This window comes from Noviherbaspirillum saxi (assembly GCF_003591035.1).
GTDB classification, from domain to species: domain Bacteria; phylum Pseudomonadota; class Gammaproteobacteria; order Burkholderiales; family Burkholderiaceae_D; genus Noviherbaspirillum; species Noviherbaspirillum saxi.
On sequence record NZ_QYUO01000001.1, the window covers coordinates 509,740 to 563,301 of the forward strand.

The 53,562-nt window shown below is 59.6% G+C and carries 65 protein-coding genes (1 of these 65 only partly in view); 34 read left to right on the forward strand and 31 right to left on the reverse strand.

Annotated features, from left to right (window positions below; translation table 11 throughout):
* Positions 1–37: 37 nt before the first annotated feature.
* From D3871_RS02465 to D3871_RS02480, 4 genes are all read left to right on the forward strand, one after another.
* Complete coding sequence (locus tag D3871_RS02465; RefSeq protein WP_119767465.1) at positions 38–634, forward strand: phosphoheptose isomerase; 597 nt, start codon at positions 38–40, stop codon at positions 632–634.
* Positions 627–1,271, forward strand: a complete 645-nt coding sequence (locus D3871_RS02470; RefSeq protein ID WP_119767466.1) for a BON domain-containing protein — start codon at positions 627–629, stop codon at positions 1,269–1,271. The genes D3871_RS02465 and D3871_RS02470 overlap by 8 nt, the downstream gene beginning before the upstream one ends.
* Before the next feature lie 171 nt (positions 1,272–1,442).
* Complete coding sequence (locus D3871_RS02475) at positions 1,443–1,883, forward strand: DsrE family protein (RefSeq protein WP_119769837.1); 441 nt, start codon at positions 1,443–1,445, stop codon at positions 1,881–1,883.
* Positions 1,884–1,966: 83 nt separating this feature from the next.
* Positions 1,967–2,491, forward strand: coding sequence for a peroxiredoxin family protein (locus tag D3871_RS02480; RefSeq protein ID WP_119769838.1), 525 nt, complete (start codon positions 1,967–1,969; stop codon positions 2,489–2,491).
* A 58-nt stretch (positions 2,492–2,549) separates the two neighbouring features.
* Here D3871_RS02480 and D3871_RS02485 read toward each other — a convergent pair whose 3' ends face one another.
* The 4 genes from D3871_RS02485 to D3871_RS02500 all read right to left on the reverse strand — a co-directional run bounded on the left by D3871_RS02485 (position 2,550) and on the right by D3871_RS02500 (position 6,037).
* Positions 2,550–3,212, reverse strand: a complete 663-nt coding sequence (locus tag D3871_RS02485) for a phosphatase PAP2 family protein (RefSeq protein ID WP_119767467.1) — start codon at positions 3,210–3,212, stop codon at positions 2,550–2,552.
* Between the two features lie 284 nt (positions 3,213–3,496).
* Positions 3,497–4,471: a lipoyl synthase gene (lipA, locus tag D3871_RS02490; RefSeq protein WP_119767468.1), complete on the reverse strand. Its 975-nt coding sequence runs from the start codon at positions 4,469–4,471 to the stop codon at positions 3,497–3,499.
* A 61-nt stretch (positions 4,472–4,532) separates the two neighbouring features.
* Complete coding sequence (gene lipB / locus D3871_RS02495) at positions 4,533–5,192, reverse strand: lipoyl(octanoyl) transferase LipB (RefSeq protein WP_274381744.1); 660 nt, start codon at positions 5,190–5,192, stop codon at positions 4,533–4,535.
* On the reverse strand, positions 5,189–6,037 hold the full coding sequence (locus tag D3871_RS02500) for a helix-turn-helix domain-containing protein (RefSeq protein ID WP_119767470.1): 849 nt from the start codon (positions 6,035–6,037) through the stop codon (positions 5,189–5,191). The genes lipB and D3871_RS02500 overlap by 4 nt, the downstream gene beginning before the upstream one ends.
* Positions 6,038–6,299: 262 nt before the next feature.
* Here D3871_RS02500 and D3871_RS02505 point away from each other — a divergent pair, with 262 nt between their 5' ends.
* The 5 genes from D3871_RS02505 to D3871_RS02525 all read left to right on the forward strand — a co-directional run bounded on the left by D3871_RS02505 (position 6,300) and on the right by D3871_RS02525 (position 11,321).
* Positions 6,300–6,818, forward strand: a complete 519-nt coding sequence (locus D3871_RS02505) for an Rrf2 family transcriptional regulator (protein ID WP_119767471.1) — start codon at positions 6,300–6,302, stop codon at positions 6,816–6,818.
* Positions 6,819–6,915: 97 nt separating this feature from the next.
* Positions 6,916–8,061: a branched-chain amino acid ABC transporter substrate-binding protein gene (locus D3871_RS02510; protein ID WP_119767472.1), complete on the forward strand. Its 1,146-nt coding sequence runs from the start codon at positions 6,916–6,918 to the stop codon at positions 8,059–8,061.
* Between the two features lie 199 nt (positions 8,062–8,260).
* A complete protein-coding gene (locus tag D3871_RS02515; RefSeq protein ID WP_119767473.1) occupies positions 8,261–9,019 on the forward strand; it encodes an aspartate/glutamate racemase family protein in 759 nt (252 codons plus the stop codon).
* A 44-nt stretch (positions 9,020–9,063) separates the two neighbouring features.
* Complete coding sequence (locus D3871_RS02520) at positions 9,064–10,077, forward strand: type I asparaginase (RefSeq protein ID WP_119767474.1); 1,014 nt, start codon at positions 9,064–9,066, stop codon at positions 10,075–10,077.
* A 77-nt stretch (positions 10,078–10,154) separates the two neighbouring features.
* On the forward strand, positions 10,155–11,321 hold the full coding sequence (locus tag D3871_RS02525) for a benzoate/H(+) symporter BenE family transporter (protein ID WP_119767475.1): 1,167 nt from the start codon (positions 10,155–10,157) through the stop codon (positions 11,319–11,321).
* A gap of 55 nt (positions 11,322–11,376) precedes the next feature.
* On the opposite strand, the gene D3871_RS30130 is transcribed toward D3871_RS02525, so the two are convergent.
* From D3871_RS30130 to D3871_RS02540, 4 genes are all read right to left on the reverse strand, one after another.
* Positions 11,377–11,517 (reverse strand): hypothetical protein, encoded by a 141-nt coding sequence (locus tag D3871_RS30130; protein WP_158597859.1) that lies wholly within the window; start codon positions 11,515–11,517, stop codon positions 11,377–11,379.
* A 17-nt stretch (positions 11,518–11,534) separates the two neighbouring features.
* Entirely contained in the window at positions 11,535–11,846 is a 312-nt protein-coding gene (locus D3871_RS02530; protein WP_119767476.1) for a cupin, read from the reverse strand.
* A 28-nt stretch (positions 11,847–11,874) separates the two neighbouring features.
* The gene (locus tag D3871_RS02535; protein ID WP_119767477.1) at positions 11,875–12,339 is read right to left on the reverse strand and encodes a DUF3291 domain-containing protein; all 465 of its coding nucleotides are present in this window, start codon (positions 12,337–12,339) and stop codon (positions 11,875–11,877) included.
* A 69-nt stretch (positions 12,340–12,408) separates the two neighbouring features.
* Positions 12,409–12,762 (reverse strand): DUF2917 domain-containing protein, encoded by a 354-nt coding sequence (locus tag D3871_RS02540; RefSeq protein WP_119767478.1) that lies wholly within the window; start codon positions 12,760–12,762, stop codon positions 12,409–12,411.
* 148 nt (positions 12,763–12,910) lie between these two features.
* Here D3871_RS02540 and gcvA point away from each other — a divergent pair, with 148 nt between their 5' ends.
* Positions 12,911–13,825: a transcriptional regulator GcvA gene (gene gcvA / locus D3871_RS02545; RefSeq protein ID WP_119767479.1), complete on the forward strand. Its 915-nt coding sequence runs from the start codon at positions 12,911–12,913 to the stop codon at positions 13,823–13,825.
* Here gcvA and D3871_RS02550 read toward each other — a convergent pair.
* The 10 genes from D3871_RS02550 to D3871_RS02595 form a co-directional block, all read right to left on the reverse strand.
* Positions 13,809–14,078, reverse strand: coding sequence for a DUF493 family protein (locus D3871_RS02550; RefSeq protein WP_119767480.1), 270 nt, complete (start codon positions 14,076–14,078; stop codon positions 13,809–13,811). The genes gcvA and D3871_RS02550 overlap by 17 nt on opposite strands.
* A 268-nt stretch (positions 14,079–14,346) precedes the next feature.
* Complete coding sequence (locus tag D3871_RS02555) at positions 14,347–14,637, reverse strand: DUF1330 domain-containing protein (RefSeq protein WP_119767481.1); 291 nt, start codon at positions 14,635–14,637, stop codon at positions 14,347–14,349.
* Between the two features lie 173 nt (positions 14,638–14,810).
* The gene (locus D3871_RS02560) at positions 14,811–15,956 is read right to left on the reverse strand and encodes a D-alanyl-D-alanine carboxypeptidase family protein (RefSeq protein WP_119767482.1); all 1,146 of its coding nucleotides are present in this window, start codon (positions 15,954–15,956) and stop codon (positions 14,811–14,813) included.
* A gap of 141 nt (positions 15,957–16,097) precedes the next feature.
* Positions 16,098–16,721: an alpha/beta hydrolase gene (locus tag D3871_RS02565; protein WP_119767483.1), complete on the reverse strand. Its 624-nt coding sequence runs from the start codon at positions 16,719–16,721 to the stop codon at positions 16,098–16,100.
* A gap of 29 nt (positions 16,722–16,750) precedes the next feature.
* Positions 16,751–17,068, reverse strand: a complete 318-nt coding sequence (locus D3871_RS02570; protein WP_119769839.1) for a (2Fe-2S) ferredoxin domain-containing protein — start codon at positions 17,066–17,068, stop codon at positions 16,751–16,753.
* A 50-nt stretch (positions 17,069–17,118) separates the two neighbouring features.
* Positions 17,119–18,270, reverse strand: coding sequence for a VanZ family protein (locus D3871_RS02575; protein WP_119767484.1), 1,152 nt, complete (start codon positions 18,268–18,270; stop codon positions 17,119–17,121).
* Between the two features lie 81 nt (positions 18,271–18,351).
* Positions 18,352–18,981 carry an ABC-type transport auxiliary lipoprotein family protein gene (locus tag D3871_RS02580; protein ID WP_233575486.1) on the reverse strand — a complete coding sequence of 210 codons (630 nt, stop codon included), beginning with the start codon at positions 18,979–18,981 and terminating at the stop codon, positions 18,352–18,354.
* A 12-nt stretch (positions 18,982–18,993) separates the two neighbouring features.
* The gene (locus D3871_RS02585; RefSeq protein ID WP_119767485.1) at positions 18,994–19,929 is read right to left on the reverse strand and encodes an MlaD family protein; all 936 of its coding nucleotides are present in this window, start codon (positions 19,927–19,929) and stop codon (positions 18,994–18,996) included.
* 10 nt (positions 19,930–19,939) lie between these two features.
* A complete protein-coding gene (locus D3871_RS02590) occupies positions 19,940–20,716 on the reverse strand; it encodes an ABC transporter ATP-binding protein (RefSeq protein ID WP_119767486.1) in 777 nt (258 codons plus the stop codon).
* Entirely contained in the window at positions 20,716–21,843 is a 1,128-nt protein-coding gene (locus D3871_RS02595; protein ID WP_119769841.1) for an MlaE family ABC transporter permease, read from the reverse strand. The genes D3871_RS02590 and D3871_RS02595 overlap by 1 nt, the downstream gene beginning before the upstream one ends.
* A gap of 136 nt (positions 21,844–21,979) precedes the next feature.
* On the opposite strand from D3871_RS02595, the gene D3871_RS02600 reads away from it, so the two are divergent.
* Genes D3871_RS02600 through D3871_RS02610 form a run of 3 tightly spaced genes read left to right on the forward strand, consistent with a single transcriptional unit; the run spans position 21,980 to position 24,247 of the window.
* Positions 21,980–22,777, forward strand: coding sequence for a biotin--[acetyl-CoA-carboxylase] ligase (locus tag D3871_RS02600; protein ID WP_119769842.1), 798 nt, complete (start codon positions 21,980–21,982; stop codon positions 22,775–22,777).
* Between the two features lies 1 nt (position 22,778).
* Complete coding sequence (locus D3871_RS02605; RefSeq protein ID WP_119767487.1) at positions 22,779–23,552, forward strand: type III pantothenate kinase; 774 nt, start codon at positions 22,779–22,781, stop codon at positions 23,550–23,552.
* Complete coding sequence (locus D3871_RS02610) at positions 23,546–24,247, forward strand: SPOR domain-containing protein (RefSeq protein ID WP_119767488.1); 702 nt, start codon at positions 23,546–23,548, stop codon at positions 24,245–24,247. Before D3871_RS02605 ends, D3871_RS02610 begins: the two co-directional genes overlap by 7 nt.
* Before the next feature lie 39 nt (positions 24,248–24,286).
* Here the strand turns inward: D3871_RS02610 and D3871_RS02615 are convergent, their stop codons facing one another.
* The 4 genes from D3871_RS02615 to D3871_RS02630 form a co-directional block, all read right to left on the reverse strand.
* Positions 24,287–25,411, reverse strand: a complete 1,125-nt coding sequence (locus tag D3871_RS02615) for a branched-chain amino acid ABC transporter substrate-binding protein (RefSeq protein ID WP_158597860.1) — start codon at positions 25,409–25,411, stop codon at positions 24,287–24,289.
* Between the two features lie 175 nt (positions 25,412–25,586).
* The gene (locus D3871_RS02620; protein ID WP_119767490.1) at positions 25,587–25,793 is read right to left on the reverse strand and encodes a cysteine-rich CWC family protein; all 207 of its coding nucleotides are present in this window, start codon (positions 25,791–25,793) and stop codon (positions 25,587–25,589) included.
* A complete protein-coding gene (locus D3871_RS02625) occupies positions 25,790–25,999 on the reverse strand; it encodes a zf-HC2 domain-containing protein (protein WP_119767491.1) in 210 nt (69 codons plus the stop codon). The genes D3871_RS02620 and D3871_RS02625 overlap by 4 nt, the downstream gene beginning before the upstream one ends.
* 11 nt (positions 26,000–26,010) lie before the next feature.
* Entirely contained in the window at positions 26,011–26,574 is a 564-nt protein-coding gene (locus D3871_RS02630; RefSeq protein ID WP_119767492.1) for a sigma-70 family RNA polymerase sigma factor, read from the reverse strand.
* 119 nt (positions 26,575–26,693) lie between these two features.
* Here D3871_RS02630 and argB point away from each other — a divergent pair, with 119 nt between their 5' ends.
* Entirely contained in the window at positions 26,694–27,605 is a 912-nt protein-coding gene (gene argB / locus D3871_RS02635; RefSeq protein WP_119767493.1) for an acetylglutamate kinase, read from the forward strand.
* Positions 27,606–27,666: 61 nt separating this feature from the next.
* On the opposite strand, the gene D3871_RS02640 is transcribed toward argB, so the two are convergent.
* Positions 27,667–28,617 carry a TraB/GumN family protein gene (locus tag D3871_RS02640; RefSeq protein ID WP_233575487.1) on the reverse strand — a complete coding sequence of 317 codons (951 nt, stop codon included), beginning with the start codon at positions 28,615–28,617 and terminating at the stop codon, positions 27,667–27,669.
* Between the two features lie 49 nt (positions 28,618–28,666).
* Between D3871_RS02640 and D3871_RS02645 the strand changes: the two genes are divergently transcribed.
* From D3871_RS02645 to pabB, 4 genes are all read left to right on the forward strand, one after another.
* Positions 28,667–29,395, forward strand: coding sequence for a pyrimidine 5'-nucleotidase (locus D3871_RS02645; RefSeq protein ID WP_119767494.1), 729 nt, complete (start codon positions 28,667–28,669; stop codon positions 29,393–29,395).
* A gap of 14 nt (positions 29,396–29,409) precedes the next feature.
* A complete protein-coding gene (gene slmA, locus D3871_RS02650; RefSeq protein ID WP_119767495.1) occupies positions 29,410–29,985 on the forward strand; it encodes a nucleoid occlusion factor SlmA in 576 nt (191 codons plus the stop codon).
* 207 nt (positions 29,986–30,192) lie between these two features.
* Entirely contained in the window at positions 30,193–31,080 is an 888-nt protein-coding gene (locus D3871_RS02655; RefSeq protein ID WP_119767496.1) for a DMT family transporter, read from the forward strand.
* A 54-nt stretch (positions 31,081–31,134) separates the two neighbouring features.
* Positions 31,135–32,997: an aminodeoxychorismate synthase component I gene (pabB, locus tag D3871_RS02660; protein WP_233575488.1), complete on the forward strand. Its 1,863-nt coding sequence runs from the start codon at positions 31,135–31,137 to the stop codon at positions 32,995–32,997.
* Here the strand turns inward: pabB and D3871_RS02665 are convergent.
* The 3 genes from D3871_RS02665 to D3871_RS02675 all read right to left on the reverse strand — a co-directional run bounded on the left by D3871_RS02665 (position 32,971) and on the right by D3871_RS02675 (position 36,029).
* Complete coding sequence (locus D3871_RS02665; protein ID WP_119767497.1) at positions 32,971–33,867, reverse strand: DMT family transporter; 897 nt, start codon at positions 33,865–33,867, stop codon at positions 32,971–32,973. The two genes, pabB and D3871_RS02665, sit on opposite strands and share 27 nt — an antisense overlap.
* A 75-nt stretch (positions 33,868–33,942) precedes the next feature.
* Positions 33,943–35,157, reverse strand: a complete 1,215-nt coding sequence (locus D3871_RS02670) for a YbfB/YjiJ family MFS transporter (RefSeq protein WP_119767498.1) — start codon at positions 35,155–35,157, stop codon at positions 33,943–33,945.
* Complete coding sequence (locus D3871_RS02675; protein WP_119767499.1) at positions 35,154–36,029, reverse strand: DMT family transporter; 876 nt, start codon at positions 36,027–36,029, stop codon at positions 35,154–35,156. The genes D3871_RS02670 and D3871_RS02675 overlap by 4 nt, the downstream gene beginning before the upstream one ends.
* Positions 36,030–36,233: 204 nt before the next feature.
* Here D3871_RS02675 and D3871_RS02685 point away from each other — a divergent pair, with 204 nt between their 5' ends.
* Positions 36,234–36,629, forward strand: coding sequence for a hypothetical protein (locus tag D3871_RS02685; RefSeq protein ID WP_119767501.1), 396 nt, complete (start codon positions 36,234–36,236; stop codon positions 36,627–36,629).
* A gap of 27 nt (positions 36,630–36,656) precedes the next feature.
* On the opposite strand, the gene D3871_RS02690 is transcribed toward D3871_RS02685, so the two are convergent.
* From D3871_RS02690 to gpmA, 4 genes are all read right to left on the reverse strand, one after another.
* Entirely contained in the window at positions 36,657–37,412 is a 756-nt protein-coding gene (locus tag D3871_RS02690; protein WP_119767502.1) for a HesA/MoeB/ThiF family protein, read from the reverse strand.
* 429 nt (positions 37,413–37,841) lie between these two features.
* Positions 37,842–39,320 (reverse strand): S41 family peptidase, encoded by a 1,479-nt coding sequence (locus D3871_RS02695; RefSeq protein ID WP_119767503.1) that lies wholly within the window; start codon positions 39,318–39,320, stop codon positions 37,842–37,844.
* A gap of 3 nt (positions 39,321–39,323) precedes the next feature.
* Positions 39,324–40,712 (reverse strand): murein hydrolase activator EnvC family protein, encoded by a 1,389-nt coding sequence (locus D3871_RS02700; RefSeq protein ID WP_420799623.1) that lies wholly within the window; start codon positions 40,710–40,712, stop codon positions 39,324–39,326.
* 46 nt (positions 40,713–40,758) lie between these two features.
* Complete coding sequence (gpmA, locus tag D3871_RS02705; protein WP_119767504.1) at positions 40,759–41,505, reverse strand: 2,3-diphosphoglycerate-dependent phosphoglycerate mutase; 747 nt, start codon at positions 41,503–41,505, stop codon at positions 40,759–40,761.
* Positions 41,506–41,639: 134 nt separating this feature from the next.
* Between gpmA and D3871_RS02710 the strand changes: the two genes are divergently transcribed.
* The 5 genes from D3871_RS02710 to D3871_RS02730 all read left to right on the forward strand — a co-directional run bounded on the left by D3871_RS02710 (position 41,640) and on the right by D3871_RS02730 (position 44,505).
* A complete protein-coding gene (locus tag D3871_RS02710) occupies positions 41,640–42,041 on the forward strand; it encodes a rhodanese-like domain-containing protein (RefSeq protein WP_119767505.1) in 402 nt (133 codons plus the stop codon).
* 38 nt (positions 42,042–42,079) lie between these two features.
* Complete coding sequence (grxC, locus tag D3871_RS02715; RefSeq protein ID WP_119767506.1) at positions 42,080–42,343, forward strand: glutaredoxin 3; 264 nt, start codon at positions 42,080–42,082, stop codon at positions 42,341–42,343.
* Between the two features lie 82 nt (positions 42,344–42,425).
* On the forward strand, positions 42,426–42,923 hold the full coding sequence (gene secB / locus D3871_RS02720; RefSeq protein ID WP_119767507.1) for a protein-export chaperone SecB: 498 nt from the start codon (positions 42,426–42,428) through the stop codon (positions 42,921–42,923).
* 87 nt (positions 42,924–43,010) lie between these two features.
* A complete protein-coding gene (locus D3871_RS02725; RefSeq protein WP_119767508.1) occupies positions 43,011–43,457 on the forward strand; it encodes an SH3 domain-containing protein in 447 nt (148 codons plus the stop codon).
* Positions 43,458–43,503: 46 nt separating this feature from the next.
* Positions 43,504–44,505, forward strand: a complete 1,002-nt coding sequence (locus tag D3871_RS02730) for an NAD(P)H-dependent glycerol-3-phosphate dehydrogenase (RefSeq protein ID WP_119767509.1) — start codon at positions 43,504–43,506, stop codon at positions 44,503–44,505.
* 42 nt (positions 44,506–44,547) lie between these two features.
* Here the strand turns inward: D3871_RS02730 and D3871_RS02735 are convergent, their stop codons facing one another.
* Entirely contained in the window at positions 44,548–44,898 is a 351-nt protein-coding gene (locus D3871_RS02735) for a cupin domain-containing protein (protein WP_119767510.1), read from the reverse strand.
* Between the two features lie 323 nt (positions 44,899–45,221).
* Between D3871_RS02735 and D3871_RS02740 the strand changes: the two genes are divergently transcribed.
* From D3871_RS02740 to gspD, 10 genes are all read left to right on the forward strand, one after another.
* Positions 45,222–46,976, forward strand: a complete 1,755-nt coding sequence (locus tag D3871_RS02740; RefSeq protein WP_119767511.1) for an extracellular catalytic domain type 2 short-chain-length polyhydroxyalkanoate depolymerase — start codon at positions 45,222–45,224, stop codon at positions 46,974–46,976.
* A gap of 499 nt (positions 46,977–47,475) precedes the next feature.
* Positions 47,476–47,940: a type II secretion system major pseudopilin GspG gene (gene gspG, locus D3871_RS02745; protein WP_158597861.1), complete on the forward strand. Its 465-nt coding sequence runs from the start codon at positions 47,476–47,478 to the stop codon at positions 47,938–47,940.
* 20 nt (positions 47,941–47,960) lie between these two features.
* Positions 47,961–48,440: a GspH/FimT family pseudopilin gene (locus tag D3871_RS02750; RefSeq protein ID WP_119767513.1), complete on the forward strand. Its 480-nt coding sequence runs from the start codon at positions 47,961–47,963 to the stop codon at positions 48,438–48,440.
* Between the two features lies 1 nt (position 48,441).
* Positions 48,442–48,828: a type II secretion system minor pseudopilin GspI gene (gene gspI, locus D3871_RS02755; protein WP_119767514.1), complete on the forward strand. Its 387-nt coding sequence runs from the start codon at positions 48,442–48,444 to the stop codon at positions 48,826–48,828.
* Positions 48,825–49,484: a PulJ/GspJ family protein gene (locus D3871_RS02760; RefSeq protein ID WP_119767515.1), complete on the forward strand. Its 660-nt coding sequence runs from the start codon at positions 48,825–48,827 to the stop codon at positions 49,482–49,484. The genes gspI and D3871_RS02760 overlap by 4 nt, the downstream gene beginning before the upstream one ends.
* Positions 49,481–50,416, forward strand: coding sequence for a type II secretion system minor pseudopilin GspK (gspK, locus tag D3871_RS02765; RefSeq protein WP_119767516.1), 936 nt, complete (start codon positions 49,481–49,483; stop codon positions 50,414–50,416). The genes D3871_RS02760 and gspK overlap by 4 nt, the downstream gene beginning before the upstream one ends.
* 19 nt (positions 50,417–50,435) lie before the next feature.
* A complete protein-coding gene (gene gspL, locus D3871_RS02770) occupies positions 50,436–51,686 on the forward strand; it encodes a type II secretion system protein GspL (protein ID WP_119767517.1) in 1,251 nt (416 codons plus the stop codon).
* Positions 51,683–52,237, forward strand: coding sequence for a type II secretion system protein GspM (gene gspM, locus D3871_RS02775; protein WP_233575489.1), 555 nt, complete (start codon positions 51,683–51,685; stop codon positions 52,235–52,237). Before gspL ends, gspM begins: the two co-directional genes overlap by 4 nt.
* A gap of 24 nt (positions 52,238–52,261) precedes the next feature.
* A complete protein-coding gene (locus D3871_RS02780) occupies positions 52,262–53,035 on the forward strand; it encodes a type II secretion system protein N (RefSeq protein ID WP_119767518.1) in 774 nt (257 codons plus the stop codon).
* On the forward strand, positions 53,032–53,562 hold the beginning of the coding sequence (gspD, locus tag D3871_RS02785) for a type II secretion system secretin GspD (protein ID WP_119767519.1). It continues 1,722 nt past the right edge of the window; the window shows 531 of its 2,253 coding nt (coding positions 1–531); its start codon is at positions 53,032–53,034; its stop codon lies off the right edge, out of view. The genes D3871_RS02780 and gspD overlap by 4 nt, the downstream gene beginning before the upstream one ends.

Genomic DNA, 53,562 nt, shown 5'->3' on the forward strand with positions numbered 1-53,562 from the left:
TCGAATACCTCCCTCGTGCACTATAATTCCCGGCATCATGACAAACCAACGCATACAAGCGCACTTCCAGGAAAGTGCCGAACTCAAGACCAGAGCCGCCGCCGTGCTGGCCGAACCGATTGCACAAGCAGTTGAACTTATGTTCACCGCTTTGTCTAACGGCAACAAGATACTTGCCTGCGGGAATGGCGGGTCGGCCGCGGATTGCCAGCATTTCGCCGCCGAACTGGTCGGCCGTTTCGAGCGCGAGCGCTTGCCCTTGCCGGCACTGGCGCTCACGACCGACACGTCAATCATGACAGCGGTCGGAAACGACTATAGCTTCAATGACATTTTCAGCAAGCAGGTACAGGCTTTCGGGCAGGCCGGCGATATTTTGCTGGCGTTATCGACCTCGGGAAATTCGGCCAATGTGCTGGCCGCGGTCGATGCCGCAATGGAGCGCGACATGCGCGTCATTGCGCTGACCGGCAAGGGCGGGGGCACGATCGGCAAGCGGCTGTCCGACGGCGACGTGCATATCTGCGTGCCGCACGACCGGACTGCACGTATCCAGGAAGTGCATTTGCTGACCATTCATTGTTTGTGCGACGGGATCGATGTCGCGTTATTTGGGGAGGAACCGGATGAATAAGTGGACGCGTATTACACGTCCTTTGGCCGCGACAATTCTGTGCGGCGTAGTGGTGGCCAGCCTGCAGGGCTGCGTCGAAATGGCAGTCGGCAGTGCAGTTGTCGGCACGCTCTCAGCAACCGACAGGCGTACCTTCGGCGCGCAGACCGAAGACAAGGCGATCGTTTTCAAGGGCGAGACCCGGATACCGAATCTGGTCGGCAACGCAGGCCACGTCAATGTCACCAGCTTCAACCGCAAGGTGCTGTTGACTGGCGAAGTGCGCGACGAAGCGATGAAGGCAGCGGTCGAGCGCGAAGTCGGCGCCATCGAAGGCGTACAGTCCATCGTCAATGACCTCGAAATCGCCGGCACTTCAAGTTTTACATCCCGTTCCAATGATTCGCTCATCACCGGCAAGGTCAAGGCGGCCTTTGTCGATGCGCGCGATCTGTATGCCAATTCGATCAAGGTCGTGACCGAGCGCGGCATCGTCTACCTGATGGGCCGCGTCACTCAGCGTGAAGGACAATTGGCCGGGCAGGTCGCCAGCGGCGTCAATGGGGTGCAAAAGGTCGTCAAGGTATTCGAATACATTTCCGACGACGAATTTCGCCAGATGACCAAGAGTTCGGATAGCCAGAGCATCAAGCAATAATTGTCCAGGCTTCATGCAGCCTGCCCGGCAGCGCTGCAGCAGGCCGCGAATCGAATCGATACGCGGCCTTTTCTTTTTTGCGCCGGGCCGGCTTTTTTAAACCGGTTTATTATCTATTTCTATTCCGTTTCTGCCCATACGGTGCGGACCTCCTGTTCCATTCAAGCAATCATGAAGCGACGCCTAGTCCTGAAAGTCATTGCCGGCCTGTTGCCCGCCCTCGCGCTGAGCCACAGCCTTCCCGCTTTTTCCTCCGAGCCCGTCAAGGTGGTCTACCATCTGGCCGATGGCATCGATCAGGCATCGCGGGCAATGGCAAACATCCGCAATCATCTGCGCGCGGAACCCGAAACGAAAATCGTCGTTGTCGCCAATGGAGACGGGATTCGTTTCCTGTTGAATGGAGCCAAGGAACGCAACGGCAAGCCTTTCGATGGCGCGGTGTCGGCACTGGCCGCGCAAGGCGTGCAGTTCCGCGTCTGCGGTAATACGCTGGCCGCGCATGAGGTTTCGCCGACACAATTGCTGCCCGAAGCCAGGCTGGTCACCGCCGGTGTAGTCGAATTGGCACGCCTGCAGGCGAAAGAAGGATACGTGTACATCCGTCCCTGAGTCTGTGAGCCGGATGCGCGCAGTGTTTGTGGCAGCGGACTATAATGGCCGCTCCACTTTCCATCTTCTTTCGTCACATTTCCATGCAAGCCGAAAACCGTCCCGCGCGCAGCCGTACCTGGCCCAAGGTACTCGGGATTGCCGCAATCGCCATCATCGCCGCCGTGGGTTATTTCTCACTTTCCAGCAAGAAAACCGCTCCTGATGTTACCTTTGCTGAAATCAATGGCAATCAGGTAACGATGCAAAGCCTGCGTGGCAAGGTCGTCATGGTCAACTTCTGGGCAACCAGTTGCACGACCTGCATCAAGGAAATGCCGGAGATGGTGCAGACGTATAACAAGTACAAGGACCAGGGGCTTGATTTCGTCGCGGTGGCGATGAGTTATGATCCACCCAATTACGTGCTCAATTATGCGCAGACGCGCAATCTGCCGTTTCGGGTCGCATTGGATACCAAGGGCGAGGTAGCGAAATCGTTTGAAGATGTGAAGCTGACGCCGACCACTTATGTCATCGACAAGGACGGCATCATCATCAAGCGTTATGTCGGCGAGCCGGATTTCGCCGCCTTGCACCAGTTGCTGGAAAAGGCATTGGCCGCTTGATTACAGCACGCGGCTTCACCACAAAATAAAAAGCGCCGTGAGGCGCTTTTTTACATTCTTACAACGAAGATTCAGGCGGAACGGGAATGATCATGATCGCGCGCGGTTTCGCATGCTGCCATCCGGTGCGAGGATATGCAGCGTCGTGTCCCGAGACATACAAGGTGATCCTGGTGAGCCATTGCTGGGTCGGCGCCGGATGCACATAGGAAGCAGTCAGCAACGCCAGCATGCTGACGGTAATGCGCACCGGATTGAATACCTGCCTGCGCAGCGTGGTTCCGGCTACCCAGATGAAGCTGATACTGACGGCTGCGCCGAGCATCCATCCGGTAATGACTTCCGAGGCGGAATGCGCATGCAGCGCAATCCGAGACACTCCGACCGCCATGCCGAATAGCAGGCCGCACAATGCGCCAATCCCGCGCAGCGGGCGCGGCGCTTTTTCCAGCATCAGGTAAAACAGCACCGGCAGCACGGCAGTGGCGCGCATGGCATGCCCGCTGAATCCGGTGAAGTCGATCGAGCGTATGCCTATGCCCCATCCTATGAACGCCATCTTGGTTGCCACCACCACGGCCATCCCGGTGGCAAACAACAGGCTCCAGCACAGGGCCAGGCGGTTCTCTTTTTCGGCGAGCAGCCAAGCTGCAATCGCCAGCGCTGCAAAGCAGGTGATGGTGGCGTCGCCAAATCGTGTAATTTCGGACCATTCAATCATAGCTACCGATATGGCAAACGCCGTACGGCGAAGTTCATGCGGATTTGTAACTGATTATTCATTAAGCTACAGGAGGCGAGACGTATGCGCGCGCAGCGACGGGTATGCATATGCACACCCATGCCGACATCACGCCCGCGTATTGTCACGGCAGCGTGGTGCGTACTTCTTAATTCTGGTCAAAGCCTATGAAGCCGACGCGGACTTGTGGCGGAAAGCCGACAGACAGATAGTTTGCGCGCCGTCGTCAAAGAGCGATGGCGCGCAAACAAACGGGATGGACGTCAGACTACGCCGGCGCCGTGCGCCTGCTGGTCCGCGTGATAAGAGCTGCGCACCATGGCACCGACGGCGGCATGCACGAAACCCATTTTGTAGGCTTCGTCTTCGAACATCTTGAACGTGTCCGGATGTACATAGCGTCGTACCGGCAAATGATCGCCGGACGGCATCAGGTATTGGCCGATGGTCAGCATGTCAACATCGTGCGCACGCAGGTCGCGCATTACTTGCAGGATTTCCTCATCGGTTTCGCCAAGGCCGACCATGATGCCGGACTTGGTCGGTGTTTCCGGATGCAATGCCTTGAAACGCTTGAGCAGGTTCAGCGAATATTCATAATCGGAGCCGGGACGCGCTTCCTTGTAGAGGCGGGGCACGGTTTCCAGATTGTGGTTCATCACATCGGGTGGCGCGGCCTTGAGGATTTCCAGCGCACGGTCCATGCGGCCACGGAAATCGGGCGTCAGGATTTCAATGCGGGTGGCCGGCGACAGTTCCCGCACACGACGGATGCAATCGGCAAAATGACCGGCGCCGCCGTCGCGCAAATCATCGCGGTCGACCGAAGTGATCACCACATAGCTGAGCTTGAGCTGCGCAATGGTCTTTGCCAAGTTTTCCGGCTCATTGGGATCGAGCGGATCGGGGCGGCCATGACCGACATCGCAGAACGGGCAGCGACGGGTGCATTTGTCGCCCATGATCATGAAGGTTGCGGTGCCCTTGCCGAAACATTCGCCGATGTTGGGGCAGCTTGCTTCTTCGCACACGGTCACCAGCTTGTTGGCGCGCAGGATATCCTTGATTTCATAGAAGCGCGTGGTCGGCGATGCGGCCTTGACGCGGATCCAGTCCGGTTTGGCAAGCTTTTCGGCAGGAACGATCTTGATCGGAATGCGCGCCGTCTTGCCGGCGCCCTTCTGTTTTTCGCTCGGGTTGTAGGCAGGCGAGGCCAGGGCTTCTTTTTCAGTGGTCATCGTGCAGATTGCTTCTGTATTGTCATATCGGCCATGCCGCAATGACGGGCTAATAATGTGATCACGCAGTCAGCATGCCGCTCAGGTTACGTGCCAGCGCCATCCGGACTTCAGCCAGCGGCGCATCGACGCCGACGGTACGCATGTCCACGGTAGCGAGGCCTTCGTAGCCGCATGGATTGATCCAGGAAAACGGACCAAGGTCCATCGCGACATTGAGCGATACGCCATGATAGGTGCAGCCGTTGCCGCGCACCTTCAGGCCGAGCGCGGCAATTTTCGCGCCTTGCCAGGCGCCGTCGACCATGTAGATGCCAGGCGCGCCGGGCTTGCGTTCGCCCGAAAGATTATACGCCTGCAAGGTTTGAATGACCGACTGTTCGATTCTGTTCACGAATTCGCGCGCGAACAGGCGGGCGCCCGGTTTGCGCCGCAAATCCATGAGCAGATAGACAACCGCTTGCCCCGGCCCATGGAAAGTCACTTCGCCGCCGCGATCGGTCTGCACCACCGGAATGCCGTGTGCGTCGAGCACATGGGCGGGGTCGGCGCCCAGGCCGAGCGTGTAGACCGGCGGATGTTCGACCAGCCATAACTGGTCCTGCGTGTCGGCATCGCGGCCATCGGTAAACGCCCGCATCGCCGCGAACGTCGTTTCATAGGGCTCGACGCCGCGGTCGATCAAGGTGGGAATGCGCATGGGAGCGAGTGTAGCCGCTATAGCGGAATGGTGTAGAAGTGGTGCTGGTCCTTGTGCGGCGAATTGTCGATGACCTTGAGAATGGTCGGATCGATCGCGCCATGCTGCGGTTCGAACAGCCCGCACAGCCGCATCGCCTTGCGCACATCGATGTTCAATCCCAGGTATTCGAAAACCACGCGCGCGCAGGCAATCGAGCGCTGGTTGCTCGACGAGACGCCCAGCATCAGGCCCGACAGGCGCGCAACCTTGTTCTTGTAGGTCGGGAACAGGATGGTCTGGGCGATTTCATTGCCGGTCAGCGATTCATAGTCGATCAGGAAGATGCGATCGTTCAGATAAAAGGTGCCGCCGATGTACTTGCATTTGTAGGTCTCGTCCAGATTCGCATGCTGCGGAAAGCGTTCCAGCCGTTCGTGATAGACCGCGCCTTCGTGGCTGAACATGTGCACCAGTCCGCGCAGCACTTTTCCCGGCGAACTCATCGAGTAGTAATACTCGTAGTAATAGCCGAGGTATTTGTCGAACTTGCCTACGCTCTGGTGCTGCAGCCGGCCGATATGCTCGCCATGGACGCTGCGTTCGGTGCGCTGCTTGGGCCTGACCTGGATGATCTGGTGAAAATGCTCGCGCGGAAGGTAGATTTCCGCCGGCTCGACCCCGAAGAAGTCGCAGATGCGTTCCAGCGTGTGGCTGGAAGGCTTGCTGGTGCCGTTCAGATAACGGTTGAATTGGGCGCGATTGATATTGAGCTTGCGGCACACATCGGCGACCGAGCGATAGTACGCACATAGCATGCGCAGATTTTCGCTGAATTCGCGCTGTGCGGCATGGGGCGTTTTATCGCGTTCGGGAAGCGCGGGCATGAGGAAATTTCCTTTCTCTGCGGCAATTTAGATGCTGCTTGTCGCTATTTTAGCATCAGGCAGCATCAAGTCGCGCCAATTAGCGAAATGGTATTCCCCCGCATTTATCCCTAAAGTTGCGTTCCAAGTTGTAGCTGCTCTTAAGAGAACAGACCCGTACCAGGGCATGAAAAACAGCGCAACGGAACATCTGCACAATCTGATGCCGGTCACAAACCGGCGACTTTGCGGCGCAGTGTGAAACCCCACAAAGGAGACATCAATGGGTACCGTAGAAGACTACATCTTCGGCAGCAGCGGATTGCACGACCGCTTTTTCGCCACCACCGAAATCCTCGCCAAACTCGTATCGAGCGCACCGCGCTCCGTCAGCATTACCCAGCTCGAAGAAGCGACCGGGCGGCCGGCAAAGGAATTGAGCAAACTGTGCGCCTCGCTTACCCGTGCCAGTCTGTTGCGCCCGGATCCGCAGGCGCCGGGACGCTGGCTGCTGACCTGCGAAGCCAGCATGGTGACGCTGGAAGACGTTTTCCGTTGCGTTCTTGCCGAGCATCAAGGGCGCAGTAAATCCGCAAGCAAGCATCCGGCAGAGCGGGTGCCAAACGACGTGGACCTGCTGATGATGCAGGCCATGATTGCGATAAATCAAAGCGTATTCAAACATTTGCGCCAGTTCTCCCTCGACCGGCTGAAAATCAGCGCTGCCGGTATGTTTCCGACGCCGCGACATACTATGCAGGGTGCATTCGCAGAACGTGCTTTCGACGTGGCGTTCACGTAGGCATTCCGGCCGCGAGGCCAACGATCTTCGTTCGGACAGACAGCTGCCCGAACAAGCTTTGACTATCTTTACCCGTTCAACCTTAGGAGACAACAACATGCAGTTCACTACAAAAATGATTCCGTTGGCTGGCGCAATCGCATTTGCTTTTGCAGGTACGGCAGCAGCCCAGGAGCAAGTCGTGAAGATCGGCCACGTCGGCCCGATCTCCGGCGCGATTGCACACCTGGGTAAGGACAACGAATACGGCGCCCGCATGGCGATCGAAGAACTCAACGCCAAGGGCGTGACCATCGGCGGCAAGAAGGTCAAGTTCGAACTGCTGGCGGAAGACGACGCCGCCGACCCGAAGCAGGGCACCGCAGCAGCACAGAAGCTGGTCGACGCCAAGGTCAATGGCGTGATCGGTCACCTGAACTCCGGCACCACCATCCCGGCATCGAAGATCTATCACGATGCCGGCATTCCGCAGATCTCCCCATCGGCGACCAACCCCAAGTACACCCAGCAAGGCTTCAAGACGGCCTTCCGCGTGGTGGCCAATGACGGCCAGCTCGGCGGCACACTGGGCCGCTACGCGGCCGAGCAGCTCAAGGCGAAGAAGGTTGCGGTGATCGACGACCGTACCGCCTACGGCCAGGGCGTGGCAGAAGAATTCATCAAGGGCGCCAAAGGCAAGGGCGTGCAAGTGGTTGCGCAGCAGTACACCAACGACAAGGCCACCGACTTCAACGCGATTCTGACCGCCATCAAGGCCAAGAGCCCGGACGTCGTGTTCTTCGGCGGCATGGACGCGGTTGCCGGCCCGATGCTGCGCCAGATGAAGGCGCTGGGCATCAATGCCAAGTTCATGGGCGGCGACGGTATCTGTACCGAAGCGCTGGCACAACTGGCTGGCGACGCCCTCGGCGACAAGCAAGTAGTCTGCGCCGAAGCAGGCGGTGTGGAAGAAGCGCAGAAGAAGGGCATGGACGACTTCCGTGCGGCCTTCAAGAAGAAGTTCAACGTCGATGTGCAGATCTACGCACCGTATGTCTATGACGCCGTGATGGTCATGGTCGAAGCAATGAAGAAGGCCGACTCCGCGGATCCGGCGAAGTACCTGCCCGAACTGGCAAAGATCAACTACAAGGGTGTCACCGGCAATATCGCTTTCGACAACAAGGGCGATATCAAGAACGGCACTCTGACGCTGTATACCTATCAGGGCGGCAAGCGTACACAAATGGCGGTAGTCAAGTAAGCAATCGCCAGCATCACGCCAGTATCACGGCACGGCCGGTCGTCTGACCGGCCGTGCCGGTGGAATGCCGCTGCCGGCACGGTTGCCTGTCCAGTGCGGCTCGCGCCGGGCTGGACAGGCATCTCATCGCCCACAGTGGTGACACGTTCGCCACCTGCTGCCAAACTACCCTGACCAAATCGACAGGGAATGCCCAGCAATGCATCCAATATCATCTTCCTCTACGGTCAATTTGTCCCGCAGCAAGATCGGCATCATTACCGGTTCCGGCCCTGAAGCCGGGATCGATCTGTGGGCCAAGCTGCTGCACGCGAACCGGGAAATTCACGGTGCGCAATTTCGCGGCGACCTCGATGCACCGAACGTCACGATTCTGTCGGAACCGGCGCTGGGCCTGTCGATGGAACTGGATCTTCACGATGCGGCGGTATGGGAATGCCTGCGCAATGCGGCGAGCGCCATCGCGCAGCGCGTCGATTACTATGCCATCGCCTGCAATACACTGAACCATTACCAATTGCGCCTGGATGCGCTCGGCTTGCCGGCAAAGCTGGTGTCGTTCGCCGATGTTGTCGTCGATTATCTGAAGCAAAGCGATACGCAGCGCGTGGCCTTGCTGGGTGCACGGCCGGTGACCGATCTGGGCGAGTGGTCCCATTACCGCAAGCTTGCCGCGCATGTGCAGGTCGAACCATTGAAAGCAGTGCAGGCGGCGCAGCTGCACCAGCTGATCTACGACGTAAAAACGTATGGCGGCGCCGCCCCGCAGATACGCGACAAGTTCCGCGCGCTGCTGGATGGGCTGGAAGCCCGGACCGTCCTGCTGGCCTGTACCGAACTGCCGCTGATCCAGATGCAGCCCGACGACATGGCAGACAAACACCTCGTCGATGTCACCGCGCTGGTCGCGCGCAAGCTGGCACAGCTTGCTAACCAGGCCCCGGCTCCAACTGCGTAACATCGACCATCCCGTTTATTTACCCACGATCCTTCCGACCAACGATGAGCAGAAAACACATCGGCCTGATTTATACCGGCGGTACTGTCGGCATGGCTCGCACCGAGCAAGGCTATGCGCCGATGCTCGACTTCGCCGCTGTACTGGCGCGCCTGCTCGACAGCCATGGCGAAGCATTGCCGCGCCATACGCTGCATGCCTATCCGGCGCCGATAGACAGCACCAATGCAACTCCGCAGGATTGGCAAGCGATAGGTCGCGATATCGCAGCCCGCTATGACGATTACGACGGTTTTGTGGTGCTGCATGGCACCGACACGATGGCCTACACCGCGACGGCCCTGTCGTACATGCTGCAAGGCTTGCGCAAGCCGGTGATTGTCACCGGTTCGCAGATTCCGCTCGGATCACCCCGTTCGGATGCTGCGCAAAACCTGATCACCTCGCTGCAACTGGCCGCTTGCGACGAGCTGCATGAGGTGGCGATCTGTTTCGGCAAACGGCTGCTGCGCGGCAATCGGGCCACCAAGATCAGCACCGGGCAACTGGAAGCCTTTGACAGTCCCAACTATCCGGGACTGGCCGACATCGGTATCGATATTGCATTGAATACCCCAGCCTTGTTTCCCAAGCCGGGCACCGAACGCTTCGAACTGCCGGTCTATACCGATGCGCTCGTGCTCCCGGTCCGGTTCGTGCCCGGCATGCCTGTGCGCGTCGTGCAGGTCATGCTGGAGCTTGCGCCACGGGCGCTGATTCTTGAATGCTATGGCTCGGGCAATGCTCCTGACCGCGACCCGGCCTTGCTGCACATGCTGGGCGAGGCAAGCCGTCAGGGCATTGTCGTCGTCGCCTGCAGCCAATCGCTGCACGGCGGCGTAGAGATCGGCACGTATGCGGCCGGAGCCGGAATGAAGGCAGCCGGTGTCATTGGCGCCAGCGACATGACCTTCGAAGCCATCTATGTAAAGCTGCATCATTTGCTAGCGCTCGGCCTGTCCACCGGTGCATTGCGCGAACGTTTCCTGCAGAACCTGAGCGGTGAGCTGAGTCTTTAGAGCGGCAGCCTGCGCGCTGCGCATGGCTCGCATCCATGCAACAATGCGGGCTCGCAAATCACACGCTTAGCCCGCCCATGTCATTCGCCAAGGATTTTTCACTATCCGCAGTTGCCGCCGGCTTCGTGACCGTCCTCGTCGGTTTTACCAGTTCGGCCGTCATCGTCTTCCAGGGCGCGACGGCGCTCGGCGCAGGGCCGGCTGAAATCGGTTCATGGATGTGGGCGCTGGGATTGGGCATGGGCTTGACCTGCATCTTGTTGTCGTTGCAGCATCGGGTGCCGGTGGTGACCGCATGGTCGACTCCGGGGGCCGCCATGCTGATCAGCGGAGCCGCCGGCATCTCGCTCGGCGATGCGACCGGGGCATTTGTATTGTCGGCCGCGCTGATTGCGCTATGCGGATTTTCTGGCCTGTTCGAACGCATGATCAGCCGCATTCCCGTGTCGATCGCGTCCGGCATGCTTGCCGGCGTCCTGCTGCGTTTCGGACTCGACGCTTTCATCGCCATGAAGACGCAATTCGTGATGGCGTTTGCGATGTTTATCGTTTATCTGATCGGACGCAGGCTGTTGCCGCGCTATGCGGTGATCGTCACGCTGGCGCTGGGCATTGCGATCGCCGGCGCGCAAGGCTTGCTGCATCTTGATGGCGTGCATTTCGCGCTGGCGCAACCGAAATGGATAACGCCGACCTTGTCATTCCCGGCGATCGTCGGCGTCGCGCTGCCTTTGTTTGTTGTGACGATGGCGTCGCAAAACGTGCCGGGCGTCGCCGCGATCCGTGCCTCCGGTTTTTCGGCGCCGATCTCGCCGGTCATTGGATGGATAGGGATTGCCAACTTCGTGCTTGCACCCTTCGGCGGCTTTGCACTGAACCTGGCCGCCATCACGGCGGCGATCTGCATGGGACGCGAAGCGCACGAAGACCCGGCACGGCGTTATGTCGCGGCAGTGGCCGCAGGCGTGTTCTATCTGTTGATCGGCCTGTTCGGCGCTACCGTGGGCGCGGTATTCGCCGCGTTCCCGAAGGAACTGGTGTTGGTGATCGCCGGACTCGCGCTGTTCGGCACCATCGGCAACGGACTTGCTTCCGCGCTGGCGCACGAGCGCGAGCGTGAGCCAGCGCTGGTCACGTTCCTTGTCACCGCATCCGGGGTGTCGTTGTTCGGCATCGGATCGGCATTCTGGGGTTTGGTGGCGGGTGTGATTGCTTTGCTGACCCTGAATGCCGGCAAGCGGTAGTTGCCGCGCAGGTCGATGTGACGGCTTTCGACGATGCGTATCCGTCCGCCAGCCATTAGAGCAGTTTCACCCTGACTGTACCGTCGATGCCGGGCGCTTTGCCAGTGGCACTGCGTTGCGACTCCTTGCCATGGCTCGCCATGTCGCGTCGCCGCGCCTTGTTCCACAGGCAAATCGCCTCGGCTTCGCCTGGCAAGTCAGGGTGAAACTGCTCTAGACACTGCCTTCCGTTTCAATGACAAGAATGCGTGCTGCGCCGCGCGGATGCGCGACATGCTCGCAACCGACACCTGCAAAGAAGACATCGCCGCCGCGCAGTTCGGCCACCTGTTCGACGCCGCCGGCGCGGTAGTGCATGTCCACGATGCCGTCGAGCACTGCGAACACTTCCTCGCCGTCGTTGACATGCCACTTGTAGGGCGCATCGGTCCAGTGCAGGCGCGTGGTCACGCCATTCATATTGGCGATGTCGAGCGCTCCCCAGGCACGCTCGGCGGTGAATTCTTTGCTGCGGATGATTTTCATTGTGGCTCTCTGTTACGTAATCTGAATTCTATTCTGCGGTTTGCAGCATGCCTGGCGCATGGATGACATTGGCAAAGGAAAACGCGAATTCCGTATCGCCATTCAACTGCAAATAGGCAAGGCGTTCCTTCGCTTCGGCGATGGTGGGTATATGCCCCGGCGCAATCCACCACAATGCGGTATAGGGTTCACGGAAGCGCTCGAACCAGCTTTTGCGTTGCCGCATGACCTGGGCGTGCGCGCTGCGATAGACGAATTGCTTCAAGTGCTCGACCGATGCCCATACCGACATGTTGAACAGCACGCGGTCGTCGTTATAAGGATTCAATGAGGTGGCGTTTCCTGCATCGGTCTTGAGCCGCCAGACGAAACCCGGGCTGCTGTCCGCAACGGCATTGATATCGTCGAGGCGAGCCACGAAGCCTGCCATGACCGGATCGTCGATCGGAGCAAGCGCGCGTGCGATATTCACCTGTGCAATATGGCATTTCATGCCGGTCTCCCGTTATTGTTTGAATGATGACAAAAAGAGAGGCACGCCTGCGTGCCTCCTTTGGATGAATCAGCAGGCGTCGTTGCAGACGCGATGGCGCTTCAGGCAGGCCTGTACCGTAGCATGGCCGAATGCGCGCTGGCCGAGAGCGGCAATCCATGCGGCGACATTCTGCAGTGTCTGTTTCGCACCGGGGCGGCGGGTATCGATGCTGCTGGCGGTATCGGCTTCGACTACGATCAACCGGCCCGGGATCGTGGTAAAGGTATCGCCGGCGCTGAGCCAGTAATCGTGTTTGATGCCTTCCACGGTCAACCATACATTGCCGCGGGTAATGCGCAAGGTCTGGGCATGCGATGCGACGCCGGAAATGGCTTCGCCGGGTTCGATGGATAGCAGCTGGTTTGTGAATAGTCCTCTCATGACAGTACACTCCTGAAAGTGCTGGCCGGGTGCCGATGCAGGCTTGCATATGCCGACAATCCCCAACCACGCGAAATCATTGTAGAACTTGCGCAGCCCTTGTCTAAACGATATATTTTGGCTTTCTTTGTTAAAAAAACTCACAAAGATGGCTGATCTTCGACGTCTTCCCAACTTGGCTGCATTGCGCGCTTTCGAAGCTGCGGCGCGCCATCAGAACTTCTCCCGCGCGGCGGAGGAAATTCATGTCACCCATGGTGCAATTAGCCATCAGATCCGGGCACTGGAAGAGGAACTCGGCGTGGCGCTGTTTGCCCGGCACGGCAAGCGCATTGCCATCACGCCCGAAGGCGAGCGCTTCGCTGTCGTGTTGCGCAAGTCCCTGGGCGACATCGCCGCCGCGGCCGCAGCGCTCAGGCTGGACAGCAAGCACCAGCGCTTGACGATCACCGCCTTGCCTTCGTTTGCCGCGCGCTGGCTGTCGCCGCGCCTCGGGCGTTTCATCGAGCAGCATCCCGATCTGGAAGTGATGCTGCAGTCGAGCGGCCATCTGACCGATTTCGTGCGCGAGTCGGTCGATATCGGCATTCGTTTCGGACGCGGGAATTATCCGGGGCTGGTGGTGGAAAAACTGCTCGACGATTATTACTATCCGGTCATCAGCCCGCGCTTCAATGGCGGCAAGCTGCCGCGCACGCCGGCGGAAATGGTGCAAAGTCCGCTGCTGCGCTGCGAAGGCGAACCATGGACGCCGTGGTTCCGCGAAGCGGGGCTGGACTTGCTGGAACCGACCGGAGGGCTGGTATTTCAGGATTCATCGATGCTGATACGGGCGGCCGCCGAAGGGCATGGAATCGCGCTGGCGCGCCACGTAGTAGCGATGACCGACCTGGCGTCGGGCGACGTGGTGCGGCTGTTCGATATCGCGGCGAAATGTACGCTGTCGTATTTTCTCGTGTGTCCGCAAGAGTCGCTGGCGAAGCCGCAGGTCCAGGCATTCCGGCAGTGGATGCGCGACGAAGTCGCGCGGCCTGAGCAGGCTCAGCTTACAGCACGACCTTGACCATGGGATGCGAAGACAGCTCGCGGTACAGGTTGTCGAGCTGCTCGCGGCTGGTCGCGAGGACGGTCACGGTCAGTGCGAGATAAGTGCCCTTGGACGAGGGCCGCATTTCCATCTTGCCTGCATGAAAAGTCGGATCATGGCGCTTGACGACATCCACCATGGTTTGGGCAAAGGCATCCTGCATGACGCCCATGATCTTGATCGGGAAATCGCTCGGGTATTCGATGAGGCTTTCGGTAGGCTGGGACATGACGGCATTCCGGCTGCGGCTGCCGGCAATTGCATATTGCAGCGGCAGCCTGATTGAACAGGGCGTTGACCTTAGAGCAGTTTCATCCTGACTGTACCGTCGATGCCGGACGCTTTGCCAGTGGCACCGCGTTGCGAGGGGCCGCCGAGGCCTCCTTGCCATGGCTCGCCATGTCGCGTCGCCGCGCCTTGTTCCACAGGCAAATCGCCTCGGCCTCGCCTGGCAAGTCAGGATGAAACTGCTCTAGCAGGTCGGCAATGCCGGTATTTTACGCCGTTGCGTCCAGGCTGATGAGTACGACATCGGCGCCGGCATCGCGCAGTGGAATCAGCGCCTGGTACTGCGCCGACTGATGCCATGCATGGATGGCTTCCTTGTCCGGAAAACGGGCGACCACGGTATCGGTCTGCGGATGCACGCCGTTCAGCACTTCAACCGTATTCCCTCGGAACACCAGTTCGCCGCCCCACGCGGCGAACGTCGCGCCGACCTGCGACCGGTAGGCATTCCATTTTTCGGGATTCTTGATGCTGATGTGACCGATGATGTAGGCAGGCATGGTGTTTCGGAGTGATGGCGGAACGGCCAGTGTACTGCAGGACAATGGAATCGGCGATCGGGGCCAACGAAGGCGGCACGGAAAAGAAAAAAGCGGATTGTCATGCACGATGACAATCCGCTTTGTCGTTCAGCCTGCATGGGACGCGATGCCCGTGCAAATGGCTTGCAGTATTACTTCATCCAGAGGCGCACGGAATCCCATGCGCGGCCAAAGACGCTGGCCTCGTTGACCTGTTCCAGGGCCACCACCGGCAGTTCGGTCAGCGGCTTGCCGTCAATCACCATCTTCAGCGTGCCGACCTTGCTGTTTTGCGCAACCGGCGCTACCAACGGATCCTTGCGTTCCAGCACAGGTTTCATCTTGTCGGCCACGCCCTTGGGCACGGTCACATAGACATCCTGGGTAAAGCCGATCTTGACCTGGTTCTGTGTACCCTTCCAGACTTCCGGCGTTGCCACCGGCTGGCCCTTCGCATACAGCTTGACGGTATCGAAGTTCTGGAAGCCCCAGTTCAGCAGCTTCTGGCTTTCCTGCGCGCGCACACTGTCGGACACGGTGCCGAGAATGACCGAGACCAGGCGGCGATCGCCAGTGCCGTTCGTCCGCTTGGCAGTCGAGATGAGGCAATAGCCGGCAGCGGCGGTATGGCCGGTCTTCATGCCGTCGACGGTCGGATCCAGCCACAGCAGGCGATTGCGGTTGGGCTGTTTGATCTTGTTGTAGGTGTAATCCTTGGTGGAGTAGATCTTGTAGTAATCCGGATGGTCGTTGACCATGCGCGTTGCCAGGATGGACAGGTCTTGCGCAGTCGAGTAGTTGTCAGGGCTGGGCAAACCGTGTGCATTGGCGAAGCGCGTGTTTTTCAGACCCATGCGTTCGGCTTCGCGGTTCATCAATACGACAAAGGCATCTTCGGTGCCGGCAACCGCCTCGGCCAGTGCGACCGCGGCATCGTTACCCGATTGCACGATCAATCCATGCAGCAGATCGATGACCTTGACCGGTGTGGCCGGATCGATAAACATTTTCGAGCTGCTGGCATCGACTTTCCATGCACGTACCGAAACATTCACCAGCTGTTCGGCATCGAGGCGTTTTTCCTTGAGTGCGGAGAAGGCCAGGTAAGCGGTCATGATCTTGACCAGCGACGCCGGTTCGATGCGCATGGTGGCATCTTGTGACGCCAACACCTGGCCGCTGGTGGCGTCCAGCAATAACCATGACTTGGCGGCAATGGTCGGCGGCGGCAGGGCCTGCGCGAATGCGGCAGACACCGAAAAGATGGTGGCGGCTAGCGCCGCAAGTAATTTTTTCATGGACGTAATGTATGGAAACCCCGCTCTGACTACGGCGGATGACTAGAGGAAACAAGGACCGAATTATAGCCCCGAGGATTCGCTGAACCGGGAAAACGCGAAAATACGACAATGATTATTTAATGCATTTCCCGGTGGCAATCAACGGTGCCACATTTCGACCACGAAACTCTTTATATGTTGCAACTTGCGGTGAAAAAAATGATCCGCGCCGGGAATGACGATTACCGGGAGATCCTGCGGCCGGGCCCAGTCGAGCACGGCGGATAGGGGAATGGTGTCATCCTGCTCACCATGAATGAGAATGGTATTGGCCGGCACATCGGCCATTGCCCATTTTCCGGCGGCGCTGCCGACCAGTACCAGGCGTTCCGCCGGCCGGCCTTGTTCGGTAAGGCGCTGCTGCAAGTGCGATTGTACGAAGGTGCCGAAAGAAAAACCCGCCAGTGCGACCGGCAAGCCAGGATACTGTTGTGTCATATGCGCAAGCAGCAATTCCATATCGTCGGTTTCGCCGAGACCCGCATCATGCATGCCTTCCGATTTGCCGACGCCGCGAAAATTCATGCGCACGGTGGCATAGCCGATAGCCACGAATGCGCGCGCCAGCGTCTGTGCAACCTTGTTATCCATCGTACCGCCATACAGCGGGTGCGGATGGGCGACCAATGCAAGCCCGCGCGGCGGCGCTTCAGGGAGGTCCAGCGCGCATTCGAGGGAGCCGGCGGCGCCGGTGATCGAGAAACGTTGGGTTTGTGAATTCATTGCTAATGAGAGCAGTGCGTTGGAACAGGTCAGATTTTCAGGCGTTCGACGATCTTGCCGCCGACGAGATGGACATCGATGATTTCATTGATGTCTTCATTGTCGATATAGGTGTACCAGGTGCCTTCCGGATAGACCACCAGCACCGGTCCCTCTTCGCAGCGATCAAGGCAACCGGCCTTGTTGATGCGGACCTTGCCCTGGCCACTGAGATCGAGCTGCTTGATGCGCTTCTTTGCATGTTCCTGGGCTGTCTGCGCGCCTTTGTCCGCGCAGCAGGGACGGCCTTCTTCGCGATGGTTCAGGCAAAAGAACACATGATGCTGGTAGTACTGCTTTTCCGACATGTCGATACTCTTTGATGCGGTATGAAAGCGGCAATCATACACCGCGGCGTTCACCTCTTCAGGCGGTGCATGCGGTGCGACAGGATCCACAGCGCAAACAGTGGCCATGCAACCGACAGGAAATGGGCCGCGCCATTGAAATTGAGGAATTTGCCTTGTACCCAGGTTTGCAGCGTCGCGACGAAGTAGGGATTGGCCGGCACCACATTGATGGCAATGAGGCTGAACAGCAGGCTGAGTGCCGCCAGCCGTCTTTGTACAGTGACCGGCGCGAAGGTCAGGCCGCCAACCATCATCGCGGCGATCAGCAAACCGCCCTTGGCGCCCGGTGTCAGCCACGCCAGCGCATTGGCCGGTGTAAACAGCAAGGCATTGGCCAGCAGCTTGATTCCGATCGCCGCAACCGCCAGTGCCGGCAGCAGCAGCGCTCTCGGCGCCTGCTTGCGCAGCAGGCAGGACAGCATCAGCAATGCGCCGGTCATGCCGCCGGCAGTGATCAGCGTCTCCGCCAGCCAATATTCCTGCACGGTCAATTCAAGATTGCTGATCATCAGCGCATTCAGGTCGATCGGCTGTTCCAGCCAGTCCGATAGCCATTCGGACAGAGTTGGTAGGAACTGACCATGGCCGAACAAATAAGCTTGCGGATAAATCTGCGCCAGCGGCCATAATCCGATCACGATCAGGCCGCGGCCGGCTTCCGGTACCAGCCATTCGCGCCGCACATGCAGCAAGCGGCTCTGTTGCAGGAAAGCGCCGCTCAATAACACGCCGGCAATGGCACCGAGCGCGGCGCCGGTGATATTGGTCAGGAAGTCCAGGTTGGACGACACCCGATTCGGCAGAAAGGTCTGTATGGCTTCCATCGCACCGGACAGCATCATGCCGCAAAAGATCGCGATCACCGCCGCCGCGCCGTCACGCATCCGAGGGTACAACGCGAACACCACCAGTATGCCGAGCGGCAGATAACCGACGATGTTGGTCACTACATCGAACACGGTCCAGTAATGCGGCATCGGCATCAGCAGGAAATCCCAAGGCGCGACGCCGATGCTGCGCCAGTTGGCAAACGGATACAGGCTGGCGTAAGCGATCAGGAAGCCGTACATCAGCAAGCCGACGCGTGCGAACGTCGACGCGCTGGCCGGCGGCGCGGAATCAATGACAGCGGTTGGCGGGTTTTCCTCTTTTGACAACATGGCGGTGAATGCAAACAGCGAGGGCAGGGCGGCATGCCCTGCTGCGTATTCTCGGCAGATGCCGACGCCCGGGCAAGTGAATTATTTGAGATCGAGCGAACCCAGCCACCTGATCATGTCGACAATGGCGGCATCGCTGGCACCTGCCAGCGCCCGCGCGCCGCCATTTGCATCCGGACTCGGAGCGGTCGCCTCGCGGTTGAACGTGCGTTGGGCGACCAGCGTGCGGCCCTTGAATACCGATGCGCGCAGCCCGACCTGTCCGGTACTTTGTCCCGGCGCGGAAAAGCTTTGCGTAAAGTCATCGGCCTCGATGCGCAGCACCGGCACGTTCATCGCGCCATCCGATGTCGACAGCACCGCGCCGCCGGCCTGGGCGATGCGCGCCTTCAGATGCTGCTGCAGCAATTGCGCCGGTGGCATGGTCCAGCGCGCCTGCGCATACGGGCGCGGCTGCTGCTCGTTCGCATAGTTAAGTCGGTAAAACATCGTCGGCCGGTCCAGCCAATTCGGCACGCCGATTTCCGCCACGCTGATCGCGGGCAGTGCAGGCAAGGCCGGCGTTGCAGTTTGCGTGCGCAGCGGGCCAAGATCATACAGTGCGGGCGAGTCCGGCCGGCCGACCGAGGAGCAGCCGGCCGCCACCACGGCGGCTGCCAGAAGCACTGCAGGCAAGCAAGCCGAGCGCGTTCGCATGGAATTGATTGTCATGGTCGGTTTTCCCTATTTCGATGGCGGTGCGAAGCCGTCTTCGCCCGGTCCCGGCGCGACGATCGAGGAGCCGAACAGCACGCTTTGCGGCCGCTCGCTCAGATTGTCGAGCGTGCGGTTCAGCGCCCGCAAGGACGAGCGCGCATCGTTGGCAAGCGGCAGAGTTTCGTGCTCAAGTTTGTCGGCAACCGCACCGACCTGCTCGATGCTGCCGCTAATGCGTTCGAGCGCGCCGTGCGGCCCCTGCAGGCCGGTCGCCAGTCCATTCAGGCTGCGCGTCAGGTTGCCCGCATCCTTCGACAAGGTGTTGAGCGTTGCCAGCGTCTGCTGGGCTTGCGCCGTGACGGCCGGCAGGCGGTCCAGCGTCGGTTGCAGATTCTTCGGAATCGTTTCGAGCGCGGTGGCTGCCTTGCTCACATTGTCGAAGGCGCCCAGGATCGCTTTCTGGCTGGCCGGGTCAAGCATGGTGTTGATGCGCTTGGCCACTTCTTCGGTTTGCTGCAGGATCGCGAGGCCGCGGTTCTGTAATTCATCGAACAGGCTGGGGCGCATTTCTATGCGGGCAACCTGTTGCGGACTGCTTGGCACGCGCACCGGGCGGCTGCCATCATCATCGAGCTGTACATAGGCGATGCCGGTCACGCCCTGGTAGCCGAGCGTGGCAAAAGTCGATTGCGTGATCGGCGTATCGGGCCGCACGCTGATCTGCACCAGGATTTGTCCCGGCACCTTGGGATCGAAGGCGATTTCGTCGACCTTGCCGACATCGAGGCCGCGATAGCGTACATCCGCTTGCGGATTGAGGCCGGGGATCGATAGCTTTGTCGCGATCTGGTACGGCACCCATTCCACCCGATCGCGGTTGAACCAGAGGCCGAGCAGGATCGCGGCCGCCAGCAATACCAGCGTGAACACGCCTGCGACCAATGCATGCGACTTGTTTTCCATAAGCGCTTTCCTATTCCTTCTCGCGTAATACCTCGAGCGCGCGCTGACCGCGTTCGCCGAGGAAAAAATGGTGGATGAACGGATGCGGCAGCGCGATGACTTCCTCGGGCGGACCCATCGCGATCACGCGCTTGTCGGCCAGGACCGCGATCTGCGTCGACAGCGCAAACAGCGTATCGAGGTCATGCGTGACCATCACCACCGTCAAGCGCATCTGCCGGTGCAGGCCGCTGATCAGCGACACGAAACTTTCCGACCGATCCGGATCGAGGCCCGCGGTCGGTTCGTCGAGGAACAGCAGTTCCGGCTCCAGCGCCAGTGCGCGTGCCAGCGCCACGCGCTTGATCATGCCGCCCGACAGGTCGGCCGGCATCTTCAATGCATCGTTTGGCGTGATGCCGACCATGTTCAGCTTGAGCAGCGCCGCGTCGCGAATCAGGTCTTCCGGCAGCGCGCGCAATTCGCGCATCGGTTGCGCGACATTGTCGAATGCGGTTAGCGCAGAAAACAGGGCGCCATGCTGGAACAGCATGCCCCAGCGGTTGCGCAACTGCTGACGGCGCGCGGTATCGCAGTCGTTGATGTCTTCGCCAAAGATGCGCACCGTGCCGCGTGCCGGCTTTTCGAGCCCCAGCATCTGCCGCAGCAGCGTGGTCTTGCCCGAACCCGAGCCGCCGACCAGCGACACGATTTCCCCAGCGCGAATTTCCAGGTTCAGGTCTTGATGGACCACGAAATCGTCGAACTGCGTGCGCAGATTGCTGATCTGGATCACCGGTACCGCCATCAGTAGAACCCCACTCCCTTGAAAACGATTGCAAACACCGCATCGGCCAGAATCACCACCGTGATCGCGGTCACCACCGACAAGGTCGTGCCCTGGCCCAGGCTTTCCGTGTTGGGCTTGATGCGCAAACCGAAGTGGCAGGCGACCAGTGCGATCAGGCTGCCGAAGACAATGCCCTTGCCAATGCCTATCCAATAATTGGCTGGCGGCACCGCATTCGGCAATTCCTGAAGAAAGTAATGCGCCGACAAGCCGAGTTCCAGCTGCGCGGCCGCCATGCCGCCCGCCAGCGCCACCGCATCGGTCCAGATCACCAGCAGCGGCATGCAGATGGCAAGCGCAATCACTTTCGGCAAAATCAGGCGGAAGCCATGCGGCATGCCCATCACGAGCATGGCATCGAGTTCTTCGGTGACACGCATGACGCCCAGTTGCGCGGTGATCGCCGAACCGGAACGGCCGGCAACAAGAATTGCCGCGAGCAGCGGGCCAAGCTCGCGGATGATGCTCATGCCGAGAATATTGACCAGGTAGATATCGCCGCCGAAGGTATGCAGTTGCTGTGCCGACAGATAGGACAGCACCACCCCGATCAAAAATCCTACTAGTGCGGTGATCCCCAATGCCTGATAACCGATATGGAAGATATTCGAGGAAATTTCTTTCCATGGACCACGTTGCGGCCGCATCGCAAAGGTGCCGAGATCGAGTACGAGTTGGCCGATCAATGCGACAAATCCCAGTGTGTGCCCGGTGAACTTGTGCAATGCGCGGTGCAGGCTAGCACCGGTATACCAGCGCTGGTGCGACGCTCTGGGCAAGCTGAGTGTGCCGGCCTGTTCGATGCGCGCAAAAATGTCTTCATGCGCGGGCGCGACGACCAGCATGCCAGGCCGTCGGCGGCCCCAGGCATTCCACAGCAATTGCGCGCCGATATGGTCGAGCGCTTCGACGCCGGACAAATCCCAGGCGATGCCGGACTTGCCCGCAGTCTTGCGCAGCAAAGCTTCCAGTTCGTTCATGACGGATTGGCGGGCCAAGGCGTGAACCTGCCAGATACCGGTCGCTACGGCGCGTGGCGGATGTTCCTGACTGATTTGCAATGCAGGGGCTTGTTGATTTGGCATCGCGTTAGTGTAATGGAGAAAGCCGATGGTGGCATTGGCGCTGCTCATTTGGAAAGCATGTCAATCAAGAATGCCTTGAGTTGCCCCAAAGCACCTTGACAGGCATTTCAGGATGGCATGCCGTTACAATGGCGGGATGACAGCTTCTCTCACTTCCGACCAGATCACCGCCCTGTGCCGGCCTGCGGCCCAACCGGTTCTAGTGCGCATCGTTGATGAAACCGGGTCCACCAACGCGGATCTGCTTGCCGCCCTCCCGGCGCTGACTGGTCCGACATTATTGCTCGCCAGACACCAGACCGCAGGACGGGGGCGCGCCGGCCGCGACTGGCATTCTGCTCAGGGCAAATCGCTGACCTTCTCGCTCGCCTGGAAATTCGGCTTGCCGGTGCAATCGCTGCTCGGGCTGCCGCTCGCGGTCGGTGTTGCGCTTGCGCAAAGCCTTGCCATGTTCGGCATCGAAGCCAAACTGAAATGGCCAAACGATGTCTTGCATAATGGCCGCAAGCTGGCCGGCATTTTGATCGAATCGGCAAGCGCAGGCAGCACGCCGCATGACGCGAGCTGGGCCGTGATCGGCATCGGCATCAACATGGCGATGGATGACAACATGGCAACGCAGATCGGGCGCCCCGTCGCCAGCATTCCCTGGATGACCGACCTCGATCAGAACATGTTGATGGCGACCCTGCTCAGCGGATTGGCGGAAGCGCTGGTCCAGTTCGAATTTGAAGGCCTGGGCGCCTTTACGCAGCGCTGGAACGACTTGCATGCCTATGCGGGGCAGGTTGTGACGATCATCGATCGCGGCCAGACGCTGCATGAAGGCATCGGTGCGGGGGTCGATGGCATCGGGCGCTTCTTGATCGATACGCCCGCTGGACGGGTTGCGGTGATGGCGGGCGATGTTTCACTGCGAGCGAAAGAGGCATGACATGCTGCTGCTGATCGATGCGGGAAATACCCGGGTGAAATGGGCGCTGGTGCCGAGCGGCGCACGCGGCGGCGCTGCGCTCGGACGCTGGACCGCTTCCGGCATGGTGGACCATGCACAGGTGCGGCAGCTGGGCGATGCCTGGCGCGGCCAGCATATCGTACGCGTACTGATCTCCAACGTCGCCGGTCAAGGCATGCGCGATACGCTTGAACAGGTCTTGCTCGGCGCGCTGGGCATGCAGCCGGTGCCGCTGGAATGGTTTGCGTCTGCGCCGTCGCTGGCCGGCATCACCAACCGGTATCGGACGCCGACCCAACTCGGATGCGACCGCTTTGCGTCGGTGATCGGGGCGCATGCATTTTTTCCCGGCAAGGCGCTGATCGTCGCCACCTGCGGCACTGCCACCACGGTCGATGCGGTAAGCGCGGATGGCGTTTTCCTGGGTGGCATGATTCTGCCCGGACTCGGCCTGATGGCAAGTTCACTGGCGCGCAATACCGCGCAATTGCCGCAAGTCGCCGAAACCATGCGCGTATCCGAACCCTTTGCCGATCATACCGATGCCGCCATCATCAGCGGCTGCCTTGCGGCGCAGGCAGGGGCGATCGAGCGGGCAGTGGCCGCGCATGCACGCAGCCATGGCGAGGTGCAATGCGTACTGTCCGGCGGCGCCGCGGCATTGATCGCCCCCCATCTTTCCTGTTCGCCGGCACCCGTCGACAATCTCGTGCTGATCGGTTTGCATCACGCAGTGATGAATACAACATGCTGAAATTTATTTTCTGGTCACTGGTGCTGGCCAACGGCGCGCTGTTGGCCTATCAACAGGGCTACTTCGAATCCTTTGTCTTCAGCGGGCATGAGCCTGCGCGCATCAAAAACCAGCTCAATCCCGACAAGCTCAAGCTGATTCCCGCGCCGGATGCAAAACCGGCCGCAGCCGCTCCCGCCGCAGTCATTTCCACTGTGGCGACCGCTGATGCCGCAGCGAGGAAAGCAGCGGCGGTGGCTTGCCTGGAAATCGGCAATTTCAATGTCGATGAGGCACGCAATTTCACGGGCCAGCTTGCCGCGCTGACCTTGGGGGAGCGCATCTCGCAGCGCCCGGTGCAGGAAGTTGCCACGCACATGGTGTACATACCGCCGCAAGCGGACAAGGAAGCGGCCGAGAAAAAGGCGGGCGAACTGCGCCGGCTTGGCGTCAACGAGTTCTACATCATCCAGGACAATTCGGCGCTGCGCTGGGGTATTTCTCTCGGCGTGTTTCGGATGGAAGAAGCGGCACGCGCGCATCTGGCCAGCATGAGCCAGAAGGGCGTGCGCAGCGCCCGCATCGGACAGCGGACGGTGACATCGTCCATGGTCGCGTTTCAGCTGCGCGACCTGGATGAAAACGCAAAGGCCGAGGTGGAGAAAATCAAGACCGGATTCGTCAAGCAGGATATTCGGCGGTGCGAGGCGGCGTAATATCAATCCCGCCTCGATCATTCGGACGATCTACAGTAATTAGAGCAGATTGCGCTGTTCCACCAGCTGACCGCCGATGGATTGGTAAATCACCACGGTGCCATCCTTGATATCGCCTTTCTCATCGAACTCGATCGAGCCCTGGATCTTTCCTGAGAACGAACCCTTGGCCAGCGTAGGCAGGTATTCCTTCGGATCAATCGAGCCGGCCTGCTGCATCGCCTGCGCCAGGATATGGATGCCGTCGTAGGACAGCGTCGAATAAGCCCCAGGCGCGCCATACTTGCTCTTATAGATATCCGTGAACGCAATGCCGGAGGACAGCCATGACGGCGGCACACCCGCGATCGTGCAGTAGTAGTTGCTGTTCGCCGTGCCGCCGGCTGCCTTGAGGGTCGACGCATCGCACATCGCGTCAGCGCCCACGAACCGGGCGGTCGATCCGGCTGCGCGCAGCGCTTTCAGCAGCGGTACGCCGGCTGCTTCGTCACCGCCGAAAAACACCGTGTCGGCCTGCGCATCGGTGATTTTCTTTACCAGGGCTGCATAATCTGCGCTCTTCGGATCGACATTGTCGCGCGACGCCTTGAGCGTCGCGCTCTTGACCATGCGCTCGACTTCGTCGGCGATGCCGAGTCCGAAGGTGGTGCGGTCGTCGACGATGTACAGCGATTTCGCCTTCAGCTTTTCGCCGATCAGGCGGGCGAGGGTCGCGCCTTGCTGGATATCGTCGGCCGTGATGCGAAACGCGGTTTTGAGTCCCATGCGCGTGTATTTCGGATTGGTCGAGGCCGAAAGCTGCGGAATTCCCGCGCCGGCATAGAGCGGCGCGGCGGCGATCGACACGCCGGAGTTGAAGTGCCCGAACACGGCGACCACGCCGCTGTCGATCAGCTTTTGCGCGGCAAGCTTGCCTTCGTCGGGCGACGCCTTGTCGTCCTCGACCACCAGTTCAAAGCGAGCCCGCTTGCCGCGAATGGAGAAATAATCGGAATTGAGTTCATCGACCGCGACTTGCGCGCCGTTGGCAATATCCTTGCCGTACTGGGCAAGCGGGCCGGACATGGGCGCGACGACGCCAATCTTGACCGACACCTGCCGGCTGCAGGCACCAAGGAACAAGATGGCGGCGCCAAGCAATATCAGGTGATGCAATCGTTTCATCTCTGCTCCCATGGTGGATTTCGCGATTCCATCATAGGACGGTCAAATGAGGATTTTGTTTTGTCTTTCGGCAAGTTACCTGGGGAAGATTTGGCGCCGGGAAATAAAAGGGCAATAATGTTGCAATGCGCTTAAAGCATCGAGATGCGTATCTGCTATAGCGCGTTCCGGGTAGTCAACCCGTTTTTGAATGGTCCTTTTGCTGCATGGCGATCCGTTCGCTCAGGCATTTCCGGCACAAGCAAGTCGCTGCCTTCGCGTCATCTTGCAGATAGGCGCTTTGGGACAAGGCCGGCAATTGCGTACACCAGCAAGCCTCTTCCGGCGTGGCATCCACCATGCCGCATGTAAACGATATACCGCACTTGCTGCAGGTGCTCATCGCGGCGGCCTTTCATTGTCATTGTCGGACGGTACCAGGTCGCGCATCGCGCGCCTGAGCAATTGCATCTGCCCGCTGAAGTTGCGGCAGGCGGCGCACACCAGCAGATGCATGTGCATCCGTGCGCGTTCGACCAGAGACAACTCCCGGTCCATGGCTTCAGAAGCCAGTTGGTGGACTTCCCTGCAGTTGGGTTTGATTGACATCGGTTATTCCTTTAGGGCCGGTTGCCGAACCAGTTCAAATCCAGGCATTCGCGCAATTGCACGCGCGCACGGTACAGCATGACCCATGCATTAGACGTCGTGATGCCGAGTTCCTTACAGATTTCTGCGGTATCCAGTTCCAGCCATTCACGCATCATGAAAATCCGGGCAGTCTTGGCGGGAAGCCTTTCCAGGCAGATTTCCATTACCCGGAAAAAGTCTTTCTGTTCCAGCGTCGCTTCCGGGCTACCCCAGGCACGCGGCATTTCGACCACATGGCCGTCGGGACGGAACAGCGCATCGATGACATCCGCTTCGGATTCGCCATCGGCAGTGTTGAACTGCACTTCGCGTTTCGAGGCGCGCATCAGGTCGATGATCTTGTGCTTCAGAATGCCGGTGACATACGTCCGCAGCGATGACTGTCCGGCAAACCGGTCCGGCTTTTCCAGCACCGCGACCAGCGTTTCCTGCACCACATCCTCGGCCGCCGCTTCATTACGCAGCTGTAGCATGGCAAAGCGCACCAGCGCGGGGCGCAGGTGTTCAATATCGCGATGGAGTTCCAGTGTCATAAAAAGCAGCTTGTCATTTGGGCAAAAGCGTAAAGGAACGGGGCCGGAATTACAAGGAAGCTTCCGAGAAACGGCGGCGCTTTCCTGTAAAATCGCGAAATCGAAATTCAGGACTGACCATGACCGATATTACCAATCCTGCCGCCGATCTGAGTGCCGTTGCCCCGCAGATCAAGGCGCAAATCCTGGCCGAAGCGCTGCCCTACATTCGCAAGTTTCATGGCAAGACCATCGTCGTGAAATACGGCGGCAACGCGATGACCGAAGAGCGGCTCAAGCACGGCTTCGCGCGCGACGTGATTTTATTGAAACTGGTCGGCATGAATCCGGTCGTGGTCCATGGCGGCGGTCCCCAGATCGACAACGCGCTCAAGAAGATCGGCAAGCAGGGCACGTTCGTGCAAGGCATGCGCATCACCGATGAAGAAACCATGGAAGTGGTGGAGTGGGTGCTGGGCGGCGAAGTGCAGCAGGATATCGTCATGCTGATCAATCACTATGGCGGCCAGGCAGTCGGCCTGACCGGCAAGGATGGCGGCCTGATCCGCGCGCGCAAGTTGCAAATGCCGGACCGTGAAAATCCTGGCAAGTTTCTTGATATCGGTTTCGTCGGCGAGATCGATGCAATCAACCCGGCCGTGGTCAAGGCCTTGCAGGACGACGCCTTCATCCCGATCATTTCGCCGATCGGTTTCGGCGAAGATGGACAAGCGTACAACATCAATGCCGATGTGGTCGCGGGCAAGATTGCCGAAATCCTGAAAGCCGAAAAGCTGATCATGATGACCAATATCGCCGGCGTGCAGGACAAGCAGGGCAATCTGCTGACCGACCTGTCGGCACGCGAGATCGATGAGATGTTCGCCGACGGCACGATCTCCGGCGGCATGCTGCCGAAGATTTCATCGGCGCTGGATGCTGCCAAGTCCGGCGTCAATACCGTGCACATCATCGATGGCCGCATCGAGCATTCGCTGCTGCTCGAAGTGCTGACCGAACAGGCGTTCGGTACGATGATCCGTTCGCATTAATCTGCGATTCAACATACAAACCCTTCGCCCGCGGACCTGAACCTCTGCGGGAGAAGGTGGATTAATAGAGCTTCTCTACCTCATACCCTCGCTCGCGCAATAGTTTCGGCAAGCCGGTCTCACCCATCAGGTGCAGCAGGCCGACGCCGACAAAACTGCTTTCCTCATTGCGCAGCAAGGCTTCTATCTTGTTCGCCATTTCCGGATTGCGCCGGTCGAGCAAGACTTTTTGCAGAAAATCCGATGACGCGGTTTTTTCATTCGCCGCTTCGAGGATGAAGCGCTCGACCGCATTGCCATCGGCCCTGGACCATGCATCGATCAGTGCCTGCGCCTTGCGCAAGGCATTGCCATCGGCGAGTTCGGCGAGATTCTCGCGCAGGTACTGCTCCTGCATTGCATCGCTCATGCCGTCGTAAAGCGACATCTGATATTCGGCCGATTCCAGTTCCTGCACCGCCTTGGCATGCCCTGCCTGCGCCAGCAAAAAGCTTTCGAGCCCGTGCGAGCGGTGATAGCCGTGGCGTTCGAGATCGAGGCCGATCAGCATATTGGCCAGCAGCCAGGGCTTGAAACGGCGCACGCTATCGAGCGATATGCCATGTTGTTCCAGCGCTTTGCGCAGCGATGCGAGACTTTCCGCCGACAGGTGCCCTTCGATGCCGTCATCGGATGGATACATGCCATGCGCATGCAGCGCACGCTGGAAAGGCCCGTTGTCGCGGATATCAATTTCAAGCACCAGCTTGCCGGCGCGCTGCAGCGCCGTGGTCACTTCCTGCTCCAGCGGATAAAAGGCAGGCTTGCCGACATGGATGGTGCCGAACAGCCAGGCGATATTGCCGTGATGTCGGATGCGGTACAGCGAGCCGCGCTGCGGTGCATCCGACATGCCGGTTGCAGCAAGGGCTGCTTGTGCGGATGCCGCTGCTGTTGCATTATTCTCTGCATGGGCGGCGGGCATCATCAGCCCGGCCACCACGCTTAGTAAAAAAACAATCCTGCCCTTCATGACTCTCCCTGCGAGCCGGTTTCGACCAGCTTCAAAACGACTCTAACAGATGCGCAAGCCGATTTGGTTGTTCGACCTCGATAACACGCTGCACAATGCGTCGCACGCGATTTTCCCGGCGATTAACGCCAACATGAATGCCTTTATGGCAAAGGTGCTGGGCAGCGATGGCGCGCTGGCCGATGCCGATACCGTCAACGCTGCGCGCATCGCGTACTGGAAGCGTTATGGCGCAACGCTGCTCGGCATGGTCAAGCACCACAATGTGAAGATGGCGGAGTTCCTGCATGAAGCGCACGACTTCGAGGATTTGCCATCGATGATTCGCGCCGAGCGCGGGCTAGGCCGCTTGCTGCGGCGTCTGCCGGGCCGCAAGATACTGTTGACGAATGCACCACGCCGTTACTCGCGCGAGGTGATGCGGCATCTCGGTCTGCACCGCCATTTCGCCAAACACATAGCGATCGAAGCGATGCACGTGCACCGCCAACTGCGTCCCAAGCCGTCGAAAGCCCTGTTGCGCAAGCTGGTCGCTAAAGAAAAGATCGCGGCGAGCCGTTGTATCTTGGTGGAGGATACGGCGGAGAACCTGCGCGCGGCCAAGACGCTGGGCATGCATACCGCATGGATCACGCAGTATCTCGCGACCAGCCCGAATCACCAGCAGCTGGCCGGCAGCCGTGCTGCACTGCGTCTGACAAAGCGCCCCGCATTTGTCGATGTCAAAGTAAAATCAGTCACACAGCTGCCTGCAACGCTGCACCGATTGCGCCACTAACTACTACACATACTATGGCAACCACGAAACCGGGCGAACGCAAGCTTCAGATACTCCAGACACTGGCCGAGATGCTGGAGCATCCAAAAGGGGAGAAGGTCACTACCGCGGCACTCGCGGCCAGGCTCGAGGTTTCGGAAGCGGCGCTGTACCGGCATTTCGCCAGCAAGGCGCAAATGTTCGAGGGCCTGATCGAGTTCATCGAGTCCACCGTATTCGGCCTGATCAACCAGATCACCGAGCAGCAGGAAAACGGCTTGTCGCAGGTACAGGCCATGACCGGCATGCTGCTCAATTTCGCCGAACGCAATCCGGGCATGACCCGCGTGCTGATCGGCGATGCGCTGGTCAACGAAGACGAGCGACTGCAATTGCGCATGAACCAGTTCATCGAACGCGTCGAACTGGCATTGCGTCAATCGCTGCGCGTCGCAGCCACGCAAGGACAGGCAAGCGAAGCCGAAGCGGCGACCCGCGCCAGCATGATTGCCAGCCTGGTGGTCGGGCGCTGGCATCGCTTCGCCAAGAGCGGCTTCAAGCAGACGCCGACCGACAATATCCAGGCGCAATTATCGATATTGCTAGGTTAGCGGCGTCAGTCGCAGGCGTGAGAGCCGCGCCGAATTTTCTCTTGTCGGGCCCGGTGTTTGCGCTTGCCGTTGACACGTCGTTCGGGGCAAAGCGCAAAAATCCGAATCTCATTACACTCTGAGCCTTCTATACTCGCGAGAACCCAATGAGTGCGAGGCATCGGTGACGCGGCAAGCCGCATTCGATGCGCGCTTACCCCTGCCCACATGACGCCCTCCAAACATTTCCCCACGCTCGCTTTCGCATCCCTCTTAATCGGCGGCATGGCGATCGGCTTCGCCGGTATTTTCATGCGGCTATCCGACGTCAATCCGATTGCATCCGCATTCTGGCGCATGGCGCTCGCCGCGCCTCTGCTGTGGGCCTGGGCTTTCGCCGTGCGCAAACAGGATGCGGCGGCCAACAAGCGTACCGACTTTGCGCGCTCGCTGGTGCTGGCCGGTATCTACTTCGCCGCCGACATGGGGCTTTGGCATCTGTCGCTGCATTACACCACGGTGGCCAATGCGACGCTGCTGTCGAATTTCGCCCCGATCTTCATTGCCTTGTGGATGTGGATTGCCTATAAGGCGCGCTTCGCGCGCATCTTCATCGTGGGCATGCTGTTCGCGCTAGTCGGCGCGATCATGCTGGTCGGTCCGAATGCCTCGGGAGTGGAACAGAGCGGCAACAAACTGATGGGCGACGCGCTCGGCCTGGCAAGCGCGATCTTCTATGCAGCGTATCAGTTGGTGGTCAAGGATGCGCGCAGCGATTACTCGACCGCGCGCCTGATGGCATGGAGCACCACGATCACCGGTCTTGCGCTATTGCCGTTTGCGCTGGCGGCACCGGGCGATTTCATTCCCGCCCAGCTTGTCGGCTGGCTCCCGTTGCTGGCCCTGGCCGTCATCGCGCAGATCGGCGGACAAACCGTGATCGCGTATGCGCTGGCGCACCTGCCTGCATCCTTGTCCTCGGTCAGCCTGCTGATCCAGCCGTTGACTGCCGCGATCGCAGCCTGGCTGATTTTTCAGGAAGCGATCGGGCCAGTCCAGATGGCGGGCGGGGCACTCTTGTTGTGGGGTATCTATCTGTCGAAGAAGGGTAGCTGACATTGCGGCCGGCAATCATGCTTCGCTTTACAATACCCGATTTGGCGCCCGCTATTGATTGATACTGCCGTGGTTTCTTCCTGCAATGATGCAGCATGCTTTGCGCTGCTCGATGACTGCGATGCCGACGCGCACGATCCGCGTTCGCGTCTTTATACCGATTATGTTGCCACCCTGTCCTGCCGCGATGCGGCGGGACTGCCGGACCTCGTAGAACGACTGCAAGCATCGCTCGGTCAAGGTTTGCATGCAGTCTGCGTGTTCAGCTATGAACTCGGCGCTGAACTGCATCGCATCCCGGCGCGTACCGGCCAAGCCGAACTGGCGCACATACTCTTGTTCAAACGTTGCCAGCGACTTTCTTCGCAAGAGGTTGGGCGCTGGCTGGAAGAACAGGAGCATGCGGCGCAATCCAACACGCCCGCCGGCGTTGCGGCGATTCAGGCGAGCGTCGATCAGCCCCGTTTTGCACAAGCAATCGATGCGATCCGCGCCTACATCGAAGCCGGCGATACTTACCAGACCAACTACACGTATCGCCTGCGTTTCGACGCTTTCGGTTCTCCGCTTGCCTTGTACCGCCGGCTGCGCCTGCGCCAACCGGTTCCCTACGGGGCACTGATCGCGATGCCGGATGGCGAAGCGATCCTGTCGCTATCGCCCGAACTGTTCGTCCGCCACGACAATGGAATGCTCACCGCGCGGCCGATGAAGGGAACAGCACCGGCGAGCGGCGATGACGGCATCGATGCCAGCCGTTCGGTTGCCCTCGCATCCGATGAGAAAAACCGCGCCGAGAACCTGATGATTGTCGACCTGCTGCGCAACGATCTTGGCCGTGTGGCGACGCCGGGCAGCGTGCGCGTTCCCAAGCTGTTCAGCGTTGACCGCTTCAGCAGCGTGCTGCAGATGACATCAACGATACAGGCGGAACTGCGCAAGGATGCGGACCTGTGCGAGGTGCTGACTGCGCTGTATCCCTGCGGCTCGATTACCGGCGCACCCAAGCGGCGCACCATGCAAATCATCCGCGAACTGGAAGACGATGCGCGCGGCATCTATACCGGCGCGATCGGCTGGTTCGACGCGCCGGAACCAGGCACTGCGGTCGGTAACTTTTGCCTGTCGGTCCCGATCCGTACCCTTGTGCTGCAAGCGCAAGACGACGGCGCAACGCGCAAGGGCGAAATGGGCGTAGGGGCCGGCATCGTGTACGACAGCCGGGCCGCAGAGGAATTCGCCGAGTGCCAGCTGAAAGCAGGTTTTCTCACGGGGCTGTCGAACGACTTCGAATTGTTTGAAACGATGTATGCCACGCGCGACGGTGGATGTCGTCATCTGACTTTGCATTTGCAGCGCCTGCGTGCTTCAGCGATCTATTTCGGTTTTGCATGGAATGAAGATGCAGTGCGTGCGGCGCTGCGGCAAGCCTGTGACGCCTTACCATCCGATATCGCGTGCCGGGTGCGGCTTGGGCTGACGCCGGATGGACAATGCCGTGTGCAAAGTGCCGTACTGACCGACTTGCCGCCGCGCGTACAGGTAGTACTCGCGACGCAAGCGACCGATTCGCGCGAACTCTTCCTGCGCCACAAGACGACCGTGCGGGAACGCTATGACGCCGCATGGCGCTACGCAGAAACGCGGGGCGCGTTCGACATGCTGTTCTTTAATGAAAAGGGCGAATTGACCGAAGGCGGACGCAGCAATGTCTTTGTGCGCCTCGACGGACGCTGGGTCACGCCGCCATTGCATTGCGGCCTGCTGCCCGGGGTCATGCGTTCGGTCCTGTTGTCCGATTCCGACTGGCATGCAACCGAGCAGGTGGTGACAATAGACGATCTGCTCCGTGCCGATGAGCTTGTCGTTTGCAATGCCTTGCGCGGCGCTTTACCGGCGTCCTTGCTCCGGGACTGAGATCACGAGCGGTGCGGGCTGGAATACCACCAGCCAGGTAGCCAGCACCACCAGTGCGCAGCCGATCAGCGTGTTGACGCTGATTGCTTCCTGCAAGAAGAGCGCTCCCCAGCCCAAGGCAAACAGCGGGATCAGGAAAGTCACCGTCAGCGCTTTGGTCGGCCCCAGGTCGGCAATCAAACGAAAATAAATGAAATAGGCGACGGCGCTGCATAGCAATGCCAATAAGGCGGCAATCAGTGCAATGAAGGGCGTGAGCTCGGCGCGTATCGGCGACAGCGGCAGAAAGGGTAGCAGTACCAGCGCTGCGCCCAATTGCGACCCGGTTGCCATCAACGGCGGCGCAATGGCAGCTGACGCTTTCTTGGAATACGCACCCGCGAGTCCGTAGCACAGCGCCGCAGCAATGCATGCCAGCGCTGCCATCGCGACATCAGTGGTGAATGCGACCGGCCCAAGGCGCACAAGGAAAGCGACACCGGCAACGCCGATGATCAGCCCGCTCAGCTTGCGTGCCGTAAGTCGCTCTCCCAGTACAGCCGCACCGACCAGTGCACCCCACAACGGACTGGTGGCATTGAGGATGGCGGAATATCCTGCGGGCAAGGTCAGCGCAGCATAGGAAAACAAGGCAAAGGGCAGCGCCGAATTGAGTGTGCCAAGGACGATAAACGGCTTCCAGTTGGCGCGGAAATGCATGCGCCGCCCGGTTGCCGCGATGAACAGCAGCATCGCGATGCCAGCCAGCGCCACGCGTACCTCGGCCGTCCAGACCGCGCCCAGTACCGGTGCGACGATACGCAGGAACAGAAAGGATGCGCCCCAGATGGCGGCGAGTACAAACAAACGAATTAGATCGATGCTACGCATGACAACTCCGTGGTGCAATAGTCGTCAGCATAGTGCACGCACGCACGCACGGCTGGCCGGATTCGGACATGGTAATCAGCGCGGTTGTCGATGGTCGTCCGCAGGCAACGCGCGCTGGCGCGATGCGAGCAATGCGCCCACCAGCAAGGCAATCGCGGAAAACACCAGGCCGCGCTGCAAGCCGCCCGCCGCATCGGATATCCAGCCGACGACAGTCGGACCGACAATCTGGCCGAACGCAAATACGGTGGTAAAACCGCTGATTCCCGACGACCATGCATGCGGCGCGAGATTGTGCCGCACCAGCGCCGTGGTCGATGCCACGACCGACAGAAATACCGCGCCGAACAGGATGCCCGACGCAAACACCGCGACGGGGGTCGACGACAATACCGGCAGCAGCGTCGCCACCGCCAACAAGGCATTCAGGATCGCCAGCGATTGCCCGCCCTTGAAGCGATCCAGCATGCCGGCCCAGATGCGCGAGGACGCGATTACCGCGATGCCGAGCGATGCGTAAAACACCGTGATCACCGATTGCTGCATGCCTTGTTCCTTCAGCAGCGCAATCACGAAGGTCATGTAGCCGATGTAACCGACACCGAACATGAAGTAGCCGGCAAGGCCGAACCCGAAGGCGCGCACCTTGAAGTGTCCGCGCGCACCGGCATTGGCGGTCGAGCCGTCGATGCTGCGCGCCGGCAGTGCCATTGCCAAGGTCATCGCCAGGCATAGTCCGCCCAGCGCGAACCATGCCCACTGCCAGGCATGTGGTGCGCCATTCCCCGCAGCGGCGTCGATTGCCGCCGGCACGAGCAGGGCCGCGGCCGCTATGCCGAAGCCGGTACCGCCGTAATACAGTCCGATCAGAAAACCGGCGCGCTGCGGATGCATGGCGCCGAGCCGGGCCGCCAATACACCGCCCGCGATGAAGATGAAGGCACTGGCAATCCCCGCCAGCACGCGCTGGCCCAGCAGCATCGCGGCTTCGGTCACGAAGCCGGACAACAGCATGAACAAGGCGGTCAGTACCGCGCCGCCGATCAGTGCCGGCTGCGCGCCGAACCGCCGCATCAAGGCCGGCGTGATCAGGGCGCCGATAAAGTAACCGAAGGCATTGGCGGTATTCATCGCGCCGGCCAGCAGATAGGTCCAGGCGAGGTCGGCGCGCATCGGCGGCAATAGCAACGCATACGAAAAGCGCGACAGACCGAGTGAAATGGCCGCTCCCAATGAAATGCCGAGCGCTGTCAGCAGCGGGCGGCGCAGGGCGAGGCTATGGTCGCTCATTGATGCGATCGCGATGTAGTCAGCACCAGGCCCATCGCGATCAGCACGATGACGCCGCCCACCAGCGTCGACAGGCCGACCGATTCATGCAGAAACACGAATGCCCACAGCATGCTGAACAATGGAATCAGGAATGAAACGCACATTGCGCGCGTCGGCCCGACCTTGACGATAAGAGGAATGAACAAGGCTTGCGCCAGTCCGGAAGAGAGCAGGGACATCGCTGCGATACAGGCAAGGGCGGTGCCGGATGGCATCGCAGGCGGCAGTGAAAACGGCACGGACGGCAACATCATCAGCCCGCCCAGCGCGAGCGAACCAGTCGCCATGGCGATCGGATGAATGCCGCCGGGCTTGCCGGTTTTCTGCACGATGATGCTCGACAGCGCATAGGAGGCGGCCGACACCAGGCAGGCCGCGATCGCCAGCAGTGTCGATGGCGTCATCGCGACGGTACCGATGCCGACCAGGATGCCCACGCCGATCACGCCGAGCAGCAAGCCCGCGAGTTTTTGCGCGGTCATCCGCTCCGATAGCCAGATGACGGAAAAGACTGCGCCAAACAAGGGAGCGGTCGCATTCAGCACGGCGGAATGCGCGGCAGGGAGAAACAGCGCGGCAAATGAAAAACAGGAAAATGGAATCACGCCTGCGAACAATCCGACAATCGCGAACGGCTTGAGGTTGCTGCGCCAGTTCATCGGCACACTGGTGAGATGCGCAAAAACGAGGAGGGCAAGTCCAGCCAGGCCGGTACGCAAGGTCGCGGTCAGTAGCGGCCCGGTCTCGGGAACAGCAATGCGCAGAAAGATGAACGACCCGCCCCAGATTGCAGAAAGGAATACCAGTTTGGCAAGGTCGGTTGCAGACATGAAGAGGGCGCAATGCGCGAGGGAAATAGAACGCCCGATCGATTGTAGCACCCGCATTCCATCGCTGCTGTGGTCCGGAATGATGGGCGCGATTGGCATTCGGTTGCGCGTCGACAAGCAAACGGTCGAAGGATGTATGCCGGTTGATACAGACCAAAGAAGCCTTGCGCGAAAAGCAAAATAATCACGCCAAGGGAGATACACATGTTCAAGCTCAAGCTCAGGCGGCTTGCAGAGGTGCTAACGATGGCACTGCTCGCACTGCCACTTGCCGGGTGCGGAGACGCGGTTGGCGAAACGCGCAATGCCAGACAGTCGCGGCCGCTTTCCAATCCGGTTGCACAACGCACCGATAACGCCGGCACCGAATCGACTGCAACATCTAACTCGGTCATGTCGCTGCGGCAGATCAGCCAGACCGAGCAACGGCATTTCCACATCTATCAGAACTATACGGCGATGGTCGATGCGATGAATGCATCGGAGTCGGATACCCGTGCTGCCGCATTCGATGATGCGCATCTGCAGCGCGCGGTACTGACGTTTTTCGGACGTCAGGTCAATGATTGCTCGATGCGCGCGCTGATGGCGTTCGACTGAAAACGCACTCGGTCTCGCGCGGACCGGTCACTCTTTCGTATGCGCGCAGACCGGACACACGGCATTGTGTGCGATGCGAATGCTGGTCCACTCCATATTGCGTGCATCCAGCAACAGCAGGCGTCCTGCCAGCGATTCGCCTACGCCGGCCACCAGCTTCAGCGCTTCGGCCGCCTGCATGGTGCCGATGATGCCGACCAGCGGCGCGAACACGCCCATGGTCGAGCACAATACTTCCTCATACTGCTGCTCGGGCGGGAACAGGCAGGCATAGCAGGGTGCGTCCGCATGGCGCGTATCGAATACCGACACCTGACCGTCGAAACGGATTGCCGCCCCGGATACCAGCGGCACCTTGTGCTCGACGCAAGCGCGGTTGACTGCGTGGCGCGTGGCGAAGTTATCGCTGCAATCGAGCACTACGCTGGCTTGCCGCACCAGGGAGGCGAGCCGGTCCTCATCAGCGCGTTCGGCCAGCGCCACGACCTCGACTTCGGGATTGATTTGCGACAGTGCCTGCTTGCCGGACTCGACCTTCGGCTGTCCGACGCGATCCGTGGTATGCAGGATCTGGCGTTGCAGGTTAGTGAGGTCGACCGTGTCATTGTCGACCAGGGTGATCTTGCCTATGCCTGCCGACGCCAGGTAATAGGCAGCGGGCGATCCGAGTCCGCCCGCGCCGATGACCAGCGCATGCGCCGCAAGCAGCCTTTCCTGGCCTTCTATGCCGATTTCATCAAGGAGAATATGGCGCGAATAGCGCAGGAGCTGTTGGTCGTTCATGGATGTGGCTGGCTCTTCAAACAGTGTGGGGACGGATGGCTGCACGGACGCATTAGCTTAGCATTTCCAGCATGTTCCGATATATGACCGTCAGTATTGATGGTCGCGCTGATGCAAGCACGAAAAAAAACCCGCAGGCTTTGCAGCTTGCGGGTTGAATCCAATTCAAGGAGAGTTGGAGGAGACAGTCATCATCCTACTGCAGCATATGGCCCTTGTCCTCTTCATTTTTGGAATAAGAGGTATGTGCTTTGGTTATAAAGCAGGCGGCTTGTTGTTGCAGGCAAGGACGATATCCTGCATGCATCCTCCGCCGCGCATGGCATACACATGAATTAACAATAGGTGAATCATTAAAAATAGGTGAATCAAAGCAAAGGGCCGCATCGCTGCGGCCCTTTGTACTACTTTTTGTTGTGCGGAACCGGCTTATTTTTTATCGCTGTTCCCATTTTCGTTGCCATTACCGTTCTTCTTCTCGTCATTGATGGTGTTTTCCTTCTTGCTTTCCACCTTCGCCGACTTCGACAATTGCACCGGCAAACCTTTCAGATGATTCAGCGCCTGGGCCAGCTGGAAATCTTCCTTGCCGCCGAATTCGAGCGGCTTGCGTTTTTTCTCCAGCGCGGCGAGGCGTTGTTCTTCTTCCAGTGCGTCCAGCTTGCGGGCGGCTTCGTCCTTGTCCTTGTCGTTCAACAGGTGCTTGGTCAGGTCGGCTTCGCGCAGACGCAGGCCGTTCATGCCGTCGCCATCGGCGGTTTCATCGACCAGCAAGTCAGGCACGATACCCTTGGCCTGGATCGCACGGCCATTCGGTGTGTAATAGCGCGCGGTGGTCAGCTTGATCGCAGTGTCGGCCGACAATTGGCGAATGGTCTGCACCGAACCCTTGCCGAAGGTTTGCGTACCCATGATGGTGGCGCGCTTGTAATCCTGCAGCGCGCCGGCCACGATTTCGGATGCGGAGGCGGAACCGGTGTTGACCAGCACGACCATCGGCACCTTCTTGATCGCTTCCGGCAGCTTGGCCAGCGGATCGCTCGATGAAATGCGCGACGAGGTATAGGCATCGCGGCGCGCATAGTAGGTTTGCTTTGAATCCGGCAGCTGACCGTTGGTCGAGACGATCGCGACATCCTTGGGCAGGAAGGCGGCCGACACGCCAATGGCGCCCGGCAGTACGCCGCCCGGGTCATTGCGCAGATCCAGCACCAGGCCTTTCAGGTTGGGTTCCTGCGCATAGATCGCGTTGATTTTCTTTGCCATATCATCGACCGTCGGCTCCTGGAACTGCGCCACGCGCAGCCATGCATAGCCGGGTTCGATCACTTTCGATTTCACGCTTTGTACGCGGATTTCCTGGCGCACGATGCTGATGATGACGGGCTTGTCCTCGTCCTTGCGGGCGATGGTCAGCGTGATCTTGGTATTTGGTTCGCCGCGCATGCGCTTGACCGCTTCATCAAGCGTCAGGCCCTTGACCGGCGTGGAGTCGAGGCGTGTGATCAGGTCGCCGGCCTTGATGCCCGCCTTGAATGCCGGCGAATCCTCGATCGGCGAGATGACCTTGACGTAGCCGTCTTCCATGCCGACTTCGATGCCTAGTCCGACGAACTTGCCCTGCGTGCCTTCGCGCAGCTCCTTGAATGCCTTCTTGTCCAGATAGGCGGAGTGCGGATCAAGCGAGGCGACCATGCCCGAGATTGCTTCGGTCAGCAGCTTCTTGTCTTCGACCGCTTCGACGTAATCGGTCTTGATCAGGCCGAACACCTCGGACAGCGTGCGCAACTCTTCCAGCGGCAAAGGCGAGCCGCTCTTTTGCGCGCTTGCCTCGAATTGCATCGATCCTGCGATGCCTGCCACTACGCCTAAACCGATTAGGCCGAAGTTCTTCAGTTTGCTGCTCATGTGTCACCTAAAAGTAATCCACCCGGATGGGTCGATGGCGCGGCCTTGATGCCGCATTTCAAAGTATAAACCCGATTGTTCGTTGCCGCCGCTATTGCCCGCGCTGGCGATGGTGTCCCCGGTTTTCACCATGTCACCGGCCCGTTTGAGGACCGCCTGATTGTTGCCGTAGACTGTCATGTACTGGCCGCCATGGTCAATGATGATCAGATTGCCAAATCCGCGCAGCCATTCGGCAAACACCACTTGCCCGCCGGCGACTGCCTTGATGTCGGCGCCTTCGGCGGTACGGATGAACAAGCCTTTCCAGCTTGGTCCATCGCCGCGCTTGCCGCCGAATTTTGCAACGAGATCCCCCTTTACCGGCAACCGCAACTGCCCGCGCAGGCTGCTGAACGCACGCCCGGCGCCAACGTCTTGGACGGCGGGTTCCGGCGTGAGTTCATTTCGCGCCACCAATTTCGGCGGCGGCTCATCATTGTCAATTGCATCAGGATTGGGCTTCGGCGTCTTGACGGAACTCATTTTCGCGTTCGTCTCGGCTTCTTTTTTCGCCTTGGCGCGCGCCAATTGTTCCTGCCGGCGCTTTTCCTGGGCGGCTGCCTCCGCCTTTCGTTGCTCTTCGATCAATCTTGCGAGTTTGTCTACCAGGCCAGCGAGGCGTTGCTCGTCGCGTTCGATATTGCCCGCTTCCTGACGCTGGCTGGCGAGCTTGCCGGACAACTGGACCAGCAAGGTGCCGCGTCGCGCTTTTTCCTGTTCCAGTTGGGCTTTCTGTTCGCGCTCTTCGCTTGCGATTTCATCAAGCTCGTCCTTGGCTTCCTGGGTCGCCGCCTTGTTACTGTCGATGGCGGCCATGTTGGCGCGCAGCGAGTCGATCAGCCTGGCCTGCGCCTGCGACACATAGCCCATGTATTGCAGTTCGCGGTTGATGCGATTGGGATTGTCGCCCGATAGCAGCAGCTTGATCCGGTCTTCCTTGCCGGCGACATACTGGTCGCGCAGCAGCCGGGACAGGCGTTGTTGCTGGGAGTCGATGGCTTTCGCCAGGCGGTCGTGCTCCTGTGCCAGGCGGACCAGTTTCGCCTGCGTATCGCGCTGGTCGGCGGCCAGTTCATGCAAAGCGCGGTTGGCTTCGGAAATCGCCGCTTCCGCCTGGGCCAATGCATCGGCGGCATGGCTGCGGGCGGCTTCGGTTTTGGTGATGTCGCGCTTGAGCGCGCTGAGCCTTTCCTGCAGCTCGGCGCGCTCGGCTTCTGCGGCGCGTTTCTGTTTGGTACGTTCGGTAAGTTTTTCGGCGTGTGCGCTGCTTGCCGCCAGCGCGAACGCGATTCCAGCGATGGCAAGCGTTCTTGGCAAGAACAAAAGATGCTGCGGATGCTGCTTGTACAAGAAATTTCCTATCAGGCGCTGGAATGACGGTGCGGGCGGCAGAGTGTTACCTGGACTTGCCCTGGCTGGCGACCGCCTTCATGGCCGCTTCGATTGCTGCCTGGTCGCCCAGGTAGTAGCTCTTGATCGGCTTCAGGTCGGCGTCCAGTTCATATACCAGCGGCTGGCCATTGGGAATGTTGAGGCCGACGATGTCCTGGTCGCTGATGCCGTCCAGGCTTTTGATCAAGGCGCGCAAGCTGTTGCCGTGGGCGGAAATGATGATATTTTTGCCTGCGCGGATGGCGGGCGCGATCGAATCGTCCCAGGCCGGCATGACGCGGGCAACGGTGTCTTTCAGGCATTCTGTCAGCGGAATCTGTTCCTTCGACAGGCCGGCATAGCGCGGATCGTTATACGATGTGCGGGAATCGTTCGGCTCCAGCGGATTGGGTGGCGTGTCATAGCTGCGGCGCCATACCAGCACCTGCTCGTCGCCGTACTTGGCGGCGGTTTCCGCCTTGTTCAAGCCTTGCAGCGCGCCGTAGTGGCGCTCGTTCAGACGCCAGTCGTTCTCGACCGGCAGCCACATCAGGTCCATTTCATCCAGCGTCAGCCACAGCGTGCGGATGGCGCGCTTGAGCACCGAGGTATAGGCGAGGTCGAAGCTGAAGCCGGCTTCGCGCAGGATCCTGCCGGCCTCGCGTGCTTCATTGATGCCTTTTTCAGTCAGGTCGACATCGGTCCAGCCGGTAAAGCGGTTTTCCAGGTTCCACGTGGATTCGCCGTGGCGCATCAAAACGATTTTGTACATAGTTAGGTGGGAAATGAAGTGGGAAGAAGTAGGAAGTCGTTGAAATGGTGAACTGACTGCAATTCGAAATGCGGGATCGGCTTCTATTTTATAATGCTGGGATTGCTTAAAACCATTGAACACACAGGAGTAGCGTGAAATTTCTGATTGATAACATCTGGCTGATCGGCATTGCCCTGGTTTCCGGCGGTGCCCTGCTATGGCCAAACCTGCAACGGCGCGGCAGCAAAGTGACCACCTTGCAGGCGACGCAAATGATCAACCAGGGTAAGGCCGTGATCGTCGACGTGCGCGACCCGGCGGCGTTTGCCGCAGGCCATCTGCGCGACGCCAAGAACATCCCGTTCAAGGAATTGTCGAATCGAATCGGCGAACTCGAGAAATCGAAGAACAAGGCCGTGATCGCGGTCTGCCAGGCCGGCGTGCAGTCTTCCAAAGCGGCCGCCCAGCTCAAGAAGTCCGGTTTCAACGAGGCATTCAGCCTCGATGGCGGCATCTCGGCGTGGCAGGCTCAGGGCCTGCCGGTTGCCAAGTGATTGCGCATCGTAACCGCGAAGTAATGGAGTAAAAATCTATGACGGCACGCGTTTTAATGTACAGCACTGGAATCTGCCCGTATTGCGTGATGGCAGAACGCCTGCTCAAAGCCAAGGGCGTCGACACTATCGAAAAGATCCGTGTCGATCTGCAACCGGAGCATCGCGCAGAAATGATGCAAAAGACCGGCCGCCGCACCGTACCGCAGATCTATATCGGCGATACCCACGTCGGCGGTTTCGACGATCTGAGCGCGCTCGACCATGCCGGCAAGCTTGAGCAGTTGCTTGCCGCCGCCTGATACGGCATCATCCGCAGCATCCGAATGAAGGGACGGCAGGTTCGCCGTCCTTTTTCCTTCTCATCCTCAATGAAAGCAGCCCATGTCCGATCAAAATCAACAGCCCATTTTCCAGATTCAGCGCGTCTACCTGAAGGACCTGTCGCTGGAGCAGCCGAACTCGCCGGCCATCTTTCTGGAACAGGAATCACCGAATATTGAAGTCGCCGTCGATGTCGGCGCCGAAGCGCTCGCGGAAACCATCTTCGAATCGACCGTCACCATCACCGTGACTGCCAAGATCAAGGACAAGGTCGCATTCCTGGTCGAAGGCAAGCAGGCCGGCATTTTCGAAGCCGCCAACATCCCTCCCGAACAGCTCGACCCGCTGCTTGGCATCGGCTGCCCGAACATCATTTATCCCTACCTGCGCGCCAATATCGCTGATATGGTCACCCGCGCTGGATTCCCGCCCGTGCATCTGGCCGAAATCAATTTCGAAGCGTTCTACCAGCAGCGCCTGCAGGCCATGGCCGAGCAACAGCAGCAACCGGAGGGTTCCGGACTGGTCATGCCCGACGGCACGGCAGCAAAGCACTAATATAGAGCCCGAGCCGGGCGGGCTGCGCTGGCGCTTCTGCACTCCAGCGGCGCCAGCGCATGCCGAAAATAGAACAGGGAGTCCATCATGAAATCTGCGCGTCTGTTGCTGGCATCCGCCGCGCTGCTGTGCATGGCGGGAATGGCGCAAGCCATCGATTACAAATCCATCGGTCCGGCCCCGGCAGTGCTGTACGACGCCCCGTCCGCAAAAGGCCGGAAGATGTTCGTCGCGCCGCGCGGCATGCCGGTGGAAGTCGTGCTCACCTATGGTGATTGGACGAAGGTCCGCGATGCGACCGGCGACCTGTCATGGGTGGAATCGAAGATGCTGGTAACGCGACGCAACCTGGTCGTGCGTGCCGCCAGTACCCGTGTGCGCCAGGCGGCCGATGACGGGGCCGCAGTGGCGTTCACCGCCGATAAAGGCGTCCTGCTCGAACTGATGGAAACCGCGCCCGCCGGCTGGCTCAAGGTCAGGCATCGCGACGGACCGACCGGTTTTGTCAAAGCCGCCGAGGTGTGGGGCGAGTGAAGCCCGGCACCGGCGCACCACTTTTCCCACGCAAGGCAACGACAACATGAACATCAGCATATTCGGCGCCGGTGCCTGGGGCACGGCGCTTGCCATTGCACTCGCCGATCATCATCAGGTGGTCTTGTGGGGGCGCGATGCCGGCCTCATGCAGGATGCATCCGCAATGCGTGAAAACACCGCCTATCTTCCCGGTTTTATGTTGCCCGGCACCCTGACCATCACCGGCGACTTCGAGCGTGCCGCGGCGCATGTCGCCGATCGCGACGACACGCTGCTGATCATTGCTTCCGCAGTGGCCGGCTTGCGGCCGCTCGCGCAGAGGCTGCAGGCCTACCGCCTTCCCAATATCGTCTGGCTGTGCAAGGGATTCGAAGAGCAGACCCGGCTGTTGCCGCATCAGGTGGTGCGCGAAGTCCTCGGTCGCGATATCGCGCACGGCGCGTTGTCGGGTCCCTCGTTTGCGCAGGAAGTCGCGCGCGGCATGCCGTGCGCGCTCACGATCGCTTCCGAAATCCCGGCCTTGCGCGAAGCGGTGGTCAATGCGGTACATGGCCGCTCCATCCGCGTGTATTCAACCGACGATCTGGTCGGTGTGGAAGTGGGCGGAGCAGTTAAAAATATTCTGGCCATCGCGACCGGGGTGACCGACGGCCTCGGCCTGGGACTCAATGCTCGCGCGGCATTGATTACGCGCGGGCTGGCGGAAATCACGCGCCTGGGCGTTGCGCTTGGCGGACGCGCGGAAACCTTCATGGGACTGGCCGGTGTCGGCGACCTGATCCTGACCTGTACCGGCGACCTGTCGCGCAACCGCAAGGTGGGATTGGGACTGGCCGAAGGCAAACGACTCGATACCATCGTCGCCGAGCTTGGACACGTCGCGGAAGGCGTACGTTGCGCGCAGGCGGTACGCGCGCTGGCGGCCGAATATCAGGTCGACATGCCGATCAGCAATGCGGTGGCGGCGGTATTGTTCGACGGCGATTCGCCGCGCGAAATGGTACAGCGGCTGTTGGCGCGCGATCCGCGCGACGAAGCGGCATAACAAACGGCAGACAGGTGCCAGTAATCCGATCGCTTCAAGCGCTTAGCGCCCGTTCTTGCTGTCGTCGCCCTTGCGCAGCATCGTCATCAAGACCGATGCATTGTCGAGCGCATTGATCGCATACGGGGTCTTGCCCTGCAAATAAATCAGCTGTCCCGCGCTGACGGTTTGCGCCTTGCCCCGTGCCCGTACTTCCACCGATCCTTCCAGGCATTGCAGCGTAAATTCACCTTCGATCTCATGTTCAGGAATCGCCTTGCCTTTCGGCAGGATCAGGCGCATGACTTCAAAGTCATCAGTGCGCATCAGTGCAATCGATGCCGACTCGGTCAACTTGTCGCCAAGCGGACGGATATCGATGAGCTCGCCAGGGTCGGGATGGGGCAGGGACATGGATGGTCTCCGGATACGTGTTCACTATGTTATCAAGACTGCATCAATGCCTGCTTTGTTCCATTGTTTCGACGTAGAAATCGCACCATGATTTCATCGTCTCCGCGAAACCGCCGTTGACTGTCTGCTGCAATGCAGCGTTGACTGTCGGTTATCACGCTTGTGTTCGAGCGGTACGGTAAAACTACCAGGGATATTGCGCTTTTAGTATTAATTCATAAGATTGCCTTGCCTGCAGAACTTCTGCCGTAAAGAGTTCTGCGCACGCATAGGGCCAGCTATGCGGAAAAAACGAACCTTAAAAAACAATCAGGAGATAACGCATGGTCGGTTCCATTCCGTATGGTCGCCGCCGCTCCACTGGCGCGCGCGCAATTCTGTCAGTACTTGGTTTAGTTTCTACCGTGGCGGCGCAGGCTGCCATCACCCTTCCAGCCTATAACGTCGACATCAGCCAAAGCTCGGTATCAGGCCTGTCGTCGGGCGGCTTCATGGCGGCGCAGCTGCATGTCGCGTACTCGGCCACTTTCAAGGCCGGTGCGGGCATTGTCGCCGGCGGTCCGTTCTATTGCGCGCAAGGCACTCTGGGTAACGCGACCGGCCCCTGCATGGCGGCAACCAGCAGCAGCAAGCCGGCGACCTCGACGCTGATTTCGACCACCAACAACTGGGCCAGCCAAGGCGTGATCGATGCAACCAGCAACCTGACGAATTCCAAGGTCTACCTGTATTCCGGCACCATCGACAGCACTGTCAAACAGCTGGTGATGAACGAAGCCCAGAATTACTACGCGAACTATGTCAACAGCACGAACCTGTTTTACAGGAACAATGTCGCGTCCGAACATGCGATGGTCACCGATTACTTCGGCAGCAGCTGCAGCCTGAAGGCCAGCCCCTATATCAACAACTGCAATGTCGATCTCGCAGGTGACATCCTCAAATGGATATACGGCCCATTGAATGCAAAGAACACGGGCACGCTGGGCGGTAGTTTCATTGAATTCAATCAGACCGATTTCATTTCCAGCCCGACTTCACATGGCATGGCCAACACCGGCTGGGCCTATGTGCCGGCCAGCTGCGGCAGCAACCAGGTATGCCGCGTGCACGTGGCGCTGCATGGCTGCCAGCAGGACCCGACTAAGATTCAGGACAAGTATTACCGCAACACCGGGCATAACAAATGGGCCGACACCAACAACATCATTGTGCTGTATCCGCAGACCGCGCCTAGCAGCACCGGCAATCCGAACGGCTGCTGGGACTGGTGGGGTTATGACGACCCCAACTATGCAAAGAAGAGCGGCCGTCAGATGGTCGCGATCAAAGGCATGGTAGACAAGGTAGCAAGCGGCTTCGTGCCACTGCCGAAACCGACCGGTCTGGTGGCGACCGGCGCTACCGACAGCGCGATTTCTTTGCAATGGAATGCGGTATCCGGTGCGGCCGGCTACAACGTCTACCGCATGGGAACCAAGGTCAATGGCAGCACGGTGACCGGCACAAGTTATACCGATAGCGGCCTGCTGTCGGGCACCAGCTATACCTATACGGTAAAGGCTGTCACCTCGACCGGTGCCGCCGGCCCGGAATCGGATCCGGTCAGCGCCAGCACCACCGGCAACCCGCCGCCGCTGGCGACGCCGACCGGTCTGGCCGTTACGGCAACGACGGCAAGTTCGGCATCTCTGTCATGGAGCACCAGCAGTGGCGCGGCCGGCTATAACGTGTACCGCAATGGCGTCAAGGTCACTGCCAGCCCGGTCGCGGCAACCAGCTATACCGATAGCGGCCTTGCCGCCAGCACTACCTACAGCTATGCAGTGTCGGCCACCAGCTCCGGCCGCGAAAGTGCCTTGTCGGCCAGTGTCAATGCAACAACGAAATCCACATTCGTCTGCACCGCAGCGACGTCCAGCAACTATGCGCATGTGCAGGCAGGCCGTGCGTACAACAGCGGCGGTTATGCGTTGGCCAAGGGTTCGAACCAGAACATGGGCTTGAACAATACCTTCTATACCTCAACGCTGGCACAAACCTCGGCCGGTTATTACATCATTGGAAACTGCCCCTAAGGAATGTGTACGGAATAAGTTACCGATTTGGACGCGTCCGACGGGATGCGCTGCAAGGCGCGAGAAGGAGTCATAGCGAGCTATGGCGACGCCGAGCAACGCTGCAGCGCGCCCGTCGGACGTGAACAAAATCGGGAAATTATTTCGTGCACGTTCCTAAGTAATCTGCCCGGGCCGCATGTTTTTTTGTATCAAGCGGCTTTTGCGGCAAACTATTTGAGCAAACTCAAGTCAGACAGGGCGCGGCACAGGCATTGTGCCGCGTTCCATCGCTGAGTATGCGAGCCAGGCCCGGAACATCTTGGGCAAATGACAAGGTGCATGGCTTGTCCAAGGCTCTTTCATTCAAGCCGGCATTCCCTGCCAGCCAAGGTCATTTCGGATCGCTCATATCGTCAAGGCAACGGTGCTTGCTGAATAGCAATGATGCCGTCTGCGAGTGCTGGCATACTTCGGCCTTATACTAGTGATTTGTTTGTCATTCATTTAAAGCAATTCTATGTCAAGAAACCAACTCTCCGCTTCACGCCACGCCATGGCGCGCGCAGTCAACCGTGGCTTTACCCTGATCGAAATCATGGTGGTCGTCGTCATCATGGGCATTCTTGCCGCACTGGCCGTTCCCAAGCTGATGGGACGCGCCGACGATGCGCGCATCACTGCCGCCCGCCAGGACATTGCTACCTTGATGTCCGCGCTCAAGCTCTATAAGCTGGATAATCAGCGTTATCCATCGACCGAACAGGGCCTGCAGTCGCTGATCGCCAAACCGACCAGCGGACCGGCCGCCAATGGCTGGAAGAGCGGTGGTTATGTCGACAAGCTTCCCAAGGATCCGTGGGGTAATGCCTATCAATTCCTTTCGCCCGGAGTCAAGGGCGAGATCGACGTGTTTTCCTTTGGAGCCGACGGACAACCCGGCGGAAACGGCAATGACGCAGACGTCGGTTCGTGGGATCTTTGAGTCACCCTTTTTCCATACCCATGAAGCGTTTTGCGCCGCGTGTTGATGCACGCGGCTTCACCCTGCTCGAACTGCTGGTGGTGCTGGTCATCGCCGGCCTGTTGCTGGGCATGGTGGCGTTCAACGCGATGCCGGGCGAACGCCAGGCGTTGCAGAACGAAGCGCAGCGCATCGCACTGCTGCTGCAGCTGGCGCGCGATGAAGCAATCGTGCGCAATCGTCCTATCGCCTTCGAGGCAGACAATACCCGCTACCGTTTCCTGATCCGCGAAGAAAAGGAATGGCAGCCGCTCGGGCAGGATGACCTGCTGCGCGAGCGCGAGTTTGCGCGCGCGCCGATAGTCCTGTCGATTGCGCCTTCCATCGATGCCAATGCACCAACCTTGCGCATTGTGTTCGGCCGCGAACCGGTCGACAAACCTTTCGTGCTGACGCTGGCATCGGGCGAAGTCAGCGTCGCGATCCGTGCCGACGGGGTCGGCCACTTCACGGTCGAATAGCATGCGCACCTCATATCCCGCCCGCGGATTTACCCTGCTTGAAGTGCTGGTGGCGCTGGTCGTGGTCGGTACCGCGCTTGGCGCGAGCTTGCGTGCAGTAGGCAGCCTGACACAAAACAGCTCCGGTCTGCGCGCATCGATGATGGCGACCTGGTCGGCGGAAAACCGGCTGGCCGAGATCCGGCTCACGCGCGAGTATCCAGCCTTCGGCAAGCGCAGCAAGGATTGCCCGCAAGGCGGCCTGCGGCTGATATGTGAAGAAGAAGTGCTGGCGACGCCGAATCCGTATTTCCGCCGCGTCGAAGTCAGCGTACTGGATGCCGACAATAACCAGCGCCGCCTGATCAAGCTCGCGCAAATCGTGCCCGACCCGTCGAGGACGCGATGAACAAACGACGCGGCTTTACCCTGATCGAACTGCTGGTTGCCATCACGATACTGGCGGTCGTCGCCGTGCTCGGCTGGCGCGGCCTGGATGGCATCGTGCGTGCGCGCCTGTCGCTCAATGCCGATCTGGAACAGACGCGCGGCATGCAGCTGGCGTTTGCGCAGATGCAGAGCGATCTTGGCAATATCGCCGTCGCGAAGAACATCGGCAACCGTCCAATCCTGTCGTCACAAGCCGGCCGGATCACGCTGGTGCGCAGCGTGTTTGCCGAGAATCAGCCGTCGCGGGTACAGGTCGTCGCCTATCGGATTCGTGACGGCATATTGATCCGCAAGGAATCGGTCGCCACCCGCAATCTGGTGGAACTTGATGCGGCATGGCGGGCGATGATCGCGGATACTGATGCGGCGGCGGTGGTCAATCTCACGACTGATGTGGTGGCAATGCCGGTGCGTCTTTATGCCCCAAATGGTGGATGGCGTGCGGCAACCGAGAATACGAATATGCTGTCCGGCGGTGGTGGTGGTGGTGGTGGTGGTGGTGTCGCCCCGCCATCCAATCCGCAGGATCAGCCGACAGGCTTGGAAGTGACGCTGCAACTGCGCGACCGGGCGACCGGGCTGATCAAGGTGTTTCTGCTGGGAGCATCGGTATGACCCTGCGGCCAAATCTCCGGCAGCAAGGCGTCGCGGTCATTACAGCACTGCTGCTGACCACGCTTGCCATTACCATCGTTGCCAGCCTGTTCTGGCAGCAGCAGGTGCAGGTACGCTCGATCGAGAACCAGCGCCTGCAATTGCAGAAGCAATGGATATTGCGTGGCGCCGTTGACTATGCACGTTTGATTCTTACCGCCGCTGACCGTACGCCGAACAGCGATAGTCTGGACGATCCGTGGGCAGTGCCGCTGGCCGAAACACGGCTCGATGACTATGTTGAAAATGGTCGTGCCGATACCGATGTACCGGATGCTGTTCTATCGGGTGGTATTGAAGACGCTCAAGGCAGATTTAATCTGAAGAATCTGACACAGGCCGACGCAACGAAACAGCAAACGGAATTGCTCGCCTTTGGACGCCTGTTGAGCGCGCTGCAACTTAATCCATCGCTTGCACAGGCCACGATGGCATTCATTGCATCAACACAAAACAAAGAAATTGAAGGGATTAAAAATCCCGGTCAGCAGGTGCTCGAACTGAACCAGGCGGACGACTTGCTGGCCATACCCGCGATCACTCCCGAAGTACTCGACAAACTCAAACCGTTTGTCATTGTGCTGCCCGAAGTAACGGCGCTGAATGTGCAGACCGCGCCGGCCGAAGTTCTCTATGCCAGAATTGCTACACTGACGCTTGCAGATGCCCGTGAAATTGTCAGCAAGCGGAGAAACATGTCTTTCTCCACCGTAAGCGATTTCGGTGTTCGCATGCAGATCAGGGATACGCTTGGTAGTGACGCCACTCTTGGAACAAAGTATTTTCTGGTACATGGTAAGGTCCGCCTCAATCGTGCTGGAATGGAAATGCAGGCACTGATTCATCGCCCCGCGCCAGGTAGGTCCAGTGTCATCTGGATCCGCGAATTCTAAAAAGAAAGAACACGACATCTTGAGCACACTGTATATCCGCCTCCCATCGCATGCCGTTGCGGAAAGCTTGCAAGCCGGCATGCCACTGTATTGCGAATATGCGCTGGCCACTTCAGGCGGCGCGCTCGAGCGTGAAGGCATGACGGCCTTGCCGGACATGGGCGAACTGGTGCGCAAGGCGCAACGCGTGGTGTTGCTGCTGGCGCCCGGCGATGTGACATTGTTGCGCGTGAAGGTGCCGCCCTTGTCGCCGGCACGATTGAAGACAGCCTTGCCCAATCTGGTCGAAGACCAGTTGATGAGCGATCCGGAAGAATGTGTCGTGGTCGCCGACAGTTCGCGCAGCGATACCCGTACCGTTGCGGTCGTACAGCGCAACTGGCTCGAGTTGCTTGCAAAAACCTTTGTCACCATGGGGGCGCGTCGCATTTCAGCGCTCCCCGCGCAACTGTGTCTGCCGCATCAGCATGATGCGGCCAGCGCCGCAGTGGCCGAGCATGGCGCCGATATCGATGTCGCCGTGCGCCTGTCCGAGCATGAAGGAATAGGTTTGTCTATCGTGGCCGACCAACCGGAATCGGCTGCCTTCGAAGTAATGCAATCGCTGTCGCTGATGGTGCCGCACGGTGCGATCTTTCTGTATGTTCCGCAGGCGCGGGTACGCGATTATCAGGAATCCCTGCATATCGCTCCCGCTCTAGAAGAAAGAATTACCTTGCACGCCGACAACTGGCCGCGCTGGATAGGGGCAAGCGATAAGGTAACAGTCGACCTGATGACGGGACTGAGCGCCGCCTCCGGTCCGCAATTCGATTGGTCGCGCTGGCGCTGGCCTGTTGCCTTGGCCGTTGCTTTGCTTGCTGTAAACGTTATCGGCTTGAATGTCGACTGGCTGCGGATGAAACGCGAGGCGGAAGTCTTGCGTACCAGCATGGTCCAAACCTACAAAGCCGCATTCCCTAAAGACACCGTCGTCGTCGACCCGTTAGCGCAGGTGCGTCAAAAGCTGAGCGCCGGACAGCACCTGTCGGGACGGCTTGCGCCGGACGATTTCGTGGCGCTCGCGGCCAGTTTTGGCGAGGCATGGAGCAGCATTGGGCAAGGCGCGGGCACTATCGCCGGGATCGAATACCGTGACCGTAGCCTTACCGTGAAATTCAAGCCGGAGGTAAGTGTGCCAAAGGATCAGCTAACCGGTGCGCTGGCATCGCGGAATCTGTCCGCTACCCAGCTCAGCAACAGCGTATGGCAAATCAGGAGCGGTAAATGAACGCAAGTACGAATGCAAGTACGAACGCAAGCACGACCGCCGCAAGCAAGCGCATGAGCGGTTTCCGGCAAAGCTTTTCCGGCTTCTGGAGCGCGCGCAACAAGCGCGAACAAAACATGCTGACGGCGGCAGCCATCGTCATCGTGCTCGGACTGCTGTATGTCCTGTTGATCGATCCTGCGCTGAGCGGACGCAAGGATCTGGAAAAGTCGCTGCCGGCCTTGCGTCAGCAAGCCGCAGAGGTGCAGGCCTTGTCGAAGGAAGCTGCGGCTGCAGGTACCGGCACCAGCACCGCGCCGGTACCGCCGATGACGCGTGAAAGCCTGGAGGCTTCGCTCGCGAGCAAGGGGCTGAAGCCGCAGACGCTGACGCTGACCGGCGAACTGGCCAAACTGCAACTGAATGCCGCCTCCTTCTCCGGCATGGTCGATTGGCTGGCCGACATGCAAAGAACCGCACGCGTGTCGGTGGTGGATGCCATCATCGAACCGCAGTCGCAGCAGGATACCGTCAATGCCACCCTGACCCTGCGTCAGCAAAAGCCGGAATGAGCGGCGCGATGGAGAAACGCTAAAGTGCGGCGCCTCGTGATATGGTTGCTGGCTGCGGTGGTCGCCGTGGCGTTGACGGTCATCGTGTTTTGTCCGGCGACGTGGATGACCGTGCTGGTCGAGAAGCAGACCGCCGGGCGCTTGACGCTGGGCGATGCGCAGGGCACGCTTTGGAACGGCTCTGGCTTCATCGGCGGCGCGCCCAGTGCGGCTGATCCGGTGACGCCCTTGTTGCCCGGACGATTTTCCTGGCGGCTGTCGCCGCTGGTGTTGCTGGGGCAGGTGGATATTGCATTGGAGAATGCCGAGGCAATGACCCAGCCAGTGCGCCTGACCGGAAGCTGGAATCAGTGGCGGGTTACACCGGGGGGGGTGAATTTGCCGGCGGAAAGACTGGCCGGACTGGGCGCGCCGCTCAATACCATCCGGCCATCGGGCCAGATGCTGCTGACATGGACGCCCTTGCAGATCACACGCCAGGGCGATGCGGTGGCGATCGATGGCACCATGACGTTGAAGATGGACGACATCGCGTCGCGTCTGTCACCGATCAAACCGCTTGGGGCTTACCAATTGATAATGGATTGGCGCGGCCAGCGGGCACAGGTTGCGCTCACCAGTACCAAGGGGCCCTTGCTGTTGGACGGAACCGGCGAACTGGTGAACGGCAGGCTGCGTTTTTCAGGAAAGGCGGAAGCGGAAGCAGGGCAGGAAGAAAGGCTGGCAAATCTATTGAATTTGCTGGGACAACGCCGGAAAGTAGGCGACAAGGATGTTATCGCGCTAGAGTTCAAATGAAAAAAAATCGATCAGCAGAAACATTACAGGGTACGGCGCGCATGCGCCGCATAGGCGCAGCCGCATTGTTGATGTGTGCCATGGCGGGCATCCCGAACGTGAATGCGCAAGACCCGTCTTCCAATCAGGCGACGCTCAATTTCGTCGGCGCCGATATCGAATCGGTGATCAAGGCGATCGGCCATTACACCCGCACTACCTTCATCATCGATCCGCGCGTGAAGGGCACGATCAACCTGGTGTCAGAAAAGCCGGTCAGCAAGCCGCAAGCCTTGCAAATGCTGGCGTCCTCGCTGCGCCTGCAGGGCTTTGCGATGGTGAAAAGCGACGGCGTGACGAAGGTGGTACCGGAAGCCGACGCCAAGCTGCAGGCTGGTCCGATACAGGCCGGCGAGGTACGCGGCGACCAGATCGCCACGCAGATCTTCCGGCTCAATTACGAGTCGGCACCCAACCTGGTGCAGGTGCTGCGCCCGCTGATTTCGCCCAACAACACGATCAACGTCAATCCCGGCAATAACAGTATT

What these genes read in the sequence shown, in the direction of transcription:
- D3871_RS02555 (WP_119767481.1), bottom strand. Translation starts at nt 14,637, where the DNA reads ATGCCTGCCTACATCATCGGTCACATCAGCATCAAGAATCCCGAAAAA.
- grxC (WP_119767506.1), top strand. Translation starts at nt 42,080, where the DNA reads ATGACGGCACGCGTTTTAATGTACAGCACTGGAATCTGCCCGTATTGC.
- D3871_RS02600 (WP_119769842.1), top strand. Translation starts at nt 21,980, where the DNA reads ATGACAGCTTCTCTCACTTCCGACCAGATCACCGCCCTGTGCCGGCCT.
- D3871_RS02625 (WP_119767491.1), bottom strand. Translation starts at nt 25,999, where the DNA reads ATGTCAATCAAACCCAACTGCAGGGAAGTCCACCAACTGGCTTCTGAA.
- D3871_RS02465 (WP_119767465.1), top strand. Translation starts at nt 38, where the DNA reads ATGACAAACCAACGCATACAAGCGCACTTCCAGGAAAGTGCCGAACTC.
- D3871_RS02750 (WP_119767513.1), top strand. Translation starts at nt 47,961, where the DNA reads ATGAAGCGTTTTGCGCCGCGTGTTGATGCACGCGGCTTCACCCTGCTC.
- D3871_RS02725 (WP_119767508.1), top strand. Translation starts at nt 43,011, where the DNA reads ATGAAATCTGCGCGTCTGTTGCTGGCATCCGCCGCGCTGCTGTGCATG.
- D3871_RS02535 (WP_119767477.1), bottom strand. Translation starts at nt 12,339, where the DNA reads ATGAAATGCCATATTGCACAGGTGAATATCGCACGCGCGCTTGCTCCG.
- D3871_RS02470 (WP_119767466.1), top strand. Translation starts at nt 627, where the DNA reads ATGAATAAGTGGACGCGTATTACACGTCCTTTGGCCGCGACAATTCTG.
- D3871_RS02505 (WP_119767471.1), top strand. Translation starts at nt 6,300, where the DNA reads ATGGGTACCGTAGAAGACTACATCTTCGGCAGCAGCGGATTGCACGAC.
- D3871_RS02685 (WP_119767501.1), top strand. Translation starts at nt 36,234, where the DNA reads ATGTTCAAGCTCAAGCTCAGGCGGCTTGCAGAGGTGCTAACGATGGCA.
- D3871_RS02480 (WP_119769838.1), top strand. Translation starts at nt 1,967, where the DNA reads ATGCAAGCCGAAAACCGTCCCGCGCGCAGCCGTACCTGGCCCAAGGTA.
- D3871_RS02590 (WP_119767486.1), bottom strand. Translation starts at nt 20,716, where the DNA reads ATGGCGGTACCGGTGATCCAGATCAGCAATCTGCGCACGCAGTTCGAC.
- D3871_RS02605 (WP_119767487.1), top strand. Translation starts at nt 22,779, where the DNA reads ATGCTGCTGCTGATCGATGCGGGAAATACCCGGGTGAAATGGGCGCTG.
- D3871_RS02510 (WP_119767472.1), top strand. Translation starts at nt 6,916, where the DNA reads ATGCAGTTCACTACAAAAATGATTCCGTTGGCTGGCGCAATCGCATTT.
- D3871_RS02515 (WP_119767473.1), top strand. Translation starts at nt 8,261, where the DNA reads ATGCATCCAATATCATCTTCCTCTACGGTCAATTTGTCCCGCAGCAAG.
- D3871_RS02580 (WP_233575486.1), bottom strand. Translation starts at nt 18,981, where the DNA reads ATGACAATCAATTCCATGCGAACGCGCTCGGCTTGCTTGCCTGCAGTG.
- D3871_RS02520 (WP_119767474.1), top strand. Translation starts at nt 9,064, where the DNA reads ATGAGCAGAAAACACATCGGCCTGATTTATACCGGCGGTACTGTCGGC.
- slmA (WP_119767495.1), top strand. Translation starts at nt 29,410, where the DNA reads ATGGCAACCACGAAACCGGGCGAACGCAAGCTTCAGATACTCCAGACA.
- gspM (WP_233575489.1), top strand. Translation starts at nt 51,683, where the DNA reads ATGAACGCAAGTACGAATGCAAGTACGAACGCAAGCACGACCGCCGCA.
- D3871_RS02550 (WP_119767480.1), bottom strand. Translation starts at nt 14,078, where the DNA reads ATGTCCCAGCCTACCGAAAGCCTCATCGAATACCCGAGCGATTTCCCG.
- argB (WP_119767493.1), top strand. Translation starts at nt 26,694, where the DNA reads ATGACCGATATTACCAATCCTGCCGCCGATCTGAGTGCCGTTGCCCCG.
- D3871_RS02690 (WP_119767502.1), bottom strand. Translation starts at nt 37,412, where the DNA reads ATGAACGACCAACAGCTCCTGCGCTATTCGCGCCATATTCTCCTTGAT.
- lipA (WP_119767468.1), bottom strand. Translation starts at nt 4,471, where the DNA reads ATGACCACTGAAAAAGAAGCCCTGGCCTCGCCTGCCTACAACCCGAGC.
- gspK (WP_119767516.1), top strand. Translation starts at nt 49,481, where the DNA reads ATGACCCTGCGGCCAAATCTCCGGCAGCAAGGCGTCGCGGTCATTACA.
- D3871_RS02610 (WP_119767488.1), top strand. Translation starts at nt 23,546, where the DNA reads ATGCTGAAATTTATTTTCTGGTCACTGGTGCTGGCCAACGGCGCGCTG.
- D3871_RS02645 (WP_119767494.1), top strand. Translation starts at nt 28,667, where the DNA reads ATGCGCAAGCCGATTTGGTTGTTCGACCTCGATAACACGCTGCACAAT.
- D3871_RS02530 (WP_119767476.1), bottom strand. Translation starts at nt 11,846, where the DNA reads ATGAAAATCATCCGCAGCAAAGAATTCACCGCCGAGCGTGCCTGGGGA.
- gspI (WP_119767514.1), top strand. Translation starts at nt 48,442, where the DNA reads ATGCGCACCTCATATCCCGCCCGCGGATTTACCCTGCTTGAAGTGCTG.
- D3871_RS02525 (WP_119767475.1), top strand. Translation starts at nt 10,155, where the DNA reads ATGTCATTCGCCAAGGATTTTTCACTATCCGCAGTTGCCGCCGGCTTC.
- gpmA (WP_119767504.1), bottom strand. Translation starts at nt 41,505, where the DNA reads ATGTACAAAATCGTTTTGATGCGCCACGGCGAATCCACGTGGAACCTG.
- D3871_RS02670 (WP_119767498.1), bottom strand. Translation starts at nt 35,157, where the DNA reads ATGAGCGACCATAGCCTCGCCCTGCGCCGCCCGCTGCTGACAGCGCTC.
- D3871_RS02575 (WP_119767484.1), bottom strand. Translation starts at nt 18,270, where the DNA reads ATGTTGTCAAAAGAGGAAAACCCGCCAACCGCTGTCATTGATTCCGCG.
- D3871_RS02735 (WP_119767510.1), bottom strand. Translation starts at nt 44,898, where the DNA reads ATGTCCCTGCCCCATCCCGACCCTGGCGAGCTCATCGATATCCGTCCG.
- D3871_RS02570 (WP_119769839.1), bottom strand. Translation starts at nt 17,068, where the DNA reads ATGTCGGAAAAGCAGTACTACCAGCATCATGTGTTCTTTTGCCTGAAC.
- D3871_RS02675 (WP_119767499.1), bottom strand. Translation starts at nt 36,029, where the DNA reads ATGTCTGCAACCGACCTTGCCAAACTGGTATTCCTTTCTGCAATCTGG.
- D3871_RS02615 (WP_158597860.1), bottom strand. Translation starts at nt 25,411, where the DNA reads ATGAAACGATTGCATCACCTGATATTGCTTGGCGCCGCCATCTTGTTC.
- D3871_RS02595 (WP_119769841.1), bottom strand. Translation starts at nt 21,843, where the DNA reads ATGCCAAATCAACAAGCCCCTGCATTGCAAATCAGTCAGGAACATCCG.
- D3871_RS02665 (WP_119767497.1), bottom strand. Translation starts at nt 33,867, where the DNA reads ATGCGTAGCATCGATCTAATTCGTTTGTTTGTACTCGCCGCCATCTGG.
- gspG (WP_158597861.1), top strand. Translation starts at nt 47,476, where the DNA reads ATGTCAAGAAACCAACTCTCCGCTTCACGCCACGCCATGGCGCGCGCA.
- D3871_RS02730 (WP_119767509.1), top strand. Translation starts at nt 43,504, where the DNA reads ATGAACATCAGCATATTCGGCGCCGGTGCCTGGGGCACGGCGCTTGCC.
- D3871_RS02540 (WP_119767478.1), bottom strand. Translation starts at nt 12,762, where the DNA reads ATGAGAGGACTATTCACAAACCAGCTGCTATCCATCGAACCCGGCGAA.
- gcvA (WP_119767479.1), top strand. Translation starts at nt 12,911, where the DNA reads ATGGCTGATCTTCGACGTCTTCCCAACTTGGCTGCATTGCGCGCTTTC.
- D3871_RS02630 (WP_119767492.1), bottom strand. Translation starts at nt 26,574, where the DNA reads ATGACACTGGAACTCCATCGCGATATTGAACACCTGCGCCCCGCGCTG.
- D3871_RS02640 (WP_233575487.1), bottom strand. Translation starts at nt 28,617, where the DNA reads ATGAAGGGCAGGATTGTTTTTTTACTAAGCGTGGTGGCCGGGCTGATG.
- D3871_RS02695 (WP_119767503.1), bottom strand. Translation starts at nt 39,320, where the DNA reads ATGAGCAGCAAACTGAAGAACTTCGGCCTAATCGGTTTAGGCGTAGTG.
- D3871_RS02620 (WP_119767490.1), bottom strand. Translation starts at nt 25,793, where the DNA reads ATGAGCACCTGCAGCAAGTGCGGTATATCGTTTACATGCGGCATGGTG.
- secB (WP_119767507.1), top strand. Translation starts at nt 42,426, where the DNA reads ATGTCCGATCAAAATCAACAGCCCATTTTCCAGATTCAGCGCGTCTAC.
- D3871_RS02655 (WP_119767496.1), top strand. Translation starts at nt 30,193, where the DNA reads ATGACGCCCTCCAAACATTTCCCCACGCTCGCTTTCGCATCCCTCTTA.
- D3871_RS02475 (WP_119769837.1), top strand. Translation starts at nt 1,443, where the DNA reads ATGAAGCGACGCCTAGTCCTGAAAGTCATTGCCGGCCTGTTGCCCGCC.
- D3871_RS02740 (WP_119767511.1), top strand. Translation starts at nt 45,222, where the DNA reads ATGGTCGGTTCCATTCCGTATGGTCGCCGCCGCTCCACTGGCGCGCGC.
- D3871_RS02500 (WP_119767470.1), bottom strand. Translation starts at nt 6,037, where the DNA reads ATGCCCGCGCTTCCCGAACGCGATAAAACGCCCCATGCCGCACAGCGC.
- D3871_RS02560 (WP_119767482.1), bottom strand. Translation starts at nt 15,956, where the DNA reads ATGAAAAAATTACTTGCGGCGCTAGCCGCCACCATCTTTTCGGTGTCT.
- D3871_RS02565 (WP_119767483.1), bottom strand. Translation starts at nt 16,721, where the DNA reads ATGAATTCACAAACCCAACGTTTCTCGATCACCGGCGCCGCCGGCTCC.
- D3871_RS02585 (WP_119767485.1), bottom strand. Translation starts at nt 19,929, where the DNA reads ATGGAAAACAAGTCGCATGCATTGGTCGCAGGCGTGTTCACGCTGGTA.
- D3871_RS02760 (WP_119767515.1), top strand. Translation starts at nt 48,825, where the DNA reads ATGAACAAACGACGCGGCTTTACCCTGATCGAACTGCTGGTTGCCATC.
- D3871_RS02485 (WP_119767467.1), bottom strand. Translation starts at nt 3,212, where the DNA reads ATGATTGAATGGTCCGAAATTACACGATTTGGCGACGCCACCATCACC.